Origin of the sequence: Candidatus Bathyanammoxibius amoris, from assembly GCA_024451685.1 — a bacterium.
GTDB classification, from domain to species: domain Bacteria; phylum Planctomycetota; class Brocadiia; order Brocadiales; family Bathyanammoxibiaceae; genus Bathyanammoxibius; species Bathyanammoxibius amoris.
In genome coordinates, this window is the sequence record JAMXCW010000017.1 from 1 (window position 1) to 43,516 (window position 43,516).

The 43,516-nt window shown below is 52.9% G+C and carries 33 protein-coding genes and 1 tRNA gene; 15 read left to right on the plus strand and 19 right to left on the minus strand.

Annotated features, from left to right (window positions below):
* A partial coding sequence (locus tag NOU37_08685; GenBank protein MCQ4575307.1) for a PHP domain-containing protein occupies positions 1-624 on the plus strand: 624 nt, incomplete at its 5' end.
* A 35-nt stretch (positions 625-659) separates the two neighbouring features.
* Here NOU37_08685 and NOU37_08690 read toward each other — a convergent pair.
* Positions 660-1,763, minus strand: coding sequence for a DNA recombination protein RmuC (locus NOU37_08690; protein MCQ4575308.1), 1,104 nt, complete (start codon positions 1,761-1,763; stop codon positions 660-662).
* Positions 1,764-2,235: 472 nt separating this feature from the next.
* Here NOU37_08690 and mfd point away from each other — a divergent pair, with 472 nt between their 5' ends.
* The 4 genes from mfd (at position 2,236) to NOU37_08710 (ending at position 8,095) form a co-directional block, all read left to right on the plus strand.
* Entirely contained in the window at positions 2,236-5,562 is a 3,327-nt protein-coding gene (gene mfd, locus NOU37_08695; GenBank protein MCQ4575309.1) for a transcription-repair coupling factor, read from the plus strand.
* Positions 5,563-5,586: 24 nt separating this feature from the next.
* Positions 5,587-6,591, plus strand: coding sequence for a peptidylprolyl isomerase (locus NOU37_08700; GenBank protein MCQ4575310.1), 1,005 nt, complete (start codon positions 5,587-5,589; stop codon positions 6,589-6,591).
* 24 nt (positions 6,592-6,615) lie between these two features.
* The gene (locus NOU37_08705) at positions 6,616-7,245 is read left to right on the plus strand and encodes a hypothetical protein (protein ID MCQ4575311.1); all 630 of its coding nucleotides are present in this window, start codon (positions 6,616-6,618) and stop codon (positions 7,243-7,245) included.
* A 244-nt stretch (positions 7,246-7,489) separates the two neighbouring features.
* Entirely contained in the window at positions 7,490-8,095 is a 606-nt protein-coding gene (locus NOU37_08710; protein MCQ4575312.1) for a hypothetical protein, read from the plus strand.
* A 96-nt stretch (positions 8,096-8,191) separates the two neighbouring features.
* Here NOU37_08710 and NOU37_08715 read toward each other — a convergent pair whose 3' ends face one another.
* The 3 genes from NOU37_08715 to NOU37_08725 all read right to left on the minus strand — a co-directional run bounded on the left by NOU37_08715 (position 8,192) and on the right by NOU37_08725 (position 10,544).
* Positions 8,192-8,485, minus strand: a complete 294-nt coding sequence (locus tag NOU37_08715) for a hypothetical protein (protein ID MCQ4575313.1) — start codon at positions 8,483-8,485, stop codon at positions 8,192-8,194.
* A 77-nt stretch (positions 8,486-8,562) separates the two neighbouring features.
* Complete coding sequence (tyrS, locus tag NOU37_08720) at positions 8,563-9,783, minus strand: tyrosine--tRNA ligase (protein MCQ4575314.1); 1,221 nt, start codon at positions 9,781-9,783, stop codon at positions 8,563-8,565.
* A complete protein-coding gene (locus NOU37_08725; protein ID MCQ4575315.1) occupies positions 9,783-10,544 on the minus strand; it encodes a CPBP family intramembrane metalloprotease in 762 nt (253 codons plus the stop codon). The genes tyrS and NOU37_08725 overlap by 1 nt, the downstream gene beginning before the upstream one ends.
* Before the next feature lie 332 nt (positions 10,545-10,876).
* Here NOU37_08725 and NOU37_08730 point away from each other — a divergent pair, with 332 nt between their 5' ends.
* The 4 genes from NOU37_08730 (at position 10,877) to cysC (ending at position 14,689) form a co-directional block, all read left to right on the plus strand.
* Positions 10,877-11,281, plus strand: a complete 405-nt coding sequence (locus NOU37_08730; GenBank protein MCQ4575316.1) for a hypothetical protein — start codon at positions 10,877-10,879, stop codon at positions 11,279-11,281.
* A 15-nt stretch (positions 11,282-11,296) separates the two neighbouring features.
* Positions 11,297-12,442 (plus strand): hypothetical protein, encoded by a 1,146-nt coding sequence (locus NOU37_08735; protein ID MCQ4575317.1) that lies wholly within the window; start codon positions 11,297-11,299, stop codon positions 12,440-12,442.
* Between the two features lie 220 nt (positions 12,443-12,662).
* Positions 12,663-14,054 carry an alkaline phosphatase family protein gene (locus NOU37_08740; protein ID MCQ4575318.1) on the plus strand — a complete coding sequence of 464 codons (1,392 nt, stop codon included), beginning with the start codon at positions 12,663-12,665 and terminating at the stop codon, positions 14,052-14,054.
* Positions 14,055-14,158: 104 nt separating this feature from the next.
* Positions 14,159-14,689: an adenylyl-sulfate kinase gene (gene cysC / locus NOU37_08745; GenBank protein MCQ4575319.1), complete on the plus strand. Its 531-nt coding sequence runs from the start codon at positions 14,159-14,161 to the stop codon at positions 14,687-14,689.
* Between the two features lie 42 nt (positions 14,690-14,731).
* Here cysC and NOU37_08750 read toward each other — a convergent pair whose 3' ends face one another.
* From NOU37_08750 to NOU37_08760, 3 genes are read right to left on the minus strand one after another with little or no spacing between them, the layout of a single operon-like run.
* Positions 14,732-15,856, minus strand: a complete 1,125-nt coding sequence (locus NOU37_08750; GenBank protein ID MCQ4575320.1) for an aminotransferase class V-fold PLP-dependent enzyme — start codon at positions 15,854-15,856, stop codon at positions 14,732-14,734.
* Between the two features lie 16 nt (positions 15,857-15,872).
* Positions 15,873-16,931 (minus strand): AIR synthase family protein, encoded by a 1,059-nt coding sequence (locus NOU37_08755; protein MCQ4575321.1) that lies wholly within the window; start codon positions 16,929-16,931, stop codon positions 15,873-15,875.
* Between the two features lie 10 nt (positions 16,932-16,941).
* The gene (locus tag NOU37_08760; protein ID MCQ4575322.1) at positions 16,942-18,027 is read right to left on the minus strand and encodes a 4Fe-4S binding protein; all 1,086 of its coding nucleotides are present in this window, start codon (positions 18,025-18,027) and stop codon (positions 16,942-16,944) included.
* Between the two features lie 193 nt (positions 18,028-18,220).
* On the opposite strand from NOU37_08760, the gene ispG reads away from it, so the two are divergent.
* From ispG to rseP, 3 genes are all read left to right on the plus strand, one after another.
* Positions 18,221-19,300, plus strand: coding sequence for a flavodoxin-dependent (E)-4-hydroxy-3-methylbut-2-enyl-diphosphate synthase (gene ispG / locus NOU37_08765; protein ID MCQ4575323.1), 1,080 nt, complete (start codon positions 18,221-18,223; stop codon positions 19,298-19,300).
* A 96-nt stretch (positions 19,301-19,396) separates the two neighbouring features.
* Positions 19,397-20,551 carry a 1-deoxy-D-xylulose-5-phosphate reductoisomerase gene (locus tag NOU37_08770; protein MCQ4575324.1) on the plus strand — a complete coding sequence of 385 codons (1,155 nt, stop codon included), beginning with the start codon at positions 19,397-19,399 and terminating at the stop codon, positions 20,549-20,551.
* Positions 20,538-22,352, plus strand: coding sequence for an RIP metalloprotease RseP (gene rseP, locus NOU37_08775; protein MCQ4575325.1), 1,815 nt, complete (start codon positions 20,538-20,540; stop codon positions 22,350-22,352). The genes NOU37_08770 and rseP overlap by 14 nt, the downstream gene beginning before the upstream one ends.
* A 21-nt stretch (positions 22,353-22,373) precedes the next feature.
* Here the strand turns inward: rseP and NOU37_08780 are convergent, their stop codons facing one another.
* Positions 22,374-23,036, minus strand: coding sequence for a lysophospholipid acyltransferase family protein (locus NOU37_08780; protein ID MCQ4575326.1), 663 nt, complete (start codon positions 23,034-23,036; stop codon positions 22,374-22,376).
* A 384-nt stretch (positions 23,037-23,420) separates the two neighbouring features.
* Here NOU37_08780 and NOU37_08785 point away from each other — a divergent pair, with 384 nt between their 5' ends.
* From NOU37_08785 to NOU37_08795, 3 genes are all read left to right on the plus strand, one after another.
* Positions 23,421-23,738 (plus strand): hypothetical protein, encoded by a 318-nt coding sequence (locus NOU37_08785; GenBank protein ID MCQ4575327.1) that lies wholly within the window; start codon positions 23,421-23,423, stop codon positions 23,736-23,738.
* Positions 23,739-23,801: 63 nt separating this feature from the next.
* Positions 23,802-24,929 carry an exonuclease SbcCD subunit D gene (locus NOU37_08790; protein ID MCQ4575328.1) on the plus strand — a complete coding sequence of 376 codons (1,128 nt, stop codon included), beginning with the start codon at positions 23,802-23,804 and terminating at the stop codon, positions 24,927-24,929.
* The gene (locus NOU37_08795) at positions 24,930-27,341 is read left to right on the plus strand and encodes an SMC family ATPase (GenBank protein MCQ4575329.1); all 2,412 of its coding nucleotides are present in this window, start codon (positions 24,930-24,932) and stop codon (positions 27,339-27,341) included.
* Positions 27,342-27,402: 61 nt separating this feature from the next.
* Here the strand turns inward: NOU37_08795 and NOU37_08800 are convergent, their stop codons facing one another.
* The 11 genes from NOU37_08800 to NOU37_08850 form a co-directional block, all read right to left on the minus strand.
* Positions 27,403-28,983 carry a DUF2851 family protein gene (locus NOU37_08800; GenBank protein ID MCQ4575330.1) on the minus strand — a complete coding sequence of 527 codons (1,581 nt, stop codon included), beginning with the start codon at positions 28,981-28,983 and terminating at the stop codon, positions 27,403-27,405.
* Positions 28,984-29,091: 108 nt separating this feature from the next.
* A complete protein-coding gene (gene gyrA / locus NOU37_08805) occupies positions 29,092-31,608 on the minus strand; it encodes a DNA gyrase subunit A (protein ID MCQ4575331.1) in 2,517 nt (838 codons plus the stop codon).
* Positions 31,605-34,043, minus strand: a complete 2,439-nt coding sequence (gyrB, locus tag NOU37_08810; GenBank protein MCQ4575332.1) for a DNA topoisomerase (ATP-hydrolyzing) subunit B — start codon at positions 34,041-34,043, stop codon at positions 31,605-31,607. The genes gyrA and gyrB overlap by 4 nt, the downstream gene beginning before the upstream one ends.
* Positions 34,044-34,062: 19 nt before the next feature.
* Positions 34,063-34,368, minus strand: a complete 306-nt coding sequence (locus tag NOU37_08815; protein ID MCQ4575333.1) for a DUF721 domain-containing protein — start codon at positions 34,366-34,368, stop codon at positions 34,063-34,065.
* Complete coding sequence (gene dnaN / locus NOU37_08820; protein ID MCQ4575334.1) at positions 34,369-35,472, minus strand: DNA polymerase III subunit beta; 1,104 nt, start codon at positions 35,470-35,472, stop codon at positions 34,369-34,371.
* 284 nt (positions 35,473-35,756) lie between these two features.
* On the minus strand, positions 35,757-37,070 hold the full coding sequence (gene dnaA / locus NOU37_08825; protein MCQ4575335.1) for a chromosomal replication initiator protein DnaA: 1,314 nt from the start codon (positions 37,068-37,070) through the stop codon (positions 35,757-35,759).
* A gap of 19 nt (positions 37,071-37,089) precedes the next feature.
* Entirely contained in the window at positions 37,090-38,259 is a 1,170-nt protein-coding gene (locus NOU37_08830) for a cysteine desulfurase (GenBank protein MCQ4575336.1), read from the minus strand.
* A complete protein-coding gene (glnD, locus tag NOU37_08835; GenBank protein MCQ4575337.1) occupies positions 38,256-40,943 on the minus strand; it encodes a [protein-PII] uridylyltransferase in 2,688 nt (895 codons plus the stop codon). Before glnD ends, NOU37_08830 begins: the two co-directional genes overlap by 4 nt.
* A 22-nt stretch (positions 40,944-40,965) precedes the next feature.
* Positions 40,966-42,378 carry a type I glutamate--ammonia ligase gene (gene glnA / locus NOU37_08840; protein ID MCQ4575338.1) on the minus strand — a complete coding sequence of 471 codons (1,413 nt, stop codon included), beginning with the start codon at positions 42,376-42,378 and terminating at the stop codon, positions 40,966-40,968.
* A gap of 3 nt (positions 42,379-42,381) precedes the next feature.
* Positions 42,382-42,723: a P-II family nitrogen regulator gene (locus NOU37_08845; protein ID MCQ4575339.1), complete on the minus strand. Its 342-nt coding sequence runs from the start codon at positions 42,721-42,723 to the stop codon at positions 42,382-42,384.
* Between the two features lie 684 nt (positions 42,724-43,407).
* Positions 43,408-43,479 (minus strand) — tRNA-Thr (locus tag NOU37_08850).
* Positions 43,480-43,516 lie beyond the last annotated feature (37 nt).

A 43,516-nucleotide genomic window follows, 5' to 3' on the forward strand; every position in this document is an offset into this window, starting at 1 on the left:
CACACGAAATCACTCCACATCGCCAACGGGCTCGACGAGAAACGGCTCCTGAAGCAGATACGGGAGATTGACAGACTAAATGAGAAGCTTAGGGGGTTCAAGCTGCTTAAGTCGTCTGAGTGCGACATACTCGGTGACGGGACTATGGACATGCCGGACGAGGTGCTGGAGAAGCTGGACATCGTGCTTGCCGCCGTTCACACCGGGTTCCGCCAGCCCAGGGAGCAGATAACCGAAAGAATACTTGCCGCCGTCCGCAACCCCTACGTGAACATAATCGTACACCCCACCGGGCGGCTCATAAGCGCACGCGAGGGGTATGACGTGGACATGGACAGGCTGATGGAGGCATGCGCCGAGACAGGCACGGCCCTTGAGATTAACAGCCACTTCGAACGCCTCGACCTTAACGACATAAACGCCAGAAAAGCCAAGCAGATGGGCGTCCGTGTGGCCGTCAATACGGACATGCATTACATCGACCAGTTATGGCTGATGGAGCTTGGGGTCGGCGTCGCCCGCCGGGGGTGGCTGGAGCCCAAAGACGCGATAAACACCTACCCGCTCGAAAAACTCCTCACCTTCTGCGGGGCGAAGCGGAAAAAGATGACCGCGGGACGGTAATCGATCATAAATCTGTTAGATGGGGTGCTTAACCGCTATAACATTTCCCGCTGCGCCTCTTGCGGGGCAGGGGGGGATTCTATTTTTTTGGCGGGCATTGACTTGCTCTCGCCCAGCGGCTCAAGGTGTTCAAGGCGGGCGCCGAATTTGTCAAGATCCTTGCCCGCATCCTCATACTTCTGGAGACTGTTACGGAGGTGCTTGCCCAGCGTCTCAAAGTCGCCGCCAAACCTGCCAAAATCTCCCCTGAGCGCCTGGAGATGTTCCAGGACCTCCTCAACCCTCTCCTCCAGCCGCATGCCTCTCAGGCCCAGCAGTATGGTCTGCAAATACAAGTAAAAGGTGTTGGGCGAGACGGGGATGACTTTTTTCCGCATGGCGTAGCCGGAGATGCTGCCCCCCGCGGACTCGTCCTTCACAATAGTCTCGTAGTAGACGTTCTCGGCGGGTATATACATGAGCGCGAAGTCAAACGTCCTCTCGGCGGGGCGGATGTATTTCTCGGCTATGGTGTCGATGTGCTTCTTTACGTTGTTTAAAAATTCTTTCCGCGCGCGTTTCTTTATGTCCGCGTCGTCCGCCTCGATGCAGCGTTTAAAATTTTCAAGCGGGAACTTCGCGTCTATCGGCACAAGCCTCTCGCCGAGCATGATAACGGCGTCCACACGGTCGCCGCTCTTGAACTGGTACTGAAACTCGTAGCGGTCCTGAGGTATAATCTGTGTGAGCATGTCAGTTAGCAGGAATTCACCGAACCCGCCCCTCAGTTTCGGCGGCCGCAGGATATCCTGAAGACTTGCGATGTCTTTACTGATTTCAACCACACGGTTTGTGGTCTGGTGGAGCTGCCCCAGCTTGTTCTGCACGTCGCCCACCACTTTAGCGGCGTTATCGAGCCGCGAGCCGAGGGCCTCGTGCGAGCGCATTAAGAGTTCCTGGTGCGAGTGGAGGCGCTCCCCCACCTGTTCCGTTAGCTGGCCGAGGCTCTGGCGGGTCTCGTTCCTCATGTCGTTCAGCTGCTGCTGCAGCATCAGGGCCTCTTCGCCCTTGCCGCGCCTCATGAAGGCGACCGCAATCCAGACGCATATCCCCACAAGGAGCACCAGCAGGAAAAGAATCGCGAGGTTCATGAGTTCCATAGTAAGCCTTCGTCCCTTTTATGTATAGTGTTCTTTCTTCTTTTTATAAACCTCGACCCGGAGACGGTTGTCATTCTAAGGTCATCACATATTGTCTGTTAACCACCTTCCCGTACAATATCTGACATATTAACCGATTTGAACTTCTCACTCAATGGTTTTTCACTGACGTTGTCTACCGCAGGCGTTCAAATAATTATGGTAGACAACGACCTTTACGGTCGTTGAAGCAGAGTAAACTCTGCCGCTACAAGAACTATATTTGTCGCGTCGGGCCTCCGTACCCGGCGTCTTTCTTTTTATGTCCGATATCTCCATCAGACGTTATTTTTTTCCTCGTCCGATGCGGACATCGGACGCTACAGATTCCCTCGCGTGTTACCCCTCCCAAATCCCCTTGACACCGTTGCGCGGGGTGGATTAAAATCCAGTTGTCTCCCCATACACATAAGATGTAAACATGGAAGTATTTATGAAGGCTCTGTCTAAATTAATCCGAGGCGGCAAAAAATTCCGGTCTCTGCTTGAGGACCTGAAATCCGGCGGTGAGGTGTATGCAGGCGGGCTGTGGGGCTCGTCGGCGGCGTACCTGGTGAGCGCGCTGGCTATTGATATTGATGAAAATAAAGCGGCTCCCTCCAAAATATTCGTTATCACCGCCAATGTGGAAGAGGCCGAGGAGTTCTGCGAAGACCTTAACCTGTTCCGCCCCGGCACGGCCTCGGTCTTTCAGCCCTGGGAACGTTTCTCTACCGATAAGTGGAGGCCGTCGGTACAGCTCCCCGCCGAACACCTGCAGATACTTCACCCGCTCCTTTTCAGCGGGGAGAAAGCGAAAAATTCTCCCGGGTCCCATGCCACCGCTATAGTCTGCTCCATACAGGCACTGTTGCAGGGACTTCCCCGGCCCGGTACGTTGATAAAGAACACCTGGAAGCTATCGGTCGGTGACGCGATAGACCGGCAGAAGGTACTGGGCTGGCTTTCTGAGAGGGGTTTTAACAAGGTCTCGCGTGTGGGGGCCCCCGGCGAGTACGGGTTTCGCGGAGGGATTATGGACGTCTTTCCCGCGTCCTCCGACCTGCCCGTCCGCATAGAATTCTTCGGCGACACGGTGGAGTCGCTGCGCCTCTTTGACCCCGGCACGCAGGTGTCCGTCAGGGAGATGAGTGACGCCAACATACTCGCCCTCAGAGAGGAGACGTCTCTTGCCGAAGAAGAGGGGTCTCTGTTCGATTACCTCCCCCGCGACACATGGGTTATGTTGAAAGAGCCGGCACAGATTGAGGACCGCGCCCTGAAAACCGTTCAGACCCAGCCGCGGACCCTCGACTACGGCGCGATAAAAGACAGGTGGCAGGGGTATACCACCCTGTCGCTCTCATTCCTGCCGTTTGCGGATGAAAAAGCGGCGCACAACTTTGAGGTGGAGTCTGTAGAGCGTTTTGGTACGTCGGCGGCAGGTAGTGATAACGGCGTTCAAGATTCCGGGAAGAGAGATTCTCACGATTCAAACCTGTCCGCGAGTCTCGCCGCGCTCGGCGAGTTGGACAGGGTTATGTCACAGGCCCCGCGGGGCAAAAAAGTGCGCACGGTCGTCTTTTGCGCCAACGAGGCGGAGAAAAAGCGGCTCCAAGAGCTTTTGGCCGGTACGAAGACGGGTCTCGAGCTGGCCACGGGCAGACTCAACAGGGGGTTCTTCGCAAGAGACGCCGGGCTCGTACTCTTATCCAACCATGAGATATTCCATCGCTACAGGGTCCGCCGCAGGCCGGGGAAGGCCGTGCCCGCAAGGCCCATCGAGAGCCTTTACGAGCTTGAGCGCGGCGACTGTGTTGTCCACGTCGCCCACGGTATCGCCCTGTTTCATGGTGTTGAGATGCTGGAGCACGAGGGGCAGAGCCGCGAGCATCTTGTGCTGGAGTTTGACGGCGGGACCAGGCTCTACGTCGACGGCTCGAAGATGGAACTGGTTCAAAAATATATCGGTCCCAGAGAGCACCACCCTCCGCTGAGCAGGCTGGGGGGTCAGGGTTGGACGCGCAGGCTCAAAGATGTGGAACGGGCGGTTACCGACCTGGCCTGCGAGTTGCTTGACGTGCAGGCCATGCGCCGGGCAAAACCGGGGATAAAATATCCCGCCGACATGGAGTGGCAGAAGGAGTTTGAGGGCGAGTTCCCCTACGAAGAGACCGAAGACCAGCTAAAGGTAAACGAAGAGATAAAGGCGGACATGGAGTCGCGCAGGCCGATGGACCGGCTGGTGTGCGGAGACGTGGGTTACGGGAAGACGGAGCTGGCGATACGGGCCGCGTTCAAAGCGGTCATGCACGGCAAACAGGTGGCCGTACTCGTCCCCACCACCATACTCGCCCAGCAACACTACAGGACGTTTTCCGAGAGGATGGCGGATTACCCCATAAGGGTAGAAGTCCTCAGCCGTTTCAAGACCCGTTCGGAGCAGAAGGCCACACTGGAGTCGTTGACGCAGGGCGCGGTTGACGTTGTGATAGGGACCCACCGGCTCATACAGAAAGACGTCAGGTTCAGGGACCTGGGGCTTGTCGTGATTGACGAAGAGCAGCGCTTCGGGGTTGGGCATAAAGAAAGGCTTAAGAAGCTCCGTCAGACGGTGGACGTACTTACGCTGACAGCCACGCCCATACCGAGGACCCTCCACATGTCGCTGCTTGGGCTGCGGGACATTTCGTCCCTGAGCACGCCGCCGCAGGAAAGACAGGCCGTAAAGACCAGGCTGATGCACTACTCCCCCCAGAAGATACGCCAGGCGATCCTCTTTGAACTCAACCGTGAAGGACAAGTATACTTCGTTCATAACCGGGTTTACAACATAGAGAACGTGGCCAGCGAGCTTTCGAAGATAGTGCCTGAGGCGACGATTGCCGTCGCGCACGGACAGATGTCCGAAAAAACCCTTGAGGAAAGAATGGTAGCGTTTATTGACAAGAGGTTTGATGTTTTGCTATGTACCACTATAATAGAGTCCGGCATGGACATCCCAAACGTCAATACTATCTTTATAAACGATGCGGACATGTTCGGCCTGGCGGACCTCCATCAGCTCCGGGGCAGGGTCGGCCGTTACAAACACACGGCCTACGCCTATCTGCTGTTACCTGCGAAGAGGCCCGTCACCCCTGAGGGGGAAAAGCGGCTGAAGGTCATTGAGGAGTTTTCCGAACTTGGCGCGGGTTTTAAGATAGCACACAGGGACCTGGAGATACGCGGCGCCGGCAACGTCCTCGGGGCCCAGCAGCACGGGCACATACAGGCCGTGGGTTACGAGATGTTCTGCCGGCTCTTGAAGTCGGCGGTAAGACGTATGAAGAACGAGCCCTCTCCGCCGCCGGGCAGGGACGTTTTAATAAACCTGAACCTCGACTCGTACCTGCCACAAGAATACATGCCCGAGGAAGACCAAAAACTCGAGGCATACAGGAAACTCTCCCGTTGCGGTTCTGTCGAGGAGATATCGAATTTTGAGACGGAGCTCCGGGACAGGTTCGGACCGCTGCCCGCGGAGGCAAAGAACCTGCTTATTGAAAAGGAATTACGGCTTGCGGCACAGGCGTACAGTGTCCGTTCCATTGTCAGAACCAACGGGAGGCTGGTGATGAAGGTGGATGACCTCCGGAAAGCGGAGGCCGGTCTTTACGGTGTGCGCCATCGGCTCCGGGTTATCGACGAGAAAACGGTGTGCCTGGAACTTCCCGGGAGCGACGCATCGCCGGAGGGCGCGGTGCATTTTCTAAGAAAGGTCTTCAAGCTCAAGGCGTAGCGTTTTAAGAGGAGGACTATCTCTTTGAAACTATTCTATCATATTCGACACGCGGCATCCGTCGTGTTTATTGCGGCTACGGTGTTCTTCACGCAGGGCACGCTCGAGGCGGAGAGGCGGTACGTGGGTACAATCGTGGCGGTGGTTAATGACGAGATAATCACCAAGGAGGACGTTCAAAGACGTGCGGCTCGGGCAGCGGCCGGCATTATGAATAAATATAAGGGGCGTGAATTGCAAAGGAAATACGCGGAGATACTTCAAGGTGTCCTCGATGAGCTCATAGACAGGCAATTGCTGGTACAAAAGGCGCACAGCATCATAGACAAAAACCCTTACGTGCAGGAAGAGATTGAGAAGGAACTGGATAAATTTATTAAGGACGCGGTGGCAGAGGTAGGCTCGATAAGCGAGTTCTACAAGATTGCCGTAAAAGAGGGAATCAACCCTACTGAAAAGAAGGTACAGTTCAGGGACGACCTGATGGTTGAAAAGCTGCTGAACTCATACGTATTTAACAAGATAAGCATTTCCCCGAGAGACATCAGGGAGTACTACCGGGAGCACCGGGACGAGTTTGTGGTAGAACGGTCGGTAAGGGTGGCGCAGATAGTCCTTAAGTTCAGGTCTTATTCTTCCAAGGAAGAGACCTGGAAGACGGCGGAAGAGATAAGGGACAGGGCCTTAAAGGGAGAGGATTTTAAGACGCTGGTAGAGGAATTCTCCGAGGGGCCCAGGGCCGCCCAGGGCGGTGTCTGGGAATTCGATGAGGTGCTGCAGATGAGAGGAAAGTTGAAAAGAACCGCCCTCGTGCTGGAGAAAGCCGAGATAAGCGAGATCGTGCGCACCGGCAGGGGCCTCCACATCCTCATGGCAGAGGAGGTCAGGGAAGTCAAGGAGCCGGACTTCCAGAAGTTGCAGGCGGATATAAAAAACAGGCTGTTCAAACAGAAGGCCTTAAAGAGAAAGCGAGAGTACTTAGCAGAGCTTAAAGAGAATGCCGTGATAAGGGTCGTCCAATCGAGATAATATTTCACACGAGGGATATACACTATGGCTATAATTGCTGATATTGACATCGAAGAAGGTTTTGAGAACCGGGGACAGATATGTAAGATGGTTGAGGAGGTCATCTGGGAACTGGGTATAAACGATAAACTGGCGAGTGTGTTAATTACAACGCCCCCTTCCGGTTCTTCCACAGACATGAACTATTTCCACCCGAAGAATAAGCACCTGGATCTCGAGATAGTGGATTCCCTGCGTAACCTGGAGGGCCGGGTCAGGCACGAACTCATGCACGTAGCAGACCAACTGGATAAAAAGTTCAAATACAAAGAAGCCCGTGTACCGAAAGAGGGCACCGCCGAGCACAGACGTTATAAGTATCTGTGGAACATATACATAGACAGCCGTCTCTCGAGGAATGGAAACCCCGCCTATGAGACCTGCGACGGCCGGAAAGAGGAGATGGGAGAGTGTTACCCTGAGCTGAGTGCCGCCTTCAGGGAAAAGGCCTTTGATTATCTCTGGGAACTGGAGCCACTTAACCAGAAACAGATTACAGATATGAGCTGCGACCTCTTTTCAGCGTCAAAGGAGTTGGAGTCTCTCTCCCGCTCACACGGGGAGAAACTGCGTAAATTCAAGAACCGGGAAGAGCTGGAAAACTACGGAAAGTAGGTTGCCTTTAAGGCCGCGGGAAGGGGTTCTTTCCGGAGAAAATAATCAAGGATTTTTGACAACTGCTTCAGATTCCCGCCCCGCCCGTCTATATGGAATCGGTGGAAGAGAGAGGGGCAAACGACATAAGATTGACTGTGAGAGCCCTCAATAAAGGCCGTCCCAAAAAACCCTTATGTCATTCTGTTTTGAGAGTTCGCTGGCTCATCGTTTGAAAAGACACGGGTACATACGAGGAGAATGAATGACGACGGAGAACGACGAACTGCTCATAAAGGTCCGGCGGTATCAGGCCTCAATGTTGAAGGACGCCTACCGCGACCTGATGGAAGATGAGGGTCACAAAAAACTTGTCACCTTTCTTCTGGACACCGTTTACGCGCCCGAGGACATATACGCGACCGCCGAGACCTTCGGGGTGATGTACGATTATTCCATAAAAAGACTCAAGGATGAGCCGGCAGCGATGTTCTCAAAGTTGATGGAACTAAACCGCCTCACCGATGAGATTGACCGGTCTCTGGCGCAGAAGATTGGCGGGGCGTCAGAGATAACCGGTGCCGCTTACGGGGACGCGCTGCGTGCGTGCGATAACCGCAAAGACCGCGAGCGCCACGTCGGGCTCCTTGTCGAATGCGTTACCTCCCTCCACCAACTTACCCGCCACCCTCTTAACGCCTTCATGTTCAAGGGCATAAAACTGCTCCTGCCGTATCTGGGCCGTCCAAAGGCCATAAAGGTCGTTGAAGAAGGCTACAACACCCTCCTCGGAATAGAAGACATCTCGCGGTTCGGAGAGGTTGTAAGGAAACGGGAGCTTGAGAGGCTGGCAGGGGCATACGGAGATTAGCGGCTTCATTCGTTTAAGGCCACCTGCGGGGATATACATCCGTCCACACAAAATGTGACGGCTTTTCAACCTGAAGAGGACATGGTGTGGGGACTACTATCGTGCGGCCGGGCCTGAGTCTTTCTCCGGCTCCTTTGGCCTTTTTACCCTGGCCCGAACACATATTATCAGGTTGGCCAGGGCAAACGCGCCCCAAACGCCCTCCAGGGTGGCAAATACCCAGTTCCTTAACTGAAACGCATACCAGGCAAGCACAAACCCGCCGATAAAATTCATTATCTGGTAGTGTATTACGTGCCGCCCCCTCCCCCAAAAGTTTCCCATTATGAAGGCGGCAAGCAGCAGGGTAAGACCCAAAATACCCATGGACATCTCAAAGGGGGTTCCCATCCTTACAAGGCTACCTTTCGCAGGAGAATGTAGGGGCGATTCATAAATTGCCCCTGTAATCGTCTCTAAACGACCTGCTAATCTTCCACACCGATCCGGGCGAAGCGGCGTTTGCCCACCTTTATGACCATGCCGGGGGTTATGTCTACCTCCGCATTTGTATCTCTACAGGTCTTGTTGTCGATGGTAACCCCGCCCTGGGCCACCAGCCGCCTTGCCTCGCCGTTGGTCTTTGCAAAGTCTCCGGCAACCAGAAGCTTCACAATCCACATCTTGCCGTTCTTGAGTTCTTTCTCCGGGAGCACGACTTCAGGCATATCCTCGGGCAGCTCGTGTTCCTTAAACACCCGGTCGAACTCCTTCGAGGCCCGTTCAGCCGCCTTCCTGTCCCAGTACCTGGCGACTATCTCCTTGCCAAGTTCGGCCTTGGCCTCTCTCGGATGGACGTCGTGGTGGAGCAGGTCATCTATCCGGTTTTCGTCCAGGTCCGTAGCCAGTATGAAATACTTCTTCATAAGGTCGTCCCTTACGGACATCGCCTTTCCGAACATCTGGGTGGGTTCTTCGGTTATACCTATGTAATTCCCCAGGCTCTTACTCATTTTTTTATGCCCGTCCGTGCCCTCAAGGAGCGGCATGGTCACGGTTACCTGCGGTTCAAATCCCCAGTCCCTCTGCAGGTCTCTGCCCACAAGGAGGTTAAAGAGCTGGTCGGTGCCTCCCAGCTCCACGTCGCTTTTTACCATTATGGAGTCGTAGCCCTGCATGAGGGGATAGAGGAGTTCGTGCAGGCTGATGGGTACTCCGGAGGAGTAGCGCTGGGTGAAGTCGTCGCGCTCCATCATCCTGGCCACCGTAATCTTAGAGGCGAGGTTGAGTATCTCTAAGAACGGCATCTTTTCAAACCACTTGCTGTTGTACACTACCTCTGCCTTGTCCGTGTCAAGTATCTTGGCGGCCTGTTCCAGATAGGTTTTGGCGTTGGCCATAACCTCTTCTCTTGACAGTATCGGCCTTGTCTTATTGGCCCCCGAGGGGTCACCTACCATGGCTGTGTAATCACCGATAATAAATATGGCCGTGTGGCCTAACTTCTGAAATGCCGCGAGCTTGTGGATGGGGATGGCGTTGCCTATATGGATATCGGGCGCCGTGGGGTCAAGACCAAGTTTGACCCTGAGCGGTCTCTTTTCTTTCCGGGACCCGCGCAATTTCTCAAGCAGCTCTTCTTCCCGCACTATGTCAACGACGCCCCTCCGGATTATCTCAAGCTGCTCTTCTGCGGGTCTGAATGCCATTAAAACAACCCCTCTGACTGTTTAATCCAGAGAAGGGCGCACAGGGACACGGAGTTGTGCAGTATGTGTACCGCTACGGGCGCCGCAAGCGTTCCCGTCTTTTCGTACAGGTACCCCAGAAGCAGGCCCAGGATGAATATCTGGATAAATATATAGAGATTAAAATGTACCAGGGCAAAGAGGAATGAGGTGAGGAGGATGGCCTTTACACCACCCAGTGCGTCCCTTAAGGCAGGCTGTAGAAAACCCCTGAAGAGCAGTTCTTCCGTCACGGGACCAACCAGTATCCCAAAGGCGAGGATGGCGGCCACACCGAAATAGGACCTCTCCTCCAGAAAGCGTTGTACAACCGCCTGGTGTTCAGGTGTAATCCCCGCATTTTTTGTCATAAGCTCCACCAGAAAACCTGACGCGAGAATAACCGGCAGTACGACCGCGTACCTCAGGAGGCCCCAGGTCAGGTTTTTCCTCCAGTCCAGCAGGCTGACTCCCAGGGCTGCCAACGGTTGGGCCCGGCGAACCCTTACTATGTATAAGAGGTAGAGGCATGAGAGGGTATTGGTTATTAAGACAAGCGTCAACATCACCATGTTCTCGCCAAAGACCGCGCTGGGGTCCTGACCGAACAACTTGTGAAACCCGAACAGCAATATCGCAGAGCCCAGGCTCATCATCAGGAAATAAAACGCAAAGACCTTTATGGCATCCCCCACGTCCCAGGGGCAGACCCTGTCTCTACTCATTATGTCAGGTGTGCTCATATATGACTCACCCTCACGTCTTTGGCAGGTTTTTTTAAGAAAGGTCTCCCTGCTGAACGCCTCAAAACGTATGGTTAATTGATTCATTCTATCGGTCTTAGCGCGAAAAATCAACGCCTTTGGCCGTTACCGTGTATTCAAATAACTGCGTGCGGGGCGATGCGTATCTTTAACCGTTTGCACGGAATGAGGTCTTACGGCATGCCCGACCCGGAAGAGGTCCACCCCACCGTGTGTTTATTGGCGCATTTTTCAACTTGACGGGTATCCAAAATTCAGTAAATATATAAATCTCTGAAAACAGTCGTCTTAATGGAGAGATTGAGATAAACATTACATTTGACAAGCAACTCTCGGTAGTACTGGAAAACCTTCCGGGCACGATGGCGGGCGTGTGCGCTTCACTGGTGGACGCGGGGGTCAACGTCCTCGCCCTTGTCATAGCCGATATGTGTGACACCGGAGAGCTACGTATAATAGTGGACAACTGGCAGAGGGCCAAAGCCGTGCTCGAGGAGGACGGCTACGACGTGCTGGTATCAGAGGTATTAGTCGCCGAGATGACGAGCATGCCGGGGGCCATGGCGGAGATCGCCCAAAAGCTGGCAAAGGGTAACGTGAACATAGAGTACGCGTACTACGGCATCATAGAAGACGAAGAAACCAAAAAGGGCAAGATTAAGGGGGTTATCAAGGTCTCCGACTCCGCGAAGGCGCTTGACATCCTGGGTGAATAGTATTGGAGGTCTCTTTTGCACATACGTAAACTCCTTTATGCGCTCCTGCTCATCCCCTTTTTCACCACAACCGTCCTGGCGCGTGAGTGTGAACTGGAATGGAGCACGCCGAAAAAGGTAGTGTTTGACGGCAGAAACTATCTCGTCTGGACCTACGAGATAAAGAACAACACGGACAAGGTAATATCCGTCCCCGTGGCCGTCTTCCTCGCTACTGACACCGGCGGCAGATATCACGACCGCTACCATCCTGAACTCAGACCCCTGGAGGAGGGAGGAGAGGCTTACGAGAACGCCGATACTATGGCAGGCAACTTCCAGCCCCGCCAGACAAAAAAGGCCGTCGCGTACTTTGAAAACGTGGATGAGAACGCAAGGGTGCTGCACATTTACGTTACGGGCCTGTCACACTTCTTCTTCTGGAGATGGAGACTCGTTAATTACTCTTACCGCATAACCTACAGACGGTCGGGGGAAACGTGGAAACTGGTTGAACACGGCTTCTCAAAAGACGCCACCCACAAGGACTACGAAAGCGACAAAGACATCTACCCGATGGGCGGGCCCGTCACACGTTCCGCCTACCTGCCCGATTTGCGCTTTTACCTCAAGGCCCCGAAGGCCCCGGAGGGTGCCAGGCTCAACAAGATGGTGGAAGACTTTATCGACGTGTACGACGCCGTCTTCAACGCCGGCAAAACAAAAAACCCGAAAAAGGCCATCGCACTCTGGGAGGCAATCACAGACCGGCGCGACTATAAGGAGCTCGACCTTAAGTCTCCCGAAAGGGTATACACGTGGGAAGAGGCGTGGGAGAAGAACAAAAAGCTAATCGACCAGACACATGCCCATATGACACGGGAACCCTACGAAGAACCTGCCCGGGCACTATGGAAGACCTCGAAGATAGACGGGTTCAGGAAAATGAAGAACGGCGTTGTCGAGGTCTACGTCCGGTACGCGATGTTTTATAAGAAGAAGTACCGCTATGGGCTGGCCATAATTAGAATCAAAAACACGGCGCCTTACAGGCTCATACCAAAGTGGAACCAGTACCCCTACAAATCAAGGTGGAAGATATCCGACTACCGCTGGAAGCACATATCCAAGCCGGAATATAACAGAAAAGTTTTCGCCGGATACCCGAAGGTGAGATGGTAGGGATAATTTATTGGGGGCGCGGTATTGCGGTATTAGTAACACACCGCGGCTTACCTTGAGAAGATCGTAAGGTCTGTCCCTGCAAAACACTGTCATTCTGAGGGAGTGAAACGATCGAAGAATCTAGATTCTTCGCTGCCCCTTCGCTACGCTCAGGGCTTCGGCTCAGAATGACACCGTGTTTTAGGTAGCTTTTGTAGAAGTCCTAAGTACACAACCTATGGTATATCCAAAAAAGAAAGTCGTGGTAATCGGACTCGACGGCGCGCCGCCGGAACTCATCTTCGACAGGTGGCTTGACGAACTTCCCACACTCAAGCGGCTCACGTCAAACGGCATATACGGCCGGCTGGAGAGTACCATCCCTTCCATCACGTGCCCGGCCTGGGCCTCTATGGTTACGGGCAGGAACCCGGGGCGGCTCGGCATCTACGGCTTCAGAAACCGCGTCCGGTACGATTACGGCGATATGTCATTCGTAGACTCCTCCTGGGTAAAAGAACAAAACGTATGGGACGTCCTGGCACGATGCGGGATGCGGTCCATACTCCTGGGCATCCCTCCCACATACCCGCCCAGGCCCGTAAACGGCCTGCTCGTCAGCTGCCTCCTGGCAGGTGACACCTCCGGCGCGTACACCTTCCCGGACGGGTTCAAAAAAGAGGTGGAAGATATTTCCGGCGGATACATCCTGGACGTCAAAGACTTCCGGACGGGCGAAAAGGGGGCCGTTCTCAATTCTATCTACCGGATGACGGGAAGACGCTTCAGACTTGCCCGAACCCTCTTGGGGAAAAAGGACTGGGACTTTTTCATGCTGGTGGAGATGGGGACGGACAGGGTGCAGCACGCCTTCTGGAGGTTTTTTGACCGTGAACATCCCAGATACTGCCCAGACACCGAATTCTCAGACGCCATCCTCGACTACTACAGATACCTCGACCGGGAGATAAGCGGGATACTGGACGTCGTGGGAGACGACGTGACCTTTCTGGTGGTCTCAGACCACGGGGCGAAGAGGTTTGAGGGCGGTATCTGTGTAAACGAGTGGCTGATAGCAAACGGCTACCTCCGGTTGAAGGAGTATCCGGCCAGACCCACGCCCTTCCGTGAGTTGAAGGTCGACTGGCGGCATACGACCGCCTGGGCGGAGAGCGGCTTCTACGGCCGGGTGTTCTTAAACGTCCGGGGACGCGAGCCGCTTGGCGTCGTGCCTGCCCACGACTATCACCGCACGAGAAACGAACTGGCCCGCGGCCTTGAGTCGATAACAGGTCCTCACGGCAACAAGCTGGACACAACCGCCTTCCGGCCCCAGGAAATTTATCCTGAGGTGCGCGGCATAGCCCCCGACCTGCTCGTATACTTTGACGACCAGCGCTGGAGGTCTATCGGGAGCGCCGGCCACCGCAGCTTCTGGACCGCGGAAAACGACAACGGCTCCGACGACGCCAACCACTCGCAGCACGGCATATTCATTATGCGCGACCCCATAATAAAAAACCATTCCGGCGCAAGGGACGGACTGAACATCAAAGACGTCGCCCCCACCATACTCGCGCAGATGGGCGTATCCGCGCCGGCCGGGATGGAAGGAAGACAAATCAACTAAAACGGGGTTGGAAAATTTTTGTCCATCCTGGTAAAATAGATGTTTTGCCTGAGTCGTAATCATTGATCCGTTGAGTAGTACGCAGAGAGGAGGGAAGAAAAAGAGTGGCAAAGGGAGCTACAGTATGGTTTACGGGGCTGCCAAGCTCCGGGAAATCCACCGTCGCCCATAACGTGGAAAAACTTTTGCGGGAAAAAGGGCACAAGGTGGAGGTCTTTGACGGTGACGTAATCCGCAAGAATCTTTGCTCTGACCTCGGTTTTTCCAGGGAGGACAGGGACACCAACATAAAACGCATCGCCTTCGTGTGCAAGCTGATGACGCGTAACGACGTGGTGGCCATCGCCGCCGCTATTTCACCTTACAGGGAGACGCGCGACTACGCCCGCAGCGAGGTCGGCAAGGACTTTATCGAGGTCTACGTCAGGGCGCCGCTGTCGGTCTGCAAGGACCGCGACGTAAAGGGCCTGTACAAGAAGGCCCTGGCCGGAGAGATAAAGGGCTTTACCGGCATTGACGACCCCTACGAGGAACCGCTCGACCCGGAACTCATCCTGCACACGGACAAGGAGTCCGTGGACGAATCCGTACAGCGGGTAATGGGTGAGCTGGAGAAACGCGGTTATCTTTCGTAGGCGCAGGAATCCACCCGCGGTGATTAACCCCGGATAAAAAGCTCACGGGAGGTGTTTTAGCAGCCGGTCTATCTCTTTGTGGGTGTTGTAGAAATGGGGCGATACACGGATGGCGCCGTTCCTGATGCTTACGATGATTTCCTGCTCTGCCAGGTAATTACGTACAGGTTCTATGTTATGCCGTTCCGAACCAAATGAAACGATGCCGGACCTGTCATTGCTCTTGCGGGAACTGAAGACCCTGTAGCCCTTCTCTTTGAGCCCGCACACCAGGTGGTCTGTGAGTTCAAGTATCCACGCCTCTATCTCCTTTATCCCCACCTCAAGTATGAGTTCCAGCGAACCCATGAGGCCGTAAAGGCCCAGCGTATTCGGCGAGCCGCACTCAAACCTCGACGCGTCCGGGCGCAGGGTGAAATCATAGTCGAGATAATCCTCTTTATTGACAACGCTTGCCCAGCCGACCTCACGCACCATAAGTTTTTCCATCAACCCTTCCCGGGCATAAAACACTCCCACACCCTCGGGGGACAGGAGCCACTTGTGCCCGTCCACCGACATAAAGTCTATGCCCGCCTTTTCAACGTCCAAGGCCAGGGCGCCAAGCCCCTGTATGGCGTCCACCACAAACACAACGTCCTTATCCCTGCACAGCCTGCCGATACGCCTGAGGTTGTTCCTGAAGCCGCTTGAAAATTCCACGAAACTTATCGAAACGACTTTTGTCCTCGAATCAACCGCCTTCTTGATATCCCCGAAAGGGATACGGCCCTTCTTGTCCTCTTTCACTAATTTTATCTGCACTCCCCTGTCTCTGAGGTTCATCCATGGATACACGTTGGCGGGAAATTCCACGTTCGTTATAACCACGTTATCACCTATGGCCCAGCTAAGACCGTTCGCGACAAAGGAGATGCCCTCGCTGGTGTTCTTCGTAAAGGCGATTTCAGCCGGGTCGGCGTTTATGAGCCTCGCCGCCAGGACGCGCGTCTTCGTTATGTCCTCCGCCCACCTGTCTTCATTGATGCCCCCGTGTCTTGCCATCTCCTCCACAAGGGCCTTCATGTAGGACGCGCCGCGGAGGGAAAGCGGGCCTATACAGGCGTTATCAAGGTAGGTGTATTTTTTCGTTACGGGAAACTCTTTGCGGATTTGTTTGATGTTCATGGCCGTATACCTACATTCAGCGGGGCAGCGGGTTCATCCCTTCCTTCTCAAACAGTCTTGCAATCTCGTCCACCTCAAAGGCGGGGAATTCCTTTGCCGTGCCGTCCTCTACTATCTTCAGCCCTTCGTCTTTCCCGGTGAGCGAGCCGATAACGCCGGCCTTGACGCCCTCCTTCCTCAGGGCATCGAGTACGGCTTCCGTATCTTCAGGTGCCTGTATGATAAGAAGCGCGCCGGAGGATATCATGCCCATGGGGTCAAGTCCGTAATGCGCGCACACCGCCCCAGTCTCAGGATAGCAATGCACGCTGGATTTATTGATAGTGGCGCCAAGTCCGGCTATGCCCGCCATCTCTATGACCCCGGTCGCCAGCCCGCCCTCCGTGAGGTCGTGCATGGCGTGCACCCTGCCGGTAGCTGCGGCGGCAGTGGCCTCTCTCACTATACTAATCCCCGGATTATTGAGAAATTTTTTAGCGCGTTCAACAAACTCCTTGCCGTAACCGCCGGTTAAATCTTTTTCCCGCTCCCGGGCCAGTAGAGCCGTGCCCTCTATGGCGATGCCCTTTGTCAGTATAATATCATCGCCGGCCCTGATGTCCGTCTTTCTTACCAGCTTGTCTTTCTCCACCTCGCCCAGCATCTGGCCGACCACCACGGGCCGCTCAAGTCCCGCGGTTATCTCGGTATGCCCGCCGCAGACGGTTACCCCTAAGTCTTTCGCGGCCCGGAAGATATCGTCAAATATCGCCCTGACCATCTCCTCGCTTGATTTCCCCTCCGGCAGGAATACCGTCGCCAGAAACCACCGGGGCACCGCACCCAGAGTGGCGATGTCGTTGGCGTTTATGTTTACCGCGTACCAGCCTATCTGTTCGGCGGCAAACGTGATAGGGTCGGTCTTTGCCACCAGATAGGTATTTGGGCTCCCAACGTCAAGCACGGCGGCGTCCTCGCCCACCCTGGGCCCTATAATAACCCTGGAGTCGCCGGCGCCTGCGCTTTTTTGGGCCAAAAGCTCTCCAAGGAGTTTTGAGGGAAGTTTCCCTACAGGAAGGTTTTTTTGTCGCCCCATAAAGACCCTCTTAAAATTTGGGAGCGGATGCCGGATCCTCTACGATAAATTTCCCCCGCTTATGTTCATACTTCGGGTCGTTCAGCTCGGCAACGCGCGCGATATATTCCTCAGTGGTCACGCTTGTCTTCCAGTGGCCTTTATACTTGGCGTACGAGGTCATGCCGACAAAGAAACCGATTATGACGAAGGCATATACCCAGTAGCGCACGTCCCACTTCCTGCCGGCCACTTTCATCTCAAGCGCACCCGGCACGGGGCAGACCTTGATGCAGTCATAGCAGTGCCAGCACTCCGGCGACGTCACCACGTCGGTACGCATCACGTCCAGGAGCACCGGGCATGCCGTGCTGCAGGCGCCGCAGTCTATACACGTATCGTTCCTGACCACCCTGACGCTCAGCGGGTTATTGTACCACAACAGGGCCAGAAAGGCGCCGTAAGGACACAGGTAACGGCACCAAAAATTCCTGGTCAGAAATGACAGCCCCACCAGCACGCCCAGCGCAATTAAGGTAGGTCTGTCTATCTCCATAAAGAACTTCATCATCTGTACGTCCGCCACCCGGATGTAGGGCACGTGCTGGTAGAACGTGTCCGCCAGGAAGCTGGAGTCCAGTTTTATGATTATCTGATAGATGAAGAAAAAGAGTATCAGATACTTAAAGCTCCTTAGGGACCAATCCAGTACGGTGGGCAGTCTAAAGTTCCTGCCGAGTACTTTGTCGCCAGCCCTCCACAGCCACTCAGAGACGGTCCCGACAGGGCACATCCAGCTGCAGAACCCCCTCCCGAATAAGAAGGCCGAAAGGAGTATGGTGGAGAGTATGACAAAACCCGCCGGGTGGATGGGGTCGACGTGACCCGTCACCATGAAGTATTTTATGCCCATAAGTGCCCCTATGGGCAGGAAGGCCTCCACACCGGGCGGCCGTTCCACAAATTCGGCGGTACCGCCCGACTCGCAGTACTCGACGAACAGATAAAACTTATAGCTGATCATAAGTACCAGGAGGAAAAAGGCAATCTGTATAATCCACCTGGCCCTCTGGGAGTTTACTTCCCAGTGCCAAATATCCAATAATTTTTTTACCAAATGCCGCTCTCTCAACGATTTCAGAAAAGGTTTTCCGGGCAAAACTTAAGTATAAGGTAAACTTCCAATGTGCGTCAAGTATATAGCCAGACGTAGAATAGAGGCTCGCAGGTCATTTTTAATTTGACCGATGTTCCGGGACGGGCTATAATGCCCACTTAATCCACTTATTCATAACTATTTGTAAACACAAATGATAGAACGAAGAAGGTCACGGGCCGTACGCGTGGGCGGCGTGCAGATAGGGGGTGATGCCCCCGTGTCGCTGCAGTCAATGACCAAGACCCACACAACGGACATAAAGGCCACCGTAGAGCAGATAAAGGAACTGGAAGAACTTGGTTGCGAGATAATACGGGCGGCCGCGCCTACCAGGGAGGCCGCAAGATGTCTGGGGGAGATTAAGAGGCAGGTACGTATCCCGCTGGTGGCCGATATACACTTCAGCCACAGGATGGCCCTTGACGCCATAGAACAGGGCGTTGATAAGATACGCATCAACCCCGGCAACATGAAGGACCGGAAAAAGGTGGAAGAGGTGGTGCGCGCCGCCAAGAACAAAGGCGTTGCCATCAGGATAGGGGTAAACTCCGGCTCAATACGGGCCCGTGGCGAAGAGGACGCCCCCATGGCCGACCTTATGGTCAATGCCGTCCTTAGATACTGCGAGCACTTTGAATCCCTCAGTTTCAGGGACATCGTCCTCTCACTAAAGGCCTCGGACGTGCAGACCACCATGGACGCCTACCGGCGTGTGGCAAAAGAGTGCGATTACCCCCTCCACCTGGGGATTACGGCGGCAGGCCCCGCCTCGTCTTCAATCATGAAGTCCGCGATAGGAATCGGGGGGCTTCTCTCGGAGGGCATCGGCGACACCCTTCGCGTCAGTATCACCGGTCATCCCACGGAGGAGATAAAGGCCGGCAAGTCCATCCTTGAGGCCCTGGGCCTGCGGGAGACCGAGGGCTGGGAGCTTATCTCATGCCCTATGTGCGGCCGTTGCGAGATCGACCTGGAGACGATCGTGGAAGAGGTGATGTCAAAACTCCCGCCGGGGAAGCGCGGCCTGCAGATAGCCATAATGGGCTGCGCCGTAAACGGCCCGGGCGAGGCGCAGGAGTGCGACATCGGCATCGCCGGCGGTCACGGCTTCGGGCTCCTGTTTAAAAGGGGTGAAATGATACGTAAGATCCCGGAATCGGAGATGGTCACCCAATTGCTGAAAGAACTTGATGAGATGTCCGCCCCCACAAACGGCGGGTCGGGCAAGTGATGAGATGATAACTGGTAGGGGCATGGCATGCCGCGCCCCTACTCTACTACGTGGGTGCGGCGTGTCGCACCCCTTACAAAACTACAGCCTGTCTAAATGAAAAACATAGCAATACTCGGCTCCACCGGCTCTATCGGTAAAAATGCCCTCAGTGTAATACGTTCCCTGGGGGCGGGGTATTCCGCTGCGGCCCTGACTTCCAACAGCAGCTGGGAACTGCTTGCTCAACAGGCCGAAGAGTTCCACCCAAAGAGGATTGCGATTGTGGATGGAGAGGGAGGCCGGCGTCTCAGGGAAAAACTTTCGGGTAATTCCGTTGAGATACTATCGGGCGAAGGGTCTATAGAAGAGGTCGTTGCGGACGACGGGATAGATTTTGTGCTCTCCGCCATTGTAGGCTCGGCGGCCCTGCCCGCGACGCTTAAGGCCATTGCGCACAAAAAGGACCTGGCGCTTGCGAACAAGGAGGCCCTGGTAATGGCCGGCAACATAGTCATGACACGGGCGAGGGAGGCGGGCATCTCGCTGATTCCCGTAGACAGCGAGCACTCGGCCATATTCCAGTCCCTCACGGCGGGAAAACGTGACGAGCTGAAGAGGGTTATCCTCACCGCCTCGGGCGGCGCCTTTCGCGACTACCCGGCTGATAAACTGGACGAGGTCACGCCCGAGCAGGCGCTTGATCATCCGACGTGGCGGATGGGGAAGAAAATAACAATCGACTCGGCAACATTGATGAACAAGGCCCTCGAAATTGTAGAGGCCCGGTGGCTCTTTGACCTCAAGCCCGGAGAGATAGAGGTTGTGATACACCACCAGTCCATAATCCACTCCATGGTGGAGTTCCAGGATGGCTCAGTGATAGCCCAGATGGGGCTGCCGGACATGAAACTGCCTATACAATACGCGCTGACCTACCCGGAGAGACGTCCCGCGCCCGCCGACACGGAACCTCTGGACCTGGGGGAACTGGGCACACTGACCTTCGCCAAACCCGACCTGGACAAATTCCCCGCGCTCAGGCTGGGCTTCCGGGCGGCCAGCGACGGAGGAACCCTCCCCGCCGTAATGAACGCGGCAAACGAGGTGGCCGTCCAGGCGTTTCTGGAACGAAAGATAATTTTCTCCGGTATAACAAGGATAGTGGAAGAAGTTATGCAAAGACACACAATCAAAAACGAGCCGTCCCTGGAAGACATTATGACCGTCGACCACTGGGCGCGGGAAGAGACAAAGAATGCCATTCGCTGAGGTTTCAAGCAATATATTACTGGTAATCGTCGGTATAGGCTCCCTGATATTCATCCATGAACTGGGCCACTTTCTGGTGGCCAAGAAAATAGGCGTAAGGGTCCACGTATTTTCTCTTGGATTCGGGATGGCGCTTATAAGCCGGACCTGGGGAGAGACGGAGTACAGGCTTTCCCTTATCCCCCTGGGCGGCTACGTGAAGTTGGGGGGTGAACATCCGAAGGAAGGCGTTCCCCAGGAGAGCTGGGATTTTATGTCGAAAGCACCGTGGCAGAGGGCGCTGGTTTTGATCGCCGGCGTGGTAATGAACGCCGCATTCGCCCTTTTGCTGTTTATCGTCGCGTTTCGCGTCGGCGTGCCGTTCATAACCTCAGAGGTCGGGCTGGTAGCACCGGGTTGGCCGGCCTGGGAGGCCGGGATGGACCCCGGGGACAACATCGTAGAGATCGCAGGGACCAAAAACCCGGACTTCGAAGACGTCTTCACCGCCGTCGCCCTCGGCGGCGACAGGAGCATTCCCATCAAGGTTGACCGGGCGGGCAAGATACTAAGTTTCAACGTTTACCCAAAATATGACCCGGTACACGGTCTCCGGCGGATAGGCATAGCCCCGGCCATGACCCAGAAAATAGGGAGGCTCTTCCGTTACACAGACGGCGCTCCGGCCATAGACGCGGGTCTCAAGACAAATGACAAGATTATTGCGATTGACGGAAAAACCATTGAAAGTGGAGAAGAGCTCACGGAAATAGAGGCGCAGAGCCCCGGCAAGGAGCTCACGCTGACCGTCCTCAGAAACGGCCAGGAAAAGGAGTTTAAGGTCACCCCCCTTAAGACCATGCGCTGGATGATGGGCGTGTCGTGCGCGACGACAAAAGTACAGGCCGTGAGGGCCGGCAGTCTCGCGGCACAGATGGGGCTAAGGAGGGGTGATAAGATACTCACCGTAAACGGCAAAGAAGTTACGGGCTGGTTCCCCCTCACCGAAATACTCGAGGAATCAAAAGAACGCCAAATCGACCTAACGGTTAAAAGGGCGGGAGAGGTCGAGGGGCTGCACCTGTCACTTCAGTCACCCGAGGACAACACGCGCCTCCTTACAGGGGTTACTCCCGTGCTGGGGCTGCGGGTCGACATGGTAATGGAGGGTTTCCCCGCGGCGGAAAAATTAGCCCTGATGCCGGGAGACGAAATCGTTTATTTAGCCGGTAAGACTCCACGGTCATGGGACGACCTGCTGCGTATTGTCACCACCAGTGAAGGCAAGGAGATGACCGTCAAGTGGCTCCGGGACGGGAAGACGCTAAGCGGAAAATTCCAGCCCATCAAAGACGAGAAGAGCGCCATCGGGCGCATGGGACTGCTGCCCAAGGAAAAGACGGTCATAAAAAAATACGACCTCATCGGTGCCTGCAAGATGGGCACATATAAGGCCCAGGTAATGGTCAAAAGGATTTACCTGACCTTGACGGGCCTCTTTACGAAGAAGGTGTCTTCAGAGACCGTCGGAGGGATAATCCTAATCGCCCAAGCCTCGTATGAATCGGCAAAGGTGGGGTTTGGGAAACTATTGTACTTCATGGGTATCATCAGCATGCAGCTTGCCATACTGAACCTCCTGCCCATACCGGTGCTGGACGGTGGCCACCTCCTGTTCCTGGGTATAGAGAAGCTGAAGGGCTCTCCCGTAAGCGAGGGCACGATGGCGGTCGCACAGTATATCGGCCTGGGGCTCATACTCTGCCTGTTTGTGTTCGCCACCCGCAACGACATCCTGCGCCTGTTCATGATGAACAACTAGTAGTCTAGTTTTGCGGATGTCTCACTTTGCAACTGCCGCCTCGGCCTCGGCACCTAAACGAGTAAGGGTATCTTCCAGCAATTTCCGGTAACGCTCCATCTCTTCTTCGCCTGCGTCCGGCGGGACCATAATCGGTTCGCCAACGGCGATTACCACCTTCGAGAAGGGTTTCGGTATGCGGAACCCGTCCCAGCTCGGAAGCCGCCAGCAGTTGGAAAAGCCCGATGAGACGGGAAGGATGGGCTTCCCCGTCTTCTTGGCCAGAAAGATTACACCCGGCTGGACGTCTTCTCTGGGCCCTCTGGGGCCGTCCGGCGTTATCGCCAGAAAGCTGCCCTTCCGGGCCTCTCTTACAAGTTCTACCGTCGCCCTGGCCCCGCCGCGTGTGGTAGAGCCGCGAACCACCCCCAGGCCCAGACCGTTCACCACCCGCGCGATGTATTCCCCGTCGGTGTGTTCACTTATCAGCACCTTTATGTCCTGCCCCATACCCTTATACGCCATAACTAACATAGTGGAGTGCCAGAAGGCGATAATCACCTTCCCAAGCGCCCCTTCGCGGAACAGCCTGGGGCTGGTCAGCGGCCTTTCTTCTATCCTGAGCGTCCAGCACAGAAGCATTAAAACGATGGGGCCGATAAAGCCCACCACGGCCATGTTTATGTTTCTTACGAAATCTCTCATCTCGCACCCACCGCCATCATCATGGATTTAACACCCTCTTGCATACGAAATTCTTTGTAGGGACTGCCCTCGTGGCTGTCCGCGAACCCTCAAAACGACATCTGTGCAACGCTTTTCATCGGTCTCAAACGTCCGTCGCTCAAAGTATTTACCATGTCTTTCACAACCACACAAGCCATAATTTCGTATTCGCCTTGACTTGCACATTCAAAAGTATAAAATAACTGACACCTTCCATGCCGTGCTCGCTATAAGGTTTATACGACAACATAAGATGTACTCAACTCTTGCCCTGTAAAACACCTGACAGGAGTGTTCCCTCTATACTAGCGGAGGTAGATGTGGAATCTGAAGCTGCATATCATTTTGACTTAGGGAGACCCTATGTCGAAGAAGACAAAAATGTATGACAAAATACAAAAATCATTACTTGATTATGTTAAAACACTTAAGTTGCCTGTAGAAATGGAAAACTTTCATGCAATGGACTATATCAAACAAGATTTAAAAGAGACTATTCCCTTCAAAATGTTTATGGTAGTTCTGTATGATACTATACTAAGCGAACAAGTGACTGATGATACTCCGTTGATTAACAATGATTTGAGTATTGAAAATAGAGGATATGACAGAGTTATCGGTGTCAACGAAAACGTATTGAAAAAATACAACCTGACTTTTGACGGTGCGAGACTTAAATAGTGTGTAATATTTTGTATACTAGCACTTGTCTTATACGTGTAACATAACTCACGATTACGGCATATGAAACTAATTCACTTTTCTGATACACATTTAGGTTTTGCCGATTACACAAAAATAGACCCTGAAATGGGAATTAATCAAAGAGAGGCCGATGTCTATCGGGCTTTCTCTCAAGTTACTGAGTATATTGAAAAAAACCCTCCAGATATTATAATACATTCTGGCGACCTTTTTGAAACTCCCAGACCCTCTAATAGAGCCATCAACTTTGCTTTACGGGAGCTCTTTAAGTTATCTCAGATTGGAATCCCTCTAATCCTAATATCTGGTAACCACTCCGCACCGCGTGTGAAGAGTTCCAGCTCTATCTTCGAAGCGTTTAGAATCTTCGACAACGTTTACCCGGTATATAGCTCAAAATACGAGGAAATAGTTGTAAAAGATATTGCCTTTCATTGCATTCCTCACGTACCTACTGAAGAAGAACTTCATGCCGCTTTTGCGAGCATCAGGCCAAGCTTAAAAGCTAAATACAACGTAATAGTTTCTCACACTGGCGTAACCGCGGATGTTCAATATAAAATGGGAGAATTCAATGAGTTGATGACCCCCTTTGCAACTCTTGCAGAAAAGAAGAACTTTGACTACATTGCCCTGGGGCATTATCACAAGTATCACACGCTTACAAAAAATGCTTGTTATTCTGGATCTACAGAGCGTTTCAGCTTCCGCGAAGCAGACGAGAAAAAAGGATTTATCGAAGCTGATCTTAGCAATGGAAGATTTAAATTTATTCCTATAACCGTTCGAGAGATGGCAATATTTAATCCTATAGATTGCCAAGGTTTGAATGTTAAAGACATAGAATCTGAGGTTGAGATTCAAACTAAAGGAAAAACAAAAGACAAAATCGTTCAAATCACGTTTGATAATATTCAACGACACCTATACGTTGAACTAAACTTTCAGCGGCTGAAAAAAATAACCGCAGACGCACTCTATGCCAAATGGGTAATAAACTGGGCTGCCGAAAAAGGAATGGGTGTAATTCCAACAGCTATAGGAACACTACCTGCAGAGTTTGAGAATTTTCTACACCTTCAAAAGTTCAAAGATTTAAACAAAGAAAAGCTTTTAAGAATGGGCCTGTCTTATCTATCCAGTGTACAAGAGCAAGAGGAAGCATAAATGTTCTTAAGGACCCTCAAACTAAGAAACTACAGGAAATTCAGAAATGAAATGATCGAATTCCCTGAAGGTGTAATTGGCATTATTGGTCCTAATGGCGTTGGGAAGTCTTCTATTTTAGAAGCTATAGGATGGGCACTCTACGGTAACGTGATGGCGCGAACAGAAAAACATGAGGTAAAAAGTCAGAATGCTACCGCGAACGAAGACTGCCGTGTTGAACTTGAGTTTGATATGACTGGACACTGTTATAAGGTTATAAGGGAACTCAAAGGGGGAAATGCTTTTTCCAACGCTCTGATTTATGCAAATGGAAACTGCGAGCCCGAAGCACAGAGAGATAGTGGTGTGAATGAATACCTTAAGAACCTTCTTGGGATGGACTATGTGACCTTCTTAAGGACAATCTATGCCAAGCAAAAAGACCTCGCTGCTCTTTCTCTGTTGCGCCCAGAAGAGAGGAAAAAAGTCATACGGCGGATGCTCAACATTGACCGTATTGACATTGCAATTACCCAGATAAGATCCGACAAAAGACAGAAAGAGGATTACATAAAAGGTATCGAAATAAGTCTTGAAGATGTTGAAGAGTTTAAAGCAAGGCGGAAGAAAATATTGAGTGAACAGGTGGAAATAAAAAAGAGTATCTCTGAACTGAATGCGACAGTTAGCTTGCTTTTAGAGGAAAGGGTAAAAATAAAGAAAGAAAAGAGTATTCAAGATCAAAAATATAAAACCTTCAATGAACTTGGCAAGCAAAAAGCACTGCTTCATGAAAAACAATCATCTTTGAAGAAACAACTTGAAGAATGCTTCAATGACAAAAAGGAACTAGAACAAAAGAACAAAGAGTTGAAGAACCTTAAGCCTAAAGAGCAAGAGTACACCAAAATAAAAGCCGAAAATAAAAAACAAGAAGAGCTGCGCCTTAAATATCAGGCCAAAGTGGAGCTAAAGGAAAATGTTTCTGAAAAGAGAGAAGACATAAAAGATAGGGAGAAAAAATTAAGTGCAATAATGGAGAAGCTGAAGGCCTTTGAAAATGTGGATAAGGAATTTAATAAAATAGAGAAAGACATGCGCTCCAGAGAGCAAAAGAGAAGAATTATTGAAAAAAGAGCTAAAAAAAATCATGGAGAGTCAGAAGTTTTAAAATCAAAAATCGAGGAGCTTTCCTTAAAGAAAAACGATATTTCCAAGCTTGGCCCAGGTAGCAAATGTCCCACCTGTTTCAGAGAATTGGGGAAGACCCACCCTGATATAATTCGGCACATTGAAAGCGAGAAAAAAGCTTATCGCAAGGAACTTGAAGTAATAAATCAGCAAAAATATGGGATCGACAAAAAACACAAAAACATTCTGGGAGAATTAGATGCGCTCGTGGGGAAAAAGAATAAAATAATCCAAAAGCTGAAGAAAAAATCAGAATTGGACCAATCGCTAAAGGAGCAACGAGATGAGCTGAAAAATGTTGAGTTAAATCTAAGTAAAAACGAAGAAAAGCTAAAAAAACTAAAGGAAATTAAGTTTGACAAGAAAATTTATGAACAACTAAGTAAGAGCTTTGAGAAGTTATCGAAGATTATGGAGAACGTTATTGCGTTAAGGAACGAGGTGCAGAGGATTCCCAAATTACTAGAAAAAACAAAATCACTAAAAATAGAAATTACTAAATCTGATAATGCCCTCAAAGTCAATAATCAAGAGCTTAAGGAATTGGGTTTCGACGGAGAAACGTATAATTATGTTAAAACTAAGTACGAAGAAGTCTCCGAAAGACTCAAAGGGCAGCAAATGAAACTTCAGGGGAAAAAACATCAAATGGAACTCTCCAAACAGGAGCTTGTAAGTGTCAATAAAGATATTAGGCGTCAAGAAAAATACAGGAAGGAAATAAAAAAGTCTGAAATCGATCTACAATATCTACAAAGGTTGGAAAGCCTTATAGAAGATTTTCGATTAGAATTGACTGGTAGAATTCGCCCACTACTTGAGTCCAAGGCTTCCTATCTCTTTAACGAAGTCACGGAGGGCAGATATCCTGCGATGGAACTTGACGAGAACTACGAGGTATCTATTCTTGACGGCAATCAGGCTTATCGGTTGAAGAGATTTTCAGGGGGAGAAGAGGACCTCGCTAACCTCTGTCTGAGGATCGCGATGTCTCAGGTCATTGCTGAACGCAGCGGCGGTGCAGAGATAAACTTCATCGCTTTAGACGAAATATTTGGCAGCCAGGACGAGAAGCGAAAGCAGAGCATCCTAAATTCCATTAATAGGCTTTCTTCTCAGTTTCGCCAGATATTTCTAATCACTCATATCGAAGACATTAAAGAGATGTTTTATCGGGTCTTAAGAATCGAAGAAAACCCAGTAACTAAAGAGAGCAGTATTATTATTGACCAGTTATGATAGGACAAGCACACACAAAGTAATACGGCCACCTACCGAAACGCATTGTTCAATATATTCCTTAAGCAGTCCCTCCTCTTGCTCTTCCATCCACCGCCATAAAAAACCCGCAGCGGTCGCAGCTTATGTCCTTCCGGTGGCAAAAGTCATGGAATATCTGATGAAGCCCCTGCTGCCTGCGGGCATTGTTCACTACTTTGGACAACCCCTCCGGCAGTACCCTGTTCGTCATAAACTTGACAACGCTGTCTGTAGAACACTTCCGGTGGCGCTTGTATGCCTCGTGCAACAGCGCTTCAAACCCTGAATCTTGATTTTTTCTGGCATACGTTAGAAGAAGCGGGAGGACGGCGTTTATAAAAATAACTGCCGCTCGCTCCCCCCCTATCAGTTTCGCCGGGGCCTTCAGCCTCTTGCCCCCAGGTGTCAGGTAGTATGACCAGAACTCGTCTTCTAGACCCGAAAAATAGGCTTCAATCTCTCTTGCAACCGTTGAGGCGGCGTTCGTCTTCTTACTCCTTGTCTCTTCAAGGATGGTAAGCAGGTCCTTAAAAATTCCTCCCTCAAGGCTCCCGGCCAACAGGTGGCTCATGGCGGCAATTCGTCTATGGGGCTGGTTTAACGGCCTGACACCTCCCCAGCGCCAGTCGCCATACCGCATCGGCTCCTTGTCCCACTTACACCTGATAACTTCATCCCAAAGGTGGGAAACTCTCTCGAGGTATTCTCTTGTCTCCCGGTCATAACCGTCTCCGGCCTTCCCCTGCCAGCCATATAAAACACCTCCCGCACCCAGGAGCATTGACTGTATCCAAACGTGCTTGTCTGACGGGTCTCGCTGAGTACCGCCTGTACCTGTCGGTATAAAACTCCTCAGGTCTTCAAGTGGCACTAATGCCGCAAGCTGCGAAAATTGCAACACGTTGCTCTTATACCCCATCGTCCTCATGAGGGCCTCATAAAGCACCTGTTCATACGTTTTTTCGTCCAGGTATTCCTCAAACCTTCTCGACTTGGAGAGTATCCGTTCGTCGCCCGCATGGTCCAGTATACGCTCAAGCGTCTCCGTGTGTATGCCTCCTTTTGCAAGGATGTCGCAGCAAGGGCCCGCAACGTATTTTGCAGTGTCGGGATATTCCGTGAGTCCATCCAGAAGCCCAGGGACGTCCTCCGGTGGTACAGTTATGTATTTGGACAGCGCCAGCTGCGGCAATTTTTTGTTTGTTACATCACTCACGTAGCCCTGGGAGATGTCGTTCCACATGACCACGTGAAGGCACACGTTTTTATATCCCTCTTGTTTGTGGTGGCCGTGGCGTTTCCAGTCGGTGGCGTTGATATGGACCTCGACGTCTCCCTTTATCCTCCCCACACCTTCCAGCAATATCTCGGCATCCAGGTGGTCGGGGCCGCCTTCTACGTTCCATCTCCCCGGTGAGATTACCTCAAGCCGCGCATTATCCTCCGTATACAATCTTGACGTGTCAAAATGCCCGCCAAACCACAGACAGCGCACCATCTCCTCGCTTATCCTCCTCGTCGCACCCCCGTAACCCCGGTCCCGGGGTTCACTGACGCCTGCCTTGCCCCGTACCAGAGTGGCGTAATTGTTGGAGAAACCTTGTGTTGGTTTGTATGCCATTAGTGTTTCATGCTATTTGCGGGGGCAGTCCCCTGTGGTTGCCCCAACAAACTAATGTTAAGGCGCGGGCCTTTTGGCGGGAAAGGGAAGTACTGGACGTTTCGGGGGTTATGGTTCCTGCCCGGCCGTGTCCGCAGGTTCATCGGAGGCGGTCTCTTCTAACGGTACCTCTACGGGCTCCTGCTCCCCGGGCGACCCCGGCAGCCTTTCTTCCGTAATGCGAGCCAGTGAGACCAGGCGGTCGTTCTTACCCAGAGACACAATCCTCACGCCCTGTGTGCTCCGGCCAATCGTGGAAATAGCCCCGGCACTGATGCGTACTACCTTGCCGCCGGCCGTCAGGAGCATAAGCTCGTCCCCGTCTCGCACCCTGGCAAGGGCCACAACTTTTCCGTTACGCTCGTTCGTCCTTATATTTAGCACACCCTGGCCCCCTCTGCCGCGGGCCGTGTACTCGCTGAAGGCCGTGCGCTTGCCGAAACCCCTCTCACATACCGTCAACAGGGTCGCCCCTTCTTCAACGACTACCAGCCCCTTTACCCTGTCATCTCCGATAAGGCGAATCCCCCTTACGCCTGCCGCGGCCCTGCCCATGGCCCTGACTCCCTTTTCGAGGAATCTTATCGCCTTGCCCTGCTCCGTCCCGATAATCAGCTCATCGTCACCACCGGTCAGGCGCACGCCGACAAGCCTGTCGCCCGGGTTCAGCCTGAGCGCAATGATGCCGCCCCGCTTCGGCCTGCTGAACTCGGTCAGCGGCGTCTTCTTTATGGTCCCCTTCTCTGTTACCATAACCAGGCGGCGGCCGTCGAACTCCCTGACGGGGAACATGGAGGTTATACTTTCCCCTCCCCTGATCCCCAGCAGGCTACCGATGGACCTGCCCCGGGCAAGACGGCCCATCTGAGGGATATCGTAGACCTTCTGCCAGTAGACCCGGCCGAGGTCCGTAAAGAACAGGAGATAATCGTGCGTGGACGCAATGAACAAATGCTCCACGAAGTCCCCCTCCTCCAAGTCACCGCCGATAACACCCTTTCCGCCCCTGCCCTGCCGCCTGTACGTCGTAAGCGGCATCCTCTTGACATAACCCTGATGTGTCAGGAGCACGGCCATGTCCGCTTCGGCAATGAGTTGTTCCTTTCTGAACTCCTCCACCTCTCCCCCTATATCGGTGCGCCGCGCGTCGCCGAACTTTTCCTTAATTTCCTGAATCTCCTCACGTATTATGTTCAGAACAAGTTCCTCTTTTGCCAGGATGTCTTTGTAGTGGCCTATGTCCTTGCGTAACTGGCCGTATTCTTCCTCCAGTTTGGCGTGTTCCAGGGAGGTCAGCCTCTGCAGCCGCATGTCCAGTATGGCGCCGGCCTGTATCTCTGAGAGCTTAAATTTTTCCATAAGTGCGGCCTTTGCATCGGCCGTGGTCGCCGCGGACTTAATGACGGCGATTACTTCATCGATATTCTTAAGCCCTATCCTCAGGCCTTCGACGACGTGGGCCCTTTCCTCGGCCTTCCTCAGTAGGAAGGCGATCCTTCGCCGGATTACCTCCATACGGTAGTCTCTGTAGTTCAGGAGAAAGTCCTTCAGGCTGAGGGTCTGCGGCTTGCCGTCCACCAGCGCGATCATTATTATGCTGAAGCTGTCTTGCAGTTGGGTGAGCTTGTAAAGCTGGTTAATGACGACGTCTTCTTCCTCGCCACGTTTCACTTCGATAACCAGGCGGCTGCCTTCCCTGTCGCTTTCGTTGCGGATGTCGGAGATACCCGTAATCTTGTCTTCCTTTACAAGATTGGCTATCTTCTCTATGATCTTCTCCCTGTTGAGCTGATACGGGATCTCTGTGACAACAATCTGCTTTTTCCCCCCTTTGATCTCCTCCATGTGGAGCCTCGCCCTGACGGTGATAGTCCCCCTGCCGGTCTTGTAGCCCCGTTCAAGCCCTCCCGTACCGCAGATAATACCTCCGGTTGGAAAATCGGGCCCCCTGATAATGGTTAGAAGCTCATCGATACTTACATCGGGGTCGTCGAGCACCTTCAGTATGCCGTTACATACCTCCCCCACGTTGTGAGGGGGGATGCTGGTCGCCATGCCGACGGCGATGCCGGTGCAGCCGTTGCACAAAAGGTTGGGGAACCTGGAGGGGAGCACGGTGGGTTCCAGTCTGGTCCCGTCGTAGTTCGGGACGTAGTCTACTGTACCCCTTTCCAGGTCCTCGAGTATCTCCATGCTTGCCGCCGTGAGTCGCGCCTCTGTATACCTCATGGCGGCCGGCGGGTCGCCGTCGATGGTACCGAAATTGCCCTGCCCCTTGATAAGAGGATACCTGAGGTTGAAGTCCTGGGCCATTCGCACAAGTGTCGGATAAACAACCTGCTCCCCGTGCGGGTGGTAGTTGCCGGTCGTGTCTCCCGCTATCTTGGCGCACTTTCTGAACTTCGACCTCGGGCCGAGACCGAGGTCGTTCATGGCCACCAGTATCCTCCTCTGCGAGGGTTTCAGCCCGTCCCTTGCGTCAGGCAATGCCCGGCTCACGATGACGCTCATCGCGTACGTCAGGTAGGAGACCTTCATCTCCTCCTCAATAAACAACTCTCTTATGTTCTCTCGCGCCTCTATCATACGTCCAGTTGTTTCACCTCCAGGGCGTGATGCTCAATGTATTCCCGTCTCCTCTGTACGTCCTTACCTACCAGTATGGTAAATATCTGGTCTGCCTTGTAGCCGTCCTCGATCGTAACCTTCAGCAGTGTCCTCGTCGTGGGGCTCATTGTCGTCTCCGCCAGCTCTTCGGCGTTCATTTCGCCCAAGCCCTTGTACCGTTGCACGTCAAGCCCTTTCCTGCCGAGCTCCCGCAGCCTGCGTAAAATCTCGCTTAGCGTGCAGGCGGGCACTTCCACGCCGTCGGATATAAGTTTGAACTTGGGCTCCTTCTCTTCCGCGCCACCCAAATAATCTTCCGGCGCGAACCCCTTGCTCTCCAGGTCTGCAATAAGTTTTTCCAGTTCCTTGCTCTCGTGAAAGACGGTAGCCTCCGGGATCCCGTTCTCCACCTCCCCTTCGGGTAAATCTTCCTTCTCTATTATCTCGATGTCCTTCTCCCGTCTCTGGAGCTCTTTAATGAAGTTGTTGTATTCTTCGTCGTGGTAGAAATACTTCTCCTCTCCGCTCAAGCTGACCATGTACAGCGGCAGGGAAGAGTCTTTCGGGTTTCTATGCTTGAGAAACCCGTCCAGGGTGAAACCCTTCTTCTCCATGAGACGGGCCTGTTCTTCCATCTTTACAAGCAGGCGGATGACCTCCCTGAGTTCCTGGCTGCCTATCTCTTCGCCGCCATCTTTGAGCATCTTTGTGCCGTCGGCACCAAGCTCCAGCAGGGCATCACCCAGTTCTTTATCATTGTAGAGGTACTCCCGCTTCTTCTTTCGCGTTATCTTGTACAGGGGAGGCTGAGCGATGTAGATGTTTCCCCTCTCAATAAGGTCTTTCATCTGCCTGAAAAAGAACGTGAGAAGTAAGGTGCGGATGTGCGCCCCGTCTACGTCCGCGTCTGTCATTATGATTATCTTTCCATAGCGCAGGTTTTCTGCTTTAAAGTCGTCCGTACCGATACCCGTACCCAGGGCGCTGATGAGGGTGCAAATTTCCTCGTTGGAGAGCATCTTATCTACCCTGGCCTTCTCCACGTTCAGGATGACACCTTTAAGCGGCAGTATGGCCTGAAATATCCTGTCCCTGCCCTGTTTGGCCGTCCCTCCGGCCGATATCCCCTCGACCAGGAAGAGCTCGCTACTGTCTATCTCTTTGGTGGAACAATCCGCAAGTTTACTGGGCAGGTTTGCGCCGCTTAAGGCGCCTTTTCGCCTGGAGAGGTCTCTGGCCTTCTTCGCCGCCTCCCTGGCACGGGCCGAGTCAATGGCCTTGTTTATGATGGCCTTGGCGCAGCCGGGGTTTTCCTCGCAGTAAGTGCCCAGGCGGTCATTCAGTATCGTCTCGACGATACCCTGTATCTCTCTGTTGCCCAGCTTGGTCTTTGTCTGTCCCTCAAACAAGGGGTCGGGGACCATCAGACTTACAATGGCCGTGAGACCCTCCAGGTAATCTTCTCCCGCCGGGGGCCTCCCCTCTTTGAGCAGGCCGAGGCTTTTTGCGGCGTTGTTGAGCGTCCTGGTCAGCGCACCCTTGAAACCGCTTAGGTGTGTTCCTCCCTCCAGCGTACATATATTATTAACGAAGGAAAAGATGTTCTCCGAGTAGCTGTCGTTGTACTGAAACGCGACCTCAACGATCACGTCTCCTTCCCTCTTCTCTATATGGACTATGTCTTCATGTATTGGCTCTTTGCCTGAATTCAGCTCCTCAATAAACGCCTTTATGCCGCCCTGGTATTTGAAGGACTCGCTTTTATCGGTCCGCTCGTCCGACACGTTTATTTCGAGGCCCCCGTTCAAAAAAGACAGTTCCTTCAGCCTTTTTACGATGATGTCGTACTTGAAGTCCATGTCCTCGAATATCTCCGGATCCGGTTTAAATACGATTTTTGTCCCCTGCCTCTTGGTCGTGCCTCTGTTCTCAAGCGGAGTGACGGGGTTTCCCCTTTCATATCGTTGAAAGTAGACCTGCCCGTCCCGTCGCACTTCAACCTCTAACCACTCGGTAAGCGCATTGACTACTGAAACACCTACCCCGTGAAGACCGCCGGAGACCTTGTAAGAGCCGTGCCCGAACTTCCCCCCCGCGTGGAGTGTGGTCATAACGACCTCTACCGCAGGCTTTTTCATCTCCACATGCTGGTCCACGGGGATGCCCCTGCCGTCGTCTACAATAGAGATGCTACCGTCGGCGCTGATCTTAACGTTTATGGCCTCGCAGAAACCGCCGACCGCTTCATCCACGCTGTTCATCACTACTTCTTCAACAAGGTGGTGGAGCCCTCTTGTGCTCACGTCGCCTATGTACATCGCCGGTCTCTTGCGGACGGCTTCTATCCCACCCAGTACCTTTATTGCCGTAGCGTCGTACTTCTCAATGTGCGTTGCTCTCTCTACCTGCACCATTCTCTCCTGCTCCCTCCTGCTAATCCTTTGCCAGCCGAAGCTTTATGTCCGCCAAACGTACCTTGTTAAGCTTCTCCTGCATTTCCACCCTCAGCTCCTCTTGGTTCATGCCCGTAAGCTCTTGGAGCAACGCCGACGAGTCAACTTCTACGTATAGACTCCCCCTTCGCAGACCCTTTATCCTTGTGTGGCAAGCCATCTCCTCTCCAATTGTTTTACTCCAGGCGGCTAGGAGTTCTTGTCGCTTGCCGTCCCCCAGCGGTTTAAGCTTTTTTACCACACTCATTAAGACCTCGGACATCACTTTCTCTTTTGCTTTTCCCACCTAAGCCTCCGACAACCTTATCGGCATCAGGACGTAGAGGTAATCCCTGCCCATCCTTAGTGTCGCCGCCGTGTTCGCATCTTTGAGGCCGATTTTTACCATCCCCTTGCCTATTGCCTTTAGGCCGTCCAGCAGGAAATCAGGGTTAAGGCCTATCTCCATCTCCTTGCCGCTATAATTCACGCTGATTCCGACCACTCCTTCACCAATGTCCGGCGTCTGGGCTGAGATAGAGAGGCTGTTCTTCTGCAACTTCATCTTTACGACACACCTCTCTTCCGTGGTAAGGAACGCTGCCCGGCGTACTGCCCCGGCAAGTTCTTCTGCATCCACTTCCAGCCTCTCAGCGTCTTCCTTTGGTATGGCCTCCTCATAATTGGGATACTGTCCCTCGATTAACTGGCTGTACACTATTGCATTTTCAGTTTTTGCTACCATATGTGTCTCTTCCAGCTTGATTTTTACCGGGGTTGTAGTTTGCGCGGCTATCCTTGGAAGCTGCTGTATCCCTTTCGCCGGCACGATACTGTTGCATGAAACCCCACCCTTGTTAGCAACCTTTTCTTTAACATACGCCATTCTTCTCCCGTCCGTAGCAACCATACTTGCTACGTCTCCCTTTATCCCAAGCAACACCCCGGTCATTGTATGTCTCAGACGCTCACTGGCACAGGCAAACACCGTTTTCCGGACCATGTCTTGTATCTTTTCTGGCTCTATCTCAAAGTAATTCCCCTCAGTAAAGGTGGGAATTGACGGAAACTCCTCTGGGTCGTACCCCAAAAGCTTGAAATTACACCCCTTTCCCGACAGACGACATGTTCTCTCCTTTACCTCCAGAGAAACTTCCCCTTCCGTCCACTCTTGGAAAAGCCCTATCAGTCTGCTGCCTGGGAGGACAACCTTACCTGGCTCCAAGATCTTTTCAGGCTCTATGAGATACCTTATCCCTACCTCCAAGTCTGTGCCCGAAAGCTCCAGTTTATCATTAATTGTCTCCAATTTTACCGCTTGAATAATCGGTTTTGTGGTTGAACTGCTTATTACATTACTTATTACCTTTAGTCCTTCGTGTAGTTTATTGCTGGAGCAGAGGATTTTCATTTTACTGGTCTCTTTTGTTAAGGTTATTTATATTATAATTTCTATATTACTTATTCTTAAGGACTGTAGGTTTGTGGATAAACCACTGTGTTTTTCCACAACACGCTACTGTCACATGACTTGTGGTACATCAAGATTGTTGACAAAATGTAAATAAACAGCCATATCTATATACGAAAAACCGCCACAGCCCCTAGAATCTCTCCAGAAGCAGCAAGAGGTCTTCACGCGACCGACTAAAAAGGGCAGGGTTATCCACAGGTTATCAACAGAGTGTGAATAGGTCATGAGGCTCCCGTATGGAGATCTTTCTCTATCCCATCTAAAAGTTGTGAAAAGTCTTTATCCACGGATTTCATGGTTTTAACCTTTTCCTCGGCATGAATCACGGTACTGTGGTCGCGACCCCCAATATATCCTCCTATTTCTTGAAGCGACAGCTGGGTATGTCTCCGGGCCAGAAACATGGCAACCTGTCTGGCCAGAGCGGTAGACCGCTTTCGACTTCTGGACTGAAGCTGCTGGAGAGAGATATCGAAGGAGGTTGCGACAGAGGCCATTATTTTTTCTATATTGACGGGGCTCAGGCCTTTCTTTGAAAATTCACTACTTATCTGGTGCGCTATCGCTTCCGGGGAGGCGGAAGGGTCAATGGCCGCGCAACGGGAAAACCTGATAATAGCACCTTCAAGCTCACGCACGTTATCCGTCACTCCTTCGGCAAGTATCCTTGCCGCCTCCGGCGGCACGCAGAGGTTCGAGAGAGAGGCCTTTTTCTCTATTATTGCGGTGCGGGTTTCAAAGTCGGGCGGCTCTATCCTTGCCAGCAGACCCCATTTAAATCTGGAAACCAGGCGCTCCTCAATCTCCGAGATGTCTTCAGGTGAACAGTCGCTTGAGAGGATAATCTGCTTTTGTGAGTTATATAAGGCGTTGAACGTGTGGAAGAACTCCTCTCTCGAGCGGGGAGAACGGGAGATAAAGTGAACGTCATCGATAACCAGCACATCCAGACCACGGTATGTATTGCGAAAACTCTCCCAGCGCTCAGTCTTTACGGTGGCGATAAAGTGGTTTACGAAACTTTCGCAGGGAAGATACAATATTCTTGAGCTGGGGTTTTTTTCAATGAGCGAGAGGCATATCGCGTGGAGGAGGTGGGTTTTACCCAGACCGACGCCTCCCTGCAGAAAAAGGGGGTTGTAGGCCTTACCGGGAGACTCGGCGACCGCGGCTGCGGCGGCATGGGCGAGCCTGTTGGAAGGGCCCACCACGAAATTTTCGAACAGATACTCCCTGTTAAGGTAACTGCTGGACTCTACAGAGGGGGGAGTCGACAGGTCGCTTTCTATGGTAAATTTTACGTCCCCTAGACCCCCTGACACAGACGACAGAACCTCCTCAATGAGCCCCCTGTAACTCTGAGAAAGCCACTCCTTGTGATACTGGCTGGGCACCCGGAGCTCTATCATGCTGTTGTCCCCCTCGCGGGCGACTGGTTTAATGTGGGCGAACCAGGTCTGAAACTGTTGAGGGGTTAGCCGCCCCTTCAGCTCTTCAAGGACCTTTGGCCACACTTCCCGCATCTCTTTGGTCATGATATTGCCTTTTTTGATATCAGACAGCTACGGAACGAAGTTGATGAACAACCGCTCCGAGCGTCTTAACCGCAAGTTTAACATCGGTTATGGTATTATCCCTTGCCAGGGAAAATCTAATGGAACTTAGGGTGTCTGAACGAGAGAGGCCCATGGCAAGGAGCACATGAGAGGCCTCCAGCGCCCCGGAGACACAGGGGTTGCCCGCGCCCACACAGACCCCCGCCATGTCCAGGTTAAGAAGAAGGGCCTCGGCCTCCATACCCTCAAACCCCAGGCACAGGTTCCCTGCAAGACGGAGCGTATCGTTTTTGGGGCCGTTTAGCCTCACGTTACACCCGAGAGACAAAATTCCCTCAAGAAGGCGGTCGCGTAAGGACGTAACGTGAGACAGATTGTCCTGCAGGTTATCCGTCGCCAGCTCAAGTGCCCTGGCCATGCCTGCGCAGGCTGCAAGGTTCATCGTGCCGGGCCTTAAAGCGGACGGTCCGGGTCCACTGTAAGTAGTGGGGGTCATACGGGTGCCGGAGCGGACATATAGTGCGCCGAGGCCTTTGGGCCCATGAAACTTGTGGGCCGAGAGGCTGAGCAAATCCACTCCCATGTCTGCCGGGTGTACAGGTATCTTTCCGGCGGCCTGTGCGGCGTCGGTATGGAACGCGATTCCGCGTGACCGCACTATGTCGGCAATATCCCGGACAGGCAGTATGGCGCCCGTTTCTCCCTCAGCGAGAATAAGCGATATAAGAATTGTTTTGTCATTTATAGCCCGGGCGACGTCTTCAGGATCTATCAAACCTTCCTCGCTGACGGGGAGGCGGGTAACCGTAAACCCTTGCTCTTCGAGGGCCTCACATGTGCCAAGGACGGACGGATGTTCTATGCGGGAGGTTATGATGTGATTGCCTTGCCGGTTATACGACCGCGCGGCGCCAAGCAGGGCGATGTTATTGGCCTCCGTGGCACCACTGGTGAAAACGATCTCCTCTTCCCTGACACCGAGGCATCGTGCGATGCGCGCGCGGGATGTGCTTAACACCCTCCTGGCCTCTCTGCCGGCGGAGTGCATCTGGGTGGCAACTCCCCCGTACTGTTTTTCGCAACGATACATCTCCTCCAGTACCAACGGGTCAACACGGGTAGTGGCGGCGTTATCTAAATAGACCCTGTTCGTGCAGTTCGTCTTCATCGCGGCTTTGCTTCCGTACAGGCCTTAACGAGGGCGCCTTTTATCTGTGCCAGTCTTTCCTCTTCGAGAACCTTGGTCCGGCGGTCCTTCTCTGTAACGTAAAAGACGTCAATGGCCTGATCCTGTTTGGTTGTAATCTTGGCAAAGTGTATGTCCAGGCCACAGTCCGCGAGGCACAGGCTGATGGTGTAAAGTAGTCCCTCCCTGTCGGGACTTACCGTATCTATGATGGTATACTGCGGGCTTGATTTGTTGTCTATATACACCCTGGGGGGCGGTTTCTCGCCGGAGGTACGTTTCCCGGGGATGACGCGCCTCGTACGCGAGCGCAACATCTCGGCAATAGATTTTTTGCCGGCAAAGACCGCTAAAAAATCCTCGCAGACCTCGCGGCGGAGCTTGTCGGTAACGAGCAGGTCCTCGACGGGCACGACGCGGAAACGGTCCAGGATGATGCCGTCCCTGCGGGTGTAGGCCCGAGCACTTATAATGTTAAACCCTCTGGCCGCAAAGACCCCTGATATCTGGGAGAACCTGGCAGGCCGGTCCTCAGTAGAAAGCCACACCTCGATGAAATTGTCTGCCCGGGAGAAGTTCAGTGTGACGGGGACCTTGTCTTTTTTGAGTTTCTGTATCAGCTCCAGGTGGATGACCGCCTCTTTCGGCGTTACCTCCAGGATATATCTCGGTGGGACCATGTCGTAGTGCTTCAGGGCCTCTTTTTCCATACCCCTCGCGCGCGCAAGCTCCAGGAACTCTTCCTTGAACGCCTTCTGGCTTTTTACCGCGCTTCTGTCCGCTCCTTCAGAGAGGATTATGGCGGTCTTCTGGTACAGTTCCCACAAAAGGGAGTCATGCCAGGCAAACCAGTATCCGCTTGATTTGATGTCGGCATATGTGAGCAGGTACAGGAGCTTGAGGTTTGTAAGGTCCCCGACCTTTTGGGCAAAGGCCACCAGGGTGCCCTCTTCTCCGGGGTCACGGCGTTCGAAGAGATACGCCATCTCCAGGTGGTTCTCTACCAGGAACTCGAGCAGCTTTGCGTCGCTTTCTTCGAGACAGAGCCTCCTTGCGATAGCAGGGATGATTGCCGCTCCCAGAAGTGCATGGTAAGGCCCCCTCGGTTTACCGATATCGTGAAACAGGAGCGCAAGCCTCAGCACGGCCTGCATTTTTGTTTCTTCCAGGAGTCTTCTTTTTTGTACCTTTTCCGGACGGTCTTGCTGCCACAGCCGGTCTATTACACCGATTGCCCGCAGGGAATGTTCATCGACCGTGTACCCGTGAAAACAATCGAAATGGACAAAGCCCACAAGGTCGTCAAACTCGGGGATGTATTTACCCAGCAACCCGCAATCCCGCATGTGGGACAGGATCTTTGAGACGTTACCGGTACCCTCCAGGATGCCCATAAACAATTTTGCCACCTCCGGGTCGTTCCGGAAACCGTCGTCTACCAGCCAGAGGTGTTCGTACATGAGCTTCAGGGCCTGCTGGCTCGGTTCCAGGTGATGTCTCTGGGCGGCAAGAAGGAACGCCATCATCTTTTTTGCCTTCCAGGGGCCGCTGAGAGCGTCTTCACGGCTGAAATAGAGCTTCTTCCCTATCTGGACCATTTCAGACCCCATAGGCCTCCGTAGCGGGCCTCTGGGGGCCGCAGGAGCCCGGCAGAGGCCTTCAAGGTGGGCCAGGATAGTATTCAGGTGGAAGTGTATCTTTCCGGCCGCTGTGAAGTAATCCTTCATCAGCCCCGTCGCGCCCGGCGTTCCGTCCGTCTCCTCATATCCCAGTGCCTGCGCCACCTCTTCCTGGAGCGCGCGTTCCAGCACGTCGTGCCTCTTCTTTGATATGATGTGGAGCTGTGTGCGTATGCGAAGTATCTGGTCAACGGCCTTCCGGAGTGAGAGCTGTTCCTCTTCCTTTAGCAATGGAAGCTGGCCGCTGAACCGGGAGGGCAACAGCCGGGACAACCGCAGCATCCAGAAAATCACCTGCGCATCCCTGAGCCCGCCGGGGTCTTCTTTGACGTTAGGTTCAAGGAGGTAAGGGGACATGCCCCTCGAGTGGTGCCTGTTGCGGGCCTCTTCGATCCTGTTTGATATATAGGAGAACAGGTTGCCGGAGAAGAATTTCAGGAGTACATCGTTTTCAAAGTGTTCAAACAGGGACTTATCTCCGGTGACATATCTGCTCTCTAAGAGGGAGGTGGCGGCAATATGGTCTTTTTCCATCACCCGCAGGCAGTCTTCCGGATTTCTGCACGTGTGGTGCGCCCCCACGCCGGAGTCCCATAAAAGCTGTAACACCGTACTCATCAGGTGTTCCACGTGGGCAGTGGGCGTCTGGCCTGAGTGGAAGAGCATAAGGTCTACGTCGGAAAAGGGGTGTAACTCCTGCCTGCCGTAACCGCCGGTGGCTATCCAGACCACCGGCACCTCCTTCTCGCCGGAGGTCTCTTGTGCGTACCGGTGTGCGGAGACGATGACGGTGTCTATCAGTTCGGCATGTCTCCTGGATATAACCCTTCCCGGCGCGCCTTCACGGTGGAGTTCATCGGTAACGGCCTTTTCCTGCCGGACAAAGTCCTTGAGTCCTTTCAGGAACTGTTTCCTTCCGGGCCGCTTCCCCTGCTGGTTGAAAGAGGGCGCTTTGGGACTTAAGACGGTTGTTTCTTTAAAGGTCACTGTGCAAAATGTGCTGTAGAGTTTAGACGTCGTAATATAAAGAAAACTCATACGGGTGAGGACGGAGCTTGATGGGCTCAAGCTCGTGTGTCCTTTTGTAAGAGACCCATGTCTCTATAACATCCTGGGTGAAAACGTCTCCTTTAAGCAGAAATTCATGATTTTCTTCCAGGGCGTCAATGGACCTTGCCAGCGACTCCGGTGTAGCGGGCACCTTTGCCAGTTCCTCCGGCGGCAGGTCGTATATATCCTTGTCCAGGGGCTTGCCCGGGTCCAGTTTGTTTTGTATGCCGTCGATTACGGCCATTGTTATGGCGGCAAAGGCGAGGTATGCGTTGCAAGAGGGGTCGGGTGTCCTGAACTCTATCCTCGTCGCCTTGGGGTTGTGGCTGTACATCGGTATCCTGATTGCCGCGCTCCTGTTTCTGGAAGAGTAGGCCAGGTTTATGGGCGCTTCATGCCCCGGGGCCAGTCTCTTGTAGGAGTTCGTGGTCGGGTTGGTGAACGCCAGAAGGGCGCTGGCGTGATGCAGTATCCCGCCGATGGCGTACATGGCCAGGTCACTGAGGCCGGCGTAACCGTCGCCCGCGAAAAGGGGTTCTCCGCCCTTCCAGAGGGAGACGTGGGTGTGCATGCCCGAACCGTTATCGCCCAGGATGGGTTTTGGCATAAAGGTCACCGTCTTGCCGTGCTTTCTGGCGGTATTTTTTACGATGTATTTGAACTGCTGTACCATATCGGCCGCCCTTACCAGCGTGCTGAACTTAAAGTTAATCTCGGCCTGGCCGCCCGTCGCCACCTCATGGTGTTGGCGTTCCACCGCTATGCCGCACTTTTCCATCGTCAGCATCATCTCTGAACGAATGTCCTGCAGGGAGTCTGAAGGGGGCAGGGGCTGATACCCCTCCATTAGGCCGATCTTGTAGCCGAGGTTCGGTTCCTCGTTTTCTCCCGTGGTCCACGGTCCTTCGGAAGATTCGATAAAATAAAACGAGTGGTTCGGCTGGTGGCTGTAGCGTATGCTGTCAAAGATAAAAAATTCCGGCTCCGGGCCGAAGTAGGCCGTGTCGGCTATGCCGGTGGACTTCAGATACGTCTCCGCCTTACGCGCGATGTTGCGGGGGTCTTTTGAGTAATTCTCTCTGGTGATAGGTTCCACGATGTCGCAGGTAAACGCTAACGTGGGAGTCGCCAGAAAGGGGTCCATTACCGCGGAACCCGGGTCGGGCATGGCCAGGAGATCGCTCATATGGATGGGCTGCCAGGCGCGGAGACTCGAACCGTCGAAACCGAAGCCGTCTTCAAAGACCGCTTCCGAAAGTTCCGCGACCGGGATGGAAAAGTGGTGCCACTTCCCGAAGATGTCGACAAACCGGAGGTCTACCACACGGGCGCCCTTCTTCTTGCAAAATTCTACTGCTTCTTTCGGCGTCATTTTTTAGATTGCCTCCGGGCCCCTTTCGCCCGTCCTTATCCGTATCGCGTCGTGCAGCGGCAGGACAAAGACCTTGCCGTCGCCATCATCTTCTCCCAGTCTGCCCGCGCGGACGATTGCCTCTACCGTCGGCTCGAGAAAGGACTCGTTTACGGCTATCTCCAGCTTGACTTTTCTCACCGTATCGATAGTGTATTCCTGCCCCCGAAATGTCTCTGTGCGCTTTGTCTTGCCGCCCAGACCTTCCACGTCGCTAACGGTTAGTCTTACCACTCCGACCCCACAGAGGGCGTCTTTTACTGCCTCAAGTCTGGCGGGTTGAATAATGGCCTCTACCATCCACATAACCAAAGAGTCCATAGGCACTTAGGAAGGCTTGCCCGGTAAAGGAAGTGTGATAAAAAACCCAAGAAACTATTATACAATATACAGCCAAAAATACAAGCCGCAGACGAATAAAATATGCAGATAAAAACGGGACAAAATTTCAAAATAACACTGCCTGTTTATGGCAAACCGGGGCTTAAACTTGGATGGTAGCAGGGTGGCGGCGGAGAAAAAAGAGGCAAGAATATCTGAACTTGATAGATAAACTAATTATAGCGGCAGAGCTTTCCACCTCAGGCGAATTAATGTCGAGCAAGCTCCAACGCTACACAAGACATGAAAAGGGGTTTGAGTTTGAGTACTTGTGGGAATTAGGTCGGTTTTGTTTTAAATAAGTCGGTCAGCCTGAACAGGACGCGGGATACAAAACCGGTCTTATAGTCATCTTTTATGTGTTGCAGGAATTCTTTGACCCCCTCGTCACCCCAGGTTTGGCGTATGTACGGAATATGTTGAGGGATGTTAATGATATCGTGGCGCTCTCTGGCCAACCGTTCATTGGTGGGCCCGGGGTCCATCCATTCATGAAGTTCCTTAAACGTTTTTCCAGTTCTTTCTTTACTTAATTCTAGATGTTTCTTGACGGGGGGCATTTTTTATAAAGGAAATCTATTTTTGTTGCGGGTTAAGTTTGGGAAAAAGAGCCCACGGGGGGATTTGAACCCCCAACCCCGGCATTACGAATGCCGTGCTCTGCCGTTGAGCCACGTGGGCATTGAGGAAACGTATATTATTTTATGACGCTTAACAT

Excerpts from the sequence above, each read along its gene's own strand:
- gyrB (MCQ4575332.1), bottom strand. The coding sequence starts at position 34,043 with ATGGTGCAGGTAGAGAGAGCAACGCACATTGAGAAGTACGACGCTACG.
- NOU37_08715 (MCQ4575313.1), bottom strand. The coding sequence starts at position 8,485 with ATGGGAACCCCCTTTGAGATGTCCATGGGTATTTTGGGTCTTACCCTG.
- NOU37_08790 (MCQ4575328.1), top strand. The coding sequence starts at position 23,802 with ATGAAACTAATTCACTTTTCTGATACACATTTAGGTTTTGCCGATTAC.
- NOU37_08740 (MCQ4575318.1), top strand. The coding sequence starts at position 12,663 with ATGGTATATCCAAAAAAGAAAGTCGTGGTAATCGGACTCGACGGCGCG.
- NOU37_08795 (MCQ4575329.1), top strand. The coding sequence starts at position 24,930 with ATGTTCTTAAGGACCCTCAAACTAAGAAACTACAGGAAATTCAGAAAT.
- NOU37_08780 (MCQ4575326.1), bottom strand. The coding sequence starts at position 23,036 with ATGAGAGATTTCGTAAGAAACATAAACATGGCCGTGGTGGGCTTTATC.
- mfd (MCQ4575309.1), top strand. The coding sequence starts at position 2,236 with ATGAAGGCTCTGTCTAAATTAATCCGAGGCGGCAAAAAATTCCGGTCT.
- NOU37_08725 (MCQ4575315.1), bottom strand. The coding sequence starts at position 10,544 with ATGAGCACACCTGACATAATGAGTAGAGACAGGGTCTGCCCCTGGGAC.
- ispG (MCQ4575323.1), top strand. The coding sequence starts at position 18,221 with ATGATAGAACGAAGAAGGTCACGGGCCGTACGCGTGGGCGGCGTGCAG.
- NOU37_08755 (MCQ4575321.1), bottom strand. The coding sequence starts at position 16,931 with ATGGGGCGACAAAAAAACCTTCCTGTAGGGAAACTTCCCTCAAAACTC.
- NOU37_08690 (MCQ4575308.1), bottom strand. The coding sequence starts at position 1,763 with ATGGAACTCATGAACCTCGCGATTCTTTTCCTGCTGGTGCTCCTTGTG.
- gyrA (MCQ4575331.1), bottom strand. The coding sequence starts at position 31,608 with ATGATAGAGGCGCGAGAGAACATAAGAGAGTTGTTTATTGAGGAGGAG.
- NOU37_08785 (MCQ4575327.1), top strand. The coding sequence starts at position 23,421 with ATGTCGAAGAAGACAAAAATGTATGACAAAATACAAAAATCATTACTT.
- NOU37_08705 (MCQ4575311.1), top strand. The coding sequence starts at position 6,616 with ATGGCTATAATTGCTGATATTGACATCGAAGAAGGTTTTGAGAACCGG.
- NOU37_08830 (MCQ4575336.1), bottom strand. The coding sequence starts at position 38,259 with ATGAAGACGAACTGCACGAACAGGGTCTATTTAGATAACGCCGCCACT.
- dnaA (MCQ4575335.1), bottom strand. The coding sequence starts at position 37,070 with ATGACCAAAGAGATGCGGGAAGTGTGGCCAAAGGTCCTTGAAGAGCTG.
- rseP (MCQ4575325.1), top strand. The coding sequence starts at position 20,538 with ATGCCATTCGCTGAGGTTTCAAGCAATATATTACTGGTAATCGTCGGT.
- NOU37_08845 (MCQ4575339.1), bottom strand. The coding sequence starts at position 42,723 with ATGTGGATGGTAGAGGCCATTATTCAACCCGCCAGACTTGAGGCAGTA.
- NOU37_08710 (MCQ4575312.1), top strand. The coding sequence starts at position 7,490 with ATGACGACGGAGAACGACGAACTGCTCATAAAGGTCCGGCGGTATCAG.
- NOU37_08770 (MCQ4575324.1), top strand. The coding sequence starts at position 19,397 with ATGAAAAACATAGCAATACTCGGCTCCACCGGCTCTATCGGTAAAAAT.
- NOU37_08800 (MCQ4575330.1), bottom strand. The coding sequence starts at position 28,983 with ATGGCATACAAACCAACACAAGGTTTCTCCAACAATTACGCCACTCTG.
- dnaN (MCQ4575334.1), bottom strand. The coding sequence starts at position 35,472 with ATGAAAATCCTCTGCTCCAGCAATAAACTACACGAAGGACTAAAGGTA.
- NOU37_08750 (MCQ4575320.1), bottom strand. The coding sequence starts at position 15,856 with ATGAACATCAAACAAATCCGCAAAGAGTTTCCCGTAACGAAAAAATAC.
- glnA (MCQ4575338.1), bottom strand. The coding sequence starts at position 42,378 with ATGACGCCGAAAGAAGCAGTAGAATTTTGCAAGAAGAAGGGCGCCCGT.
- tyrS (MCQ4575314.1), bottom strand. The coding sequence starts at position 9,783 with ATGGCATTCAGACCCGCAGAAGAGCAGCTTGAGATAATCCGGAGGGGC.